Raw genomic sequence first — 49,249 nt, 5'->3', positions numbered from 1 at the left:
AGTTACGGCGGCCATAGCGGTAGGGAAACGCCCGGTCCCATTCCGAACCCGGAAGCTAAGCCTGCCAGCGCCGATGGTACTGCACTCGACAGGGTGTGGGAGAGTAGGACACCGCCGGAACATCCTTCACGAAAGGCCCTCGACACAGTCGGGGGCCTTTCGGCATTCCACAGGTGATTACCTTCCCTGCCGACTCGTGCTCAGCGCGGTCGTCAATTCAGTCGCCGCACTACGCGTCGCGTCAATGAAATCCGCACGTTCCGCTCGGGTGGTCGCGGAGCGCAACGGTCCCAGCTGTACTTCATAGGCCGCGGTGCCGCTGGCGTCGAAAACCGGCGCCGCGAGATAACTCAGCGGCAGTATCTCCTCCGAATCCAGCTCGGCCCGGGTGAAAGGTCGCGAGGTGAGCGCGGCCAGCTGGCGAAGTGCCCGAGTGCGCAAATGCGGTCGCAGCAGTTCGGATCCCACCGCGCCGAGCAGATCGGCGAGCAGATCGACCATCCCCGCGTCGTCGGCGCGCGGCCGGAAGACGGCCACCCCGCGGTCGCGGACCAGCGCGAGCAGCGCACCGGCCATCCGTTGATCCGCTTCGGTGGCAGTGCGCAGCCAGGTGTTCTGCTCACTCGCGGGCCGCCACGGCATCACGCTGGCCCCTGCCGGGAACTGGAGCGGAATGCGCTGTCCCACCGGTATTCCGGGAACGACGCGGTCCACGCCGTGCCGCACGTCGAGCACGGTGAGCCGGTCGGGTTCGATCCGGCTGAACGTGGCGCCGTACCCGGTCCGCGCGGCGAGACCGGCGAGGAGGTCGCCGACGCCGTGCGGGAGGGCGGCACCGTGCAGCCCGGCCAGTGCGGGCCCGATCCCGTAGCCGCGCGCCGGGTCGCGGGCCACCCAACCGGCCGCGTCCAGCTCGGCCAGGATCGCGGTCGCCGTCGCGCGGGCGATGCCGAGGCGCTCGGCGATGCCCGCGACGCTTATCGGCTCCCCGGAGGTGGCCAGTAGCGACACGATGTCGACGACGCGACGCGTCGGTGGCGAGGCGGATCGGTCCGGCATGACGGCAACCCCTTGTCCCGGCTCGGGCGAACGACTTACGATGACGAATATCTAAACACAGCATGTCGAATATTCGTCACCGGCGGTAGGGAGCGCGAATGATTCTGGATCGGTTCCGGATCGACGGTCAGGTGGCCGTAGTCACCGGTGCGGGCCGTGGGCTGGGTGCGGCGATCGCGGTCGCGTTCGCGGAGGCGGGCGCGGACGTGGTGATCGCCGCGCGGACCGAGAGCCAGCTCCACGAGGTGGCCGAGCGGGTCGCCGCCGCGGGGCGGCAGGCCCACGTGGTGCCCGCGGACCTGAGCGACATCGATGCGACGGCGGCCCTCGCCGCGTCGGCCGTCGAACGCTTCGGGCGGCTGGACATCGTGGTCAACAACGTGGGCGGCGCACTGCCGTGCCCGCTGCTGGACACGACGCCGGAGGCGCTGGCGCAGGCATTCGATTTCAATGTCGTCAATGCGCATGCTCTGGTCAGGGCCGCCGTGCCGCGCATCCTCGAAACCGCGGGGGGCGGTTCGATTCTCAATATCACCTCCACGATGGGGCGGCTGCCCGGGCGAGCGTTCGCGGCATACGGCACCGCGAAGGCCGCCCTCGCTCACTACACCAAGCTCGCCGCGCTCGACCTCAACCCTCGCATCCGGGTGAACGCGATCGCGCCCGGCTCCATCCTGACCTCCGCGTTGGAGATCGTGGCGAGCAACGACGCCATGCGTACCGAATTGGAGACCAAGACGCCGCTGCATCGCATCGGCGAACCCGAAGACATCGCCGCTGCCGCGCTCTACCTGGTGTCGCCCGCGGGGCAGTACCTCACGGGCAAGATCTTGGAGCCCGACGGCGGCTTGATCATCCCGAACCTCGACCTCCCGATCCCGGATCTGTGACATGACATATCGCGTAGTGCAATGGGGCACCGGCAATGTGGGCAAGCATGCCCTGGCCGGCGTGATCGCCCATCCCGAACTGGAATTGACCGGCGTGTGGGTATCCGGTCCCGCCAAGAGCGGCACGGACGCGGGCACGCTCGCGGGACTCGACCATCCGGTCGGCGTCACCGCGACGACCGACGCCGACGCGTTGCTCGCGTCGCGCCCCGACTGCGTCGTCTACTGCTCGATGACCGACAACCGGCTGTTGGAGGCCGTGCAGGATCTGCAACGCATCCTGGCCGCCGGAATCAACGTCGTCGCTTGCGCACCGGTGTTCTTCCAATATCCCTATGGTGTGCTGCCGGATGAACTGTTGAAGCCGGTGCAGGAGGCCGCCGCGCACGGTAAAGCGTCACTGTGGGTGAACGGAATCGACCCCGGTTTCGCCAACGACCTGCTCCCGCTCGCCCTCGCGGGGACTTGTCTGCGCGTCGACCAGGTGCGCTGCCTGGAGATCGTGGATTACGCCAGCTACGACAACCGGGCGGTGATGTTCGACATCATGGGTTTCGGCAAGCCCGTCGACGAGATCCCCATGCTGTTGCAGCCCGGCGTGCTGTCGCTCGCCTGGGGCGGCACGGTCCGGCAGCTCGCGGCCGGGATCGGAGTCACCCTCGACGCCGTCACGCAGTCCTACGAGCGTGTTCCGGCGCCGGAGTCGTTCGACATCGCCACCGGGCACATCGCCGAGGGGACCGCGGCGGCATTGCGTTTCGAAGTGCGGGGCATGGTCGGGGACGAACCGGTCACGGTGCTCGAGCACGTGACTCGGCTGCGTCCGGACCTGTGTCCGGACTGGCCGCAGCCGGCGCACCCGGAGGGCTCCTACCGGGTCGAGATCACGGGCGAGCCCGATTACGCGCTGGACCTGGTGACCTCGAGCCGCAACGGGGACCACAACTACGCGACCGTCCTGGCGACGGGCCTGCGCATCGTCAATGCTGTCCCCGCCGTGGTCGCCGCCCCCGCAGGCATCCTCACCGCACTCGATCTACCGCTGATCACGGCTCCCGCGCACCGCCCTGGTCGGTAATCGACAGCGCGGTTCACGGGGCGCGCGGAGATTCTTCGGCCCGACTCGATCACTGACCGATCGGGCGGGCCAGCGGCCCTTGCGATATTCGGGCGCGCAGCATGGATCGCACCCAATCCACGTTCTCGGCCGACCGATGGGTAGGCCCACGCGTATGGGCGGCGGATCACCCGGCCCGTAGGGCGGACAGGGCCCGTTCGACGTCGTCGGCGCTGTTGTAGAGGTGGAAGGCAAACCGCAGGCCGCCCCCACGCGCCGAGGCGATCACCTCCGCCTGCTCGAGCCGGGGCGCCAGTCCCCCCGCGCCCGGGACGGAGACGATCGGCGAGCGGGCTGCCACGGGCTCGTAGCCCAAATCACGCAGGCCGCTGCGGAAGGTATCGGCGAGTCCGAGATCGTGCGCGCCGATCTTGTCGACGGAGAGTTCCTCGATCAGCGACAGTCCGGCCAGCGCCGCCACGACACCGAGCCAATCGGGGGTGGTGTCGAACCGCCGTGCCGTCGCGGGCAGTGCGACCGGGCGGTAGAGCTCGGCCCAGCGGTCCGCGGCGGCGTACCAGCTGGAGCCGACCGGACGCAGCTGCGGGACGAGGTCGGGCGGGGTGGCGAGGAACGCGACGCTGCGCGCGCCGATCAGCCATTTGAAGCTGGCGCAGACCCAGTAATCCGCGTCGGCGAAGCGCAGTGGCAGCCAGCCCGCGGCCTGGGTGGCGTCCACGAGCAGACGCGCGCCGTTGGCTCGGGTAACCGCGCGCAGCTCGGCCAGATCGGTGACGCGGCCGTCCGCCGACTGGACCACGCTCACGGCCACCAGCGCGGTCTCCGGCCGCACCTGCGCGGCCAGTTCCGAAAGGGGGACGAAGCGCACGACGAGGTCGTCCCGGTACACGAAAGGCATGGAGACGGAAGAGAATTCGCCTTCCGGAAGCAGGACCTCCGCGCCGGACGGCAGTGCGGTGGCCACGGGGGCGATGAGGCCGGCGACACCACTGCCGAGCGCGATGTCGTCGGCGGTCGCGCCGTGCAGCAGCCGGGCGAATCCGGCCCGCAGGTCGGGCGCCAGTCGATCCACCTCGGAGGTCGGCGCACCGCGGCCGGACGCCCAGCTCGCGCTCGCGTCGCGCACCGCGGCCAGGGCGCGAGCGGAGGGCAGGCCGAAGGAAGCGGTGTTCAGATAGGTGGTCTCGGGAGCGTATTCGTCAGGCGCTAGGGAGGGCATGGTCGCAGCATCCGCCGCCGGGCGCCGGGTCGTCCAGCGCCACCTGGGCGATAGTGGACCGATTCATCGCCCAGGGCCGGTCACGTCTCCGGCGCCCACATATTCGACAGCAGCTGGAAGCTGGGCGTGTCCGTCAGCGACTGCATGGATTCGTAGATGCGGCGGTAGCTGGTGGAGGTGATGCGCCATTTGCCGTCGGCGTCGCGGCGGTAGGCGTCGGTGTAGTAACCGGCTCCCCGGATCAGCACCCCGTATTCGGTGGCGATCACGGTGTCCTCGAACGCCCAGGAACCGGTGGCCGTTTCGCCCTCGATGCCGATCTCGGGATGGTTGGCGATGTGCACCGAGACGACCGAGGGGCCGAGGTTCTCCCGCATGAACGCGGTGATGGCGTCGCGGCCGTCCAGATGCAGCGGCTCGCCCATGGCGTGGGTGCCGTAGCGTCCTTTCGCCGTCACGGCGAGGGTGTCGGCGAACTCGTCCCAGTCTTTGAGATCGAGGCTCCGGAAGTAGCGGTACTTCAGCTGGCGGACGGCTTCGATGGCGTCGAGATCCATCCGTCGAGCCTGTCACGCGCGGCTGCCTCGGACAAGAACGTGTTCTATTACAGGCCCGGGGTGTCGAACCGCCTCGACCGGGTAACCGGAGAACGGGCGCTTTCGTGCACCACGACAGCGTCCTGGGTACCGATCTCGTCACGACCAGGGGAACCTTGCGATGACCGACCGTCCTGCCATCCACGACCACAACCAGCAAACCCCCCTCGACCAGGAACTCGCCCTCAAAGCGGCGGCACAGCGCTTGGAGGACGAATTCGACGGCGTCGCCAGCGAGGCCGCGATCGAGGATCACCTGCACACGTCGTACGACCGTTTCGCCGACCACGCCACCGTGGTGAACTACTTGCCGCTGCTTGCCGAGCGGTACACCCGCGAGTGGCTGTTCACCCTCGCCGATTCCGCGTCCGGGTCCGCCTGACGGCCGGGCCGGGTTCGCCACCTGCGAATACAGTTACCGCCGACGCGTGGGCCGCACACCGTCCCCGCGCGTTCGGCGGTGGCGGCGTCGAAATGATCAATGAACTACCCCTGTACGCGTGGGAACCACCGCGGTACGCGGGGATTGCTTCTAAGCTCTACGCGAGCATGCGTGGAGGTTGGCAATGACGGTCGAGGTGACGACCGATCCCGAGTCCGGGGAGTGTTGGACCGGGGCGGCAGCACGGCCGGGTCAGCCGCCGGTGTCGATGATCGAGCGGATGACGCTGATCCTGGATGCCTTCGACGGCGTGACGCCGACGCTGACCCTCGTCGAACTCGCCGCGCGCACCGGGTTGCCGCGGTCCACCGTGCACCGCATCCTCGACCAGCTGATCCGGCTGCGCTGGCTCGCGCACGCTCCGGGCGGCTACCGGCTCGGTCTGCGCACGCTCGAGCTGGGCGGGCTCGCCGCCGAGCACAACGAGATCCGGGACGCGGTGAGCCCGCTGCTGCACGACCTGTGCCAGCAGATCGGCATGGTCGGTCACCTCGGCGTTCTGGACGGGCGCGACGTGCTGTACCTGGACAAGGTCGGTGGCCGGTGCGCGGCCACCGTGCCCACCCGGCTCGGCGGCCGGATGCCCGCCCACAGCACGGCACTGGGCAAGGCGCTGCTGGCCACGCTGGAACCGAGCGTCGTGGAGGCCTCCTTCCGGGATCGCCTGCCGCAGTTGACCCCGCGAACCCTCGCCGACCGCGCCGAGTTGCATCGCGAACTCGGTCGCATTCGCAACCGCCAGGGTGTCGCCGTGGACAACGAGGAGTCGATGACGGGCATCGCCTGTGTGGCCGTGCCGATCCGCGGTCGCGGCGCCGCGGTGGCCGCCGTGTCGCTGTCTAGCCGGATCGGAGCCGATCGAGCGGTGCCGGACACGGCGCGGCTGGCCCGCGCGCTGGCCGAGGTGGCGCAGGAGGCGGGCCGGAACCTCTTCCCTCGGCACGCGCGCAGGCATTGACGGCGCCGGTCGGGGCAGCGGTGGGCCACAGCCGCGCCGAATCATTTCCGATCGGCCGCTGCCCGCGCGGGGCGGATCCGCCGAAAGTAGCCGGATGCTTGCTGAATTGCGGTTTTTCACAGTGAAGAATTTTCGTTCGCGGTGCACCCGAGCCGCGGGGCTGCTTTCCTGGTCGAGTCAGGATGGACAGTCCGCGAGCAGGCGAGCCGGAGTCGGGGAAGCGATGCACCGGGTACCGATCCATGAGCGGCCATCTCGTTCCGAATGGCTGTGGTTCGCGGCGGGCGTGCTGGCCACCGTCGCGGTGGGCGTCTGGCTGGTGCGGCCGTCGGCGCCGACCTGCGGCGCAGCCGCCGCGCTGAACGAGGCGTCCTCGCCGTCGCGATACCCGGTGAGCGCCAGAACTTTCGCGCCGCTCGGGCCGGAAAGGTCCGCCGAGGCGCGCTATTACCGGTTCGGCAAGCAGGTGTCGTGTTCCTTCCGAGAGCTGCCGCCGGACGGCTACTATGCCGGGCTGTCCACCTCCGACTACGGTCGCGCCGACCTCTGCGGTGCGTATCTCGACATCCAGGGGCCGCGCGGGTCGGTCCGGGCGCTGGTGGTCGACCACTGCCCGGCATGCGCGGGGGAAGAATTGAATCTGAGCGCGGCCGCGTTCGAGCGGATCGCCGATCCGGACGACGGGGTGGCGCCGGTGCGCTACCGCTTGGTCCGCGACCCGCAGCCGGTGCAGGAGCTGACCTACGAGGTGAAGCCGGACTCCTCCACATCCTGGTTCGGCATCCTGTTCGACGGCACCGGAAATCCCTTGCTGGAGGCGGCTGTCCGCCCTGCGGCAGGCGGGCCGTGGCGACAGCTCACCCGGCGGGCCGACAACTACTGGACCGTTTCCGGCGCAGGGGCGGGACCATTCACGGCGCGCGTGACGGACGTCTTCGGCAACGAGGCCGAGATCACCGACGTCACGGTGCGGCCGGGGCGGTACGTGGCCGGTACCCGGCTCTATTCGGGCGCGCCCTCGTTCACGTCGTTGGCGCCGTCCCTGGCCACCTCGACGGAGCCGGACACGGCCGCGTCGAGGTGCAGGCCATAGCGCTCAGGCGAGTTTCGCGGCGAGCGCTCGCCCGGCAGCCCGGCCCGAGAAGATGCACCCGCCGAGGAAAGTGCCTTCCAGCGCGTTGTACCCGTGCACGCCACCGCCGCCGAATCCGGCCACCTCGCCCGCGGCGTACAGGCCGGGGAACGCGGTGCCGTCCGGCCGGATCACCTGGGAATCCAGGTCGGTCTGCAAACCGCCCAGGGTCTTGCGGGTGAGGATGTTCAACCGCACGGCGATCAGCGGACCGGCGGCCGGGTCGAGAATCCGGTGTGGTTTGGCGACCCGGCCCGCTTTGTCGCCGATGTACCGACGTGCGTTGTCGATCGCCATCAGCTGGCTGTCCTTGCTGTACTTGTTCCCCAGTTCCCGGTCCCTGGCGACGATCTGGCGTTCCAGGTCGTCGTAGTCGAGCTGGGGACCGCGCGCGATCTTGTTCATGCCCTCGACCAGTTCACGCAGCGTGTCCGCGACGACGAAGTCGACACCGTGCTGTTTGAACGCCTCGACCGGACCGGGCGCGCCCTTGGCGACCCGGCTCTTCAGGGTGAGCTTGAGATCCTTGCCGGTGATGTCCGGGTTCTGCTCGGAGCCCGACAGCGCGAACTCCTTCTCGATGATCGACTGGGTGAGCACGAACCAGGAGTAGTCGTAGCCGGTCTTCAGGATCGCCTTCATCGTCGTGTTGGTGTCGAATCCGGGAAAGCACGGCGCGGGCAGCCGTTTTCCGTTCGCGTCGAACCACAGCGAGGACGGACCGGGGATGATCCGGATGGCGTGGTCGGGCCAGATCGGATCCCAGTTGACGATGCCCTCGGTGTAGTGCCACATGCGGTCCCGGTTGACGATCGCGCCGCCCGCCGTCTCGGTGATGCCGAGCATCCGGCCGTCGACGTGCGCGGGCACGCCGGAGATCAGCGTCTTCGGGCACGGGCCGAGTCGTTCGGTGGGCCAGTTGCGCCGGATCATGTCGTGGTTGTGGCCGATCCCGCCGGACGCCACGATCACGGCCTTGGCGCGGAATTCGAACTCGCCGACGGCGGTACGGGAGGAGGCGCGGCCACGGTCGAGATCGGTGTCCTCGAGCACGGTGCCGCGCACGCCGACGACGGCGTCGTCCACCACGATCAATTCGTCCACTCTATGGCGGAAACCGAAACGAACCAGACCGCGCCGCTCGCCCTCGAGCACCGGCTCGGCGAAAACCCGGACCACTTCGGGGCCGGTGCCCCAGGTGAGGTGGAAACGCGGCACCGAATTGCCGTGCCCGTCGGCCCGGTCGCCGCCGCGTTCGGCCCACCCGACCAGCGGGGTCACGCGCAGGCCGAGCGCGCGCAGATAGTCCCGCTTCTCGGTGGCCGCGAAGCGCACGTACGCCTGCGCCCACTGCCTGGCCCACTTGTCCTCGTCGTCGCGGTCGAACCCGGCCGAGCCGAGCCAGTCCTGCAGGGCGAGATCGTAGGAGTCCTTGATGCCGAGGCGGCGCTGCTCCGGACTGTCGACGAAGAACAGCCCGCCCAGCGACCAAAACGCCTGACCGCCCAGGTTGTTGCGGTTCTCCTGGTCCAGCACGTGCACCGTGCGACCCGCCTTGACCAGCTCGTGCGTGGCGACCAGGCCGGCCAGCCCGGCGCCGATGACGAGGACGTCCGCCTCCGGCGAAACCTCGGGGCTGCTGTGGGACATGTTCATCCTTCGGTTGCGGTGCTGTAGGCCAGCACGACGTGGTGGAAGAGTTCGGTGCGCCGCTCGCGCACGGCGCGGCTGCCGGGCTCCATCAGGACCTGCACGCTGGTGCCGTCGTGCACGGCGATGAGCGCTTGGCCGAACGCCTCGGGGTCCGGCACGGTGCGGCCGCCGCGCGCGAGCGCGGCGACGATGGTGGGCATGAGCGCCGCCACGATGGCCTCCTCCCGGGCGGCCATCACCCGGCGCAGCGCGGGGGTGCGCAGGGCGTGCGCGGTGAATTCGGCGGTGATCCGGTACCAGCCCTCGTCGACCGGGACCGCGCGCTCCAGTCGCTCGACGGCCGTGCGCACGTCATCGGTCCCCTCGGCGGCGATGTCGTCGAGGATCGCGCTCGCCTGGATGAGCATCGCCGACGAGCGCTGCTCCCACATGGCGAGGAACAACTCGTCCAGCGAGCTGAAATTCGAGTAGAACGCCCCGCGGGTGAATCCGGCGCGTTCACACACCCGCTCCACGGTGGCCCGCCCGAAGCCCTCTTCGGCGAACGCCTCGTAGGCGGCCTTCAACAGCCGGTTCCTGGTCTCGGCGCGGCGGCGGGTGACCCGGGCGGGCGCGGCCTGCACGGCGTCGGACGTCATCGGGCACCTCCTCGCCTCGGTCTCGACCGATCATCGGATACACAAATGTACTGGATACAGAAACGTATCAGACGTTGTCGCCCACCGCGGCCGAATGCGCCGAGTAGCCTGAATCGGGCGCACTCGGCGCGGCCGGGCCGCCCCATCCGTGTCGTTTCGATCGGTGCGAGGTGATCCGGCGATGAGCGAGGCATTCGGCGGTACGACTTCGATGCGGTGCTGGCGGGTGCGCAGGCCGGGCCCGATCGAGGGCGGCCCGTTGCACGCGGAGCGCGCGCCGCTGCCGGAACCCGGTCCAGGGGACCTGATGGTGCGTGTCCTCGCCTGCGGCGTATGCCGGACCGACTTGCATGTCGCCGAGGGCGATCTTCCGGTACATCGCGCCGGAGTGGTGCCAGGGCACGAGGTGGTCGGCGAGGTCGTCGCGGTCGGGCAAGCGGTGCGGCGGGAGGGTTTCGCGGTCGGGGACAGGGTGGGCATCGCCTGGCTGCGCCACACGTGCGGGGAGTGCGAATTCTGCCTGCGCGGGGCGGAGAATCTCTGTCCGCGTTCGGCCTACACAGGCTGGGACGCCGACGGCGGGTACGCCGAATTCGCCTGCGTGCCGGCGGGATACGCGCTGCGCCTGCCCGCCGGTTACACCGATGCCGACACCGCTCCGCTGCTGTGCGCGGGCATCATCGGATACCGGGCGCTGCGGCGGGCCGACGTGCCGCCGGGCGGGCGGCTCGGCATCTACGGCTTCGGCGGCAGCGCCCACATCGCCGCTCAGGTAGCCGTCGCGCAGGGCGCGGAGGTCCATGTGATGACCCGCGATCCCGCCGCGCGGGAACTCGCGTCCGCGCTCGGGGCCGCGTCGGTGCGGGGCGCGGCGGATCCGCCTCCGGTGCCGCTGGATTCGGCGATCCTGTTCGCACCGGTCGGCGCACTGGTTCCGCCTGCCATGGCGGCGCTCGATCGGGGCGGGGTCCTCGCCGTCGCCGGCATCCATCTCAGCGATATTCCCGCGTTGAATTACCAGCGGCATCTTTTCCAGGAGAAGGAGATTCGCTCGGTGACCGCGAATACCCGGGCGGACGCGCGTGAATTCCTGGCTTTCGCGAGCGAACACCGGATACATCTGACCACGCACGGGTACTCCCTGGACATGGCCGATCGGGCGCTGGTCGATCTCGCGCACGGTCGATTCACCGGCGCAGCGGTTCTCGTACCGTAGGCGCCCGCAGAACACGATTCGGCGCTGACTCCGTATCGGTCGGATGGAGTTCCTTGACGGCCCCGGGAGCCGTTCTTACCTTCGCGGATATAGCCGAGTAATTGTCACTGACAAGTGTCGATCGGCTGTCTCACAACGGCGTGAGTAGGTGAGTACGATGGCCAACCGGAAGGTAATTCATTTCGAGAAGTGGCGTGTGGTAAGGGCGTTCGCCGTGCTACTGCTCGTCGCGGGATTCGGGGCGGCGACGGGATTGCAGGCATGGGCGACGTCCTGTGCGGCGGTCGATGTCGTCGTCGCGAGAGGCACCCACGAACCCGGGTATCTGGGCTCGGTGGTGGGCGACCCGCTCTATGACCAGTTGTGGCAAGCGCTTCCGATCGACGCGCAGGCGTACCGGGTGGACTACCCGGCCGACCTGCTCGATCCGGCCTCGATCAGCCGCGGCACCCAGGACATGACCGCCCATCTGATGTGGCAAGCGGCGCGGTGCCCGCACCAGCGGTTCATCCTGGTCGGCTTCTCCCAAGGGGCGGTCGTCACCCACGGAGTGCTCGGCACTGGCATCGCGACCGCGTTCGGCGGCATCCGCTCGCTGCCCGCGGACCTGGAATCCCGGGTGGCCGCGGTGCTGCTGTTCGGCGATCCGATCCGGTTGCTCGGCTGGAATGTGCCGGACCGCTTCGCCTGGCGGACCGGAAACTACTGCGCCAATGGTGATCCGGTGTGCGAGGGCGGCATCCGTCCCGCCGCACACACCGATTACCGGTGGGCCATGTGGCCGGCCGTCGAGTTCACGGTGTACCGGGTGTGACATCGCGGAACCAGGAATCCGCGCGGTGGGGCCGACCCGTGGTCGGCCCCACCGTTTCCGTTCCCTACCAGTGCAGGCCCGGAACGACGCGGGCGACGCGCGCCGCGGGGGCGGGCAACGCCATGAGCGGCATGACGACCGGGGCCAGCGCGGACAGCGCGCCGCGGCGGGGTGCCTGCTCATCGGCCGGACGGCGGTCCGAGTCACCGCGCGCGGCGCGAGATTCCCCGAACAGGCGGAAGCCCTGGTGCATGATCTGGCGCTTGACCGACGGCATCAGCAACTCGACCGCCTGGGCGAAGGTGCCGACCGGCGTGTCGATGCGATCGGGGCGGTCCTCCAGCGCGCGGACCACGATGGCGGCGGCCTGCTCCGGATCCGGTACGGGGAGGGCGCGGTACAGATCGGTCGGCGCGATCATCGGGGTCCGCACCAGCGGCATCCGCACCGAGGTGAAGGTGATTCCGGCGTCCCGGTTCTCCACCGCCGCGATCTCGCTGAAGTTGTCCAGTGCCGATTTGCTCGCCACATAGGCGGCGAACCGGGGCACCTTGGTCTGCACCGCGATCGAGGAGATGTTCACCACGTGCCCGAAGCGGCGCGCCCGCATCGACGGCAGCAGACCCAGGATGAGCCGGACCGCGCCGAAGTAGTTCACCGCCATGGTGCGCTCGAAATCGTGCATGCGATCGGTGGAGTTGAGCACGGAGCGGCGGATCGAGCGGCCCGCGTTGTTCACCAGGTAGTCGACGTGGCCGTGGTCGTCGAGGACGCACTGCACGAGCTTCTCGACGGCCTCGGAGTCGGTGATGTCGCACGGATAGGTATGCGCGACACCGCCTTCGGCGCGCACGGCTTCGGCCGCGGTCGCCAAGTCGTCGTGCCCGCGCGCGACCATCAGCACCGTGGCGCCGCGCCGGGCGACGGCGTGCGCGGTGGCCAGACCGATCCCGGAGGACGCGCCCGTGATCAGCACGACCCGGCCGGCCAGCGGGTCACCGGTGATGGTGACGCGTCCGCGCTGCGGGTCGAGGTGGTCGCGCCAGTACAGCCACAGCTTCTCGGCGTAGCTGTCGAACGACGGCACGGTCAGACCGCTGCTGCGCAGCTGGGCGCGAGTGGAGTCGCTGATGAACTCCGCGGAGAACGAGGTGTGCGGAGCGACTTCGGCCGGGATGCCGAGCTGTTCGAGCAGGAAATCGCGCACGGTGGCGACTCCGGGGATGAGTGCGAGGCCGCTGAGCGCCAGCCCGCTGCCCGGCAGCGTGCCCACGCCGGTCGGCGCACCGGCCGCGGCGGCGAGCGCGCCGTACACCTCGCCGAACGGCTGGGGCTCCGGGTTGACCAGGTGGAAGGTGCGTCCGTCCAGGCCGGGGCGGCGGATCAGTTCCGCCATGGCGGCCGAGACGTAGTCGACCGGAACGATATTCGTCGCGCCGAGATCGGGCAGCGGCAACGGCAGATCGGACGGCAGTGTGCCGAGCCTGGCGATCGCGCCGAAGAAGTAGTAGGGGCCGTCGATCTTGTCCATCTCGCCGGTGCGGGAATCGCCCACGATGATCGCGGGCCGATAGACCCGCCAGCGCACGCCGCGCGATTCGCGCACGAGCTTCTCGGCGGCGAACTTGGTGCGGTGATACGGCGAGGTCAGCTGCTGTCCGAGGTCGAAGTCCTCCTCGAAGAACTTGCCTTTGTGGTCACCGGCCACCGCCACCGAGGAGACGTGGTGCAGCACCGCGCCCAGTTCGCGGGCCAGGTCCAGCACCGAGCGCGTGCCGGTGACGTTCGCGGCGTGCGCGGTGTCCTCGTCGGCGGTCATGTCGTAGACGGCGCCTAGATGGACCACGTGGTCGGCCCGCGGAGCCTCGCAGGCCAGTCCGAGGCCCTCGGCGGTGAGATCGCCGATCAGCGCGAAGACCCGCTCGGCGCCGCGCCAGCCCGCCGCGATGTCGGTGAACTTCGCCAGTGACGTCTCACGCACCAGCACGTGGACGATCGCCTCGGCGTCGCGATCCAGGAGGTCCTGCACGACCCGCCTGCCCAAGAATCCGGTTCCACCGGTCACGATGTAAGTGGCCATCGCACTCTCCTGCTGTTCTCGAACCATGTTGTCGCACAAGTCATCCGGCATGCGGCAATGGATGCGGACAGCGTGATTCGGCCCCCAGCGACGTACGTCGGGCCGAAAGTAGGAACTCCTTCGTCCTGACTTATTACTGAAGAGTAATCGAGGGCGCGCGAGACCGGCAAGCGATCATGGCCCGTTCGTCCTGTGGGGCTGATCACCCATCCGTGCAGGTCAAACGGTATGTGTTACAAAGATTTCCAGTTACCCGCATTCTGGTCGAGTGTCCAGCAACTTGACAGCTTCCGCTACTTCTTCTCGATGCGGGCGGGCGGCGCCTGCAACGGGGGCTTGTCGCGCAGGAACGTCTCGAACGCGTCCAGATCGCTCGGACCCGCCGCGGTCTCGGTGCCCTCGGTGAAGACGGTGAAGCCGTCGCCCCCGGACGCGAGGAAGCTGTTGGTCGTGACGCGATAGGTCGCGACGGGATTGAGCGGTGCGCCTGCGACACGGACACTGTCCGCGATCACCTTCGCGCCGGGCGGGGCGGTCTCGGAGTACGCATAGGTGATGCCGGCCGGTGACAGGATCGTCGTTTTGCCGGGGGTGTTCCACTGCTGTTCCAGCAGATGCAGGATCTGGCTGCCGGTGAGCGTGAGCGTGACGACCTGGTTGCCGAACGGCTGGACGGTGAAGAGGTCGCCGTAGGTGATCGGCCCCTGCTTCAGGTCGGCGCGCACACCGCCGGGATTCATGAAGGCGGCCACGGCGGCGGACGGGCCGGCGGTGACCGAAAGCATGGAATCGGCGATCACGTCGCCCAGCGGCGAGGTGCCCGCCGGGCCCGGATCGTGCGGCAGGACGTCCGCTGTCGCGCCTACCACGCGGCCCGCGCGAGGCCGGGACTGCTCGGCGAAGAAATCGATCAGCGCGGTGGTCGGGGCATCGGGCGTCACCTCGCGGGTGACCACCCGGTTGACCGCGGAGGCTTGCACGCCGTCGCCGCCGAAACGCAGCGTGACGTCGGTGATGAGCCGTCCGTACGAGGCTGCCTGGGTGATCACTTTGCCGCCGATGGTGCAGACGTAGGGCTGGTGACTGTGGGCGGTGAACACCGCCCGGACGGCGGGGTCCACCCGCTCGGCAAGCCCGCTCACGTTCGGGGTGACGTTCGCGCATCCGTTGTAGTCCAGCGGTGCGTCCCGTTCGGGCCGCTGGCCGCCGCCGTCGTGCACCAGCGCCACGATCGCCTCGGCGCCCGCCGCCTTCATCTCCGGCACGTAGCGGTTGATCGCGGCGGCCTGGTCGCCGAAGTGATAACCCCGGATGCCCTCGGGCAGCACGATATTCGCTGTGTCCGGCGTGACCGTGCCGATCACGCCGATCCGGTGCCCGCCCACCTCCAGCAGGGTCCACGGGCGCAGCGCGGGCGGAAGGTTGCCCTGTGCGTCGGCGACGTTCGCCGCCAGGTACGGGAACTTCGCGCCGGTGAACGGGGCGCCGGGGGAACATCCGTCGTGCGCGCATCCGCCTTGCTGCAGGCGCGCCAATTCCCGTACGCCCTCGTCGAACTCGTGGTTGCCTGCCGCCGACGCGGCCACCGCGACGTTGTTCAGGAAGGTGATCGTCGGCTCGTCGTGGAACAGCCCGGAGACCAAGGGGCTGGCCCCGATGTTGTCGCCGGCGGCGAGCACGGCGCTGGCCGGATACGCGGCCTTCAGCCGTGCCAGATGGGTGGCGAGATACGCGGCGCCGCCCGCGTCGTGCCCGGCGATCTTCCCGTTGGACCCGCCGGGCGGCTGCAGGTGCCCGTGGAAGTCGTTGAAGCCGAACAGGTGCACCTCGTCGGGCTGGGCCGGACGGAGGTCGTTCGTGGAGATCAACGGGACGATCTGGGCCGCCGTGGACGAGCCGGGACCGGCGCCGGGGTCGGACGTGGTACCACAACCCCCCACCAGACCGGCAGCCAACAGACCGGCAAGAACAACGGCGATGCGACGGCGCGCTCTCATGTCATGACTGTCCCATGTCCCCTGCGATCGCGCACGACAGGCGAAATGCCACGCGCCGCAATCCGATGCGCCGCGCGTGACGCGGCTACTGAGCGGCCGGGAATTCCTCGGCGAGCTCCTCGAAAACCGCGGTGTTCATCGCGAACGCGCGCCGGCCCTCGTCGAGCACGCGGCGGCGTTCCAGATCGTCGAGCGGCAGGCGATCGAGCAGGCTGCGGTATTCGCGCTTGAACGCCGCGGGATTGCCGACGCCGTCGAAGACGTAGAAGCGGACGCCGTCGCCGCGGTGCGGCAAATTCCACAGCTTTTCGGCGGTGCCGCGGATGACCTGGCCGCCGGACAGGTCGCCGAGGTAGCGGGTGTAGTGGTGGGCGATGTACCCGGCGGGCCAGTCGCGCGCGCACTCATCGATGCGTTCGGCGTAGGCCGCGGTGGCGGGCAGCGGTTCCAGGCCGGAACGCCAGTCGGAACCGATGAGGTGCGCGAGGTCGCGTTCGAGCTCCGCGGTGCGGGCGAGCTCGGGGCGGATGAACGGCCCGGCGACCGGATCGTCGGCCAGTGCTCCCCAGCGCCGTTCGAGCGCGCGGTAGATGAACCAGAGCTGTCCGGTGTACCGGTGGTAGGAATCCACGCCGAGCGAGCCGCCGAGCATGTCGCTCATGAAGCGGGAGTTCTCCGCCTCCGCATGCTGGTGCGCGGTGGCGGTGCGGATCTGCGTCGAGAACGGTACTGCCTCCGACATGTCCGAACCACCTCACCTCAACCGGGGCCGCCGCCGAATCGGGCCGCCCTGACCAGTTCGATAAGAGGGTACCGGGCGGGCGATCGGCGCGCATGCACCTCGCGGCTCAGCGGACGGGCGCCGAGCGGCGGCGACGCCGCACGATCGGGCGGCGCAGCGAGCCGAACCGGCGCAGGATCCGCGGCCTGCGCACGGTGCGGTCACACCACTCGCCCAGGGTGACCCCGGCCGCCAGCGCGCAGCCGATGCCGACGGCCGACAGCAGCTGGTTGCCCCCGATCAGCAGTTCGTCGTTGAGCAGGGCGTAAAGACCCCGGTAGACCTTCAGACCGGGAAGCAGCGGGGTGATGCCAGCGACGGCGACGACCAGCGGGGGAGTCAGCGCGCGCCGGGCCATCAGGCCACCGGCCAGGCCGACCAGCGTCGCGGCGACGCCGGAGGAGATCACCGGACCGAAACCGGCCTGCTGGACGAGCAGGAAGCAGATGATGCCCGCGGCGCCGCTGCCTGCGGCCGCGGCCAGTGCCCGGCGTTCGGCGTAGCAGGCCAGCGCGAACGCCAGGGCGGCGACCGCGCCGGCGAGGATCTTCACCGGCAGGTCGGTGATGTCGCGAGCGGAGGTCAGATAGACCGGTGGCACGGTGGCGTCGAGGAGATCGGCGATGCGCAGGGTGAGCGCGATGCCCGCGATGATGCCGCCGGTCATCATCATCACCTCGAGCATGCGGGCCGTGGCGGTGATGGGCGCGCCGGTTATCGCGTCCTGTACCGAACCGACCAGCTGTAACCCACTGAGCAGCACGGTGATCCCGGCCGCGATGATCAGCGTCGGGTCGACATCGATCCGCAACTTGGCGGCCAGGCTCGCCAGCAGAACGGCCGGAATCGCCGCGATCGCCCCGCCCACCATGTGCTGGAAGAAGAACGGCAGCCCGTAGCGGTTGAGGACGCGATTGGTGCGGTCGATCGCCGCGGTGGTCGCGAAACTGACCGCGGCAACCACGGCGCCCGCGCCAAGCAGCGCGGCGATCGCCGCCGCCATCAGCGACCACGCGGCGGTGGCGGTCCACCGGTGGTACGGATGCGGCGCCGAGGTGATCGCGTCGAGCGCGGCGCGGGCCTGCTCCGGCGGGACCACTTCGTTGCGGATCCGGCGGGTCAGCCGGTCGACGGCGGCCAGCCGGGTGAAGTCGAGCGCGCGGTAGTGCACGATCCGCATGGTGCTGGCCGGTGGCAGCGCGGGCCCGCGGTCGGCCCAGATGCGAATGGCGTCGTAGGTGACATCGATGCTGCAGCGCGACAGTCCGTAGGTGGCGGCGATGAACCGCACCGTTGTCGTGGTGTCGACCACGCCGGTGCCGGAGGCCAGCACCACCTCGCCGACCCGGACCGCGAGATCGAGCACTTCGGCGACCCGGGCGTCGTCGGTGAGATCGATCGGCTGCAAGGGCGTGGGCGCGGCGACGATGGTGTCCGCGGTCGCCTGCCGGTCCGCGACCAGCAGGCCGACGGCATGGCTGACGACGGGGATCGGCCGGGCGCGCCGCAGGCGAAGCCCGCGACGCCAGCCGAGGTGATCCACCCGTGCGGTGGTGACATCGCCTACGGAAGATGCGTCAGGACCCATGGACGCGAACCTAGTCATCCGATGACCTCTCGGCATCCGTGCGGGTCGTCGCGGGCGTGCCGGTCCTGCTCCGCCCCCTTGGTCGGACCGGCGAATCGTGGTAGAACTTGTTCTAATTTCGGCGATGGGAGCGCGTACGGTGCGGTACGGAATCGTGTTGTTCACCAGCGATCGGGGCATCACCCCCGCTGATGCGGCGGTGGCCGCCGAACGTGCCGGTTTCGACACGTTCTACGTGCCCGAGCACACCCACATCCCGGTGGTCCGCGCGGCGGCGCATCCGCGCACCGGGGACGCCAGCCTGCCCGACGACCGCTACCTGCGAACCCTCGACCCGTGGGTCGCGCTCGCCACCGCGGCGTCCGTGACCGAGCGCATCGGGTTGTCCACCGCGGTGGCACTGCCCGCCGAACATCATCCGATCACGCTGGCCAAGACCATCGCCTCGCTGGACCACCTGTCCGGCGGCCGGGTCAGCCTCGGTGTCGGATTCGGCTGGAACACCGACGAATTGGCCCACCACGGGGTGCCCGCGGGCAAGCGCAGGACCGTGCTGCGCGAGCATCTGGAGGCGATGCGCGTGCTCTGGACCGAGGAGGAGGCAGGCTTCGACGGCGAGTTCGTCAGCTTCGGCCCCAGCTGGTCCTGGCCGAAGCCGGTGCGGAAACGCATTCCGGTCCTGCTCGGGGCGGCGGGCACCGAGAAGAACTTCACCTGGCTGGCCGAGCACGCCGACGGCTGGATCACCACGCCGACCGAGGACGGCCTGGACCAGAAGATCGACCTGCTGCGTCGGGTGTGGCGCGAGCACGAGCGCGCGGACACCCCCGAGGTGGTCGCGCTCGCCGGTCGCCACGACGCCGAACAGCTGGCCCGCTGGGCACAGGCCGGCGTCACCGAAGCGGTTTTCGGGTTGCCCGACCGCCCGGTGGAGGACGTGCGGGCCTACCTCACCCGATTGGCCGGGAAACTCGGGATCGAACACCACGGGTGACGCGCTGAACGATCCTGACCGTCCGCGCCGCACCCGCGCAGGTGAACAGGCCCGCGCGAGAGGATTTCGCGCGGGCCACCGAGGGCATTGTCAGCGCAGGTCGCGCCTGCGGAACGCGGTGATGCCCACACCGAGCAGCAGTGCCGCGCTCGCCAGCAGCCACAGCACCGGCCGCGCCTGGAACTCGGCGCCGGGCAGCTTCGGCGGATGGACGAACGGCGCCAGATCGACCATCCACTGCGGCAGGCCGTCCAGCGAACCGACGAAGAAGATCACCACCATGGCGCTGAGCACACCCCACGCGACCGGGGCGAACCGCGGTGCGACCCCGTACAGGGCCACCGCGATGCCGGTGACCACCCAGACCGCGGGGACCTGCACGGCGGCGGCGCCGATCGATTGCGTGAGCTTCGTACCGAGGTCACCGTCCGAGGCGCCGTAGACGATGCCGATCGCCGCACCGGAGACCAGCAGTGCCGCCGCGGGGCCGAACAGGGCGAAGCCGATGTGGCCGAGCGCGTAGCGGACGCGGCCGACGGCGCCGGAGAGCGTGGCCTCGACCCGCGCGCTGGACTCCTCGTCGTGCAGCCGCAGCGCGGCGGAGATCGAGTAGGCGGACGCGGCCGCGGCCAGCATCGTGATCGCGTAGGTGATGAAGGACTCTTGCAGCTGCTGGGAGCCGCCCATCCGGGTGACCACGTCCCGCACGGCCGTACTGCCGTCGAGCATGTCCCCGACGCTGCCGACCGCGCCGCCGATCAGCAGCCCGTACAGGGCGAAACCGACCGTCCAGGCCAGCAGGGTGCCGCGCTGCAACCGCCAGGCCAGGCCGAGCGGGCCGGACAAGCCCGGGGCCGCGGCGCGCGGTCCAGGACGCTCCGCGATCAGCCCCGAGCCGACGTCGCGGTTGCCGAGCAGGGCGTACGCGGCAGCGGTCCCCAGCACCGCGACGGCGCCGAGGGCGAGCAGCACCCACCAGCGCTCGTCGGCGTACGGGCGGATCTGCAAGGACCATCCGATCGGCGAGAACCAGGACAGCACGCCGTTTCCGGCGTCGCCCACGGCCCGCAGGGCGAAGGCCGCGCCCAGGGCGCTGAACGCGACGCCGCGCGCCACCCGCGCACCGGCGCTCACCTGGGCCGCGACCGCCGCGACGGCCGCCCAGACGATGCCGGAGGCCGCCAGGGCGGCGCCGAAGGCCACCGATCCCGCGCCGGGCAGGTCGACGGCGTAGAGCGACAGGGCGCACACGACCCCGGCGAGCAGCGCCCCCGAGTAGGTCATGATCAGGGTGGCGGTGAGGCCTGCGTAGCGTCCGATGCTGGTGGCGCCCACCAGTTCCGCGCGTCCGGTCTCCTCCTCGACCCTGGTGTGCCTGATCACCGTGAGCACCGTGGCGATGGCGATCATGGTGTACATCGCGCCGGCTTTCCAGGTGCCGATCGATCCCAGCGCGGAGCTGAATACCGGACCGTACATGGCGATCAGCGCGGGGCTGTCGGCCGTGGTACGCGCGAAGCTGTCCAGGGAGGCCGGATTGTCGTAGAGATCTTTCACGCTGACGACCTGGAACGCGGGCATCATGCCGATGAGCAGCGTCCACAGCGGCAGCACGATCCGGTCGCGCCGCAGATACAGCCGCAGCAGTCGCCCGGTGCCCGCGAAGTCGCCGGATACGCCGAATACCGGTGCCGCCGCCGCGCGGCCGGCGGTGGCGGTGGTCATGCTCGCACCTTCTCCCCGGTGGTCGCGGTGGACTCGGCATGGCCGTCGACGTGGTAATGCCGCAGGAACAGCTCCTCGAGCGTCGGCGGCGTGCTGGTCAGGCTGCGCACGCCGGCATCGCCGAGTACCCGGATCAGTTCACCCAGGTGCTCGTTGTCGACCTGGCAGCGCAGCGTGTGGTCGTCGAATTCGATGTCGTCCACGCCAGGGATGCGGCTCAGGTCGCCCGCGTCCCCGATCAGTTCGGCGGTGATCGAGGTCCGGGAAAGGTGACGCAGGTCCGCCAGCGAGCCGCTCTCCACCGTGCGTCCCGCTCGGATGATGGTCACCCGCTCACACAACACTTCGACCTCGGACAGGATGTGACTCGACAGCAGGACCGTGGCGCCGCGCTCCTGCGCCTCGTGCACGCATTCGCGGAACACCTGCTCCATCAGCGGATCCAACCCCGAGGTCGGCTCGTCGAGCAGCAGCAGTCGCGCATCCGAGGCGAGCGCGGCGACCAGCGCGACCTTCTGCCGGTTGCCCTTGGAATAGGTGCGCGCCTTCTTGCGCGGGTCCAGGTCGAAGCGCTCGATCAGCTCGTCACGTCGTCGCTCGTCGATGCCGCCGCGCATCCGGGCGAGCAGGTCGATGGTCTCGCCGCCGGACAGCGACGGCCAGAGCGTGACATCGCCGGGGACATAGGCCAAGTCGCGATGCAGGGCGACCGCGTCGGCCCACGGGTCGCGGCCGAACAGTCGCGCCTGCCCTCCCGTGGCGCGCAGGATGCCGAGCAGCACCCGGATGGTGGTGGACTTGCCCGCGCCGTTGGGGCCGAGGAAGCCGTGGATCTCGCCGTCGGCGACCGTGAGGTCGAGGCCGTCCAGCGCGGTGACGTGACCGAAAGTCTTGCGGAGGTCGCGGACTTCGATGATGTCGGACATCACTTCTCCTTGGTGAATGTGTCCAAGATCGTGGAATCGGTGAGCAGTCCCTGGGTGTAGAACTCCAGGGCCGGTGGGGTGAGTTCTTCGGTGAGTTCGCGGATCGCCTTGCGATAGTCGATCTTCTCGTCGCGGTGCTGGCGCATCTGCATGTACAGCATGGTGGCGCCGACGTTCAGCATCATCAGATATCGGGCGCGCGCCGCCGGGTCGCGACTCGGCTTGATCGTGCCCGCCTCGACCGCCTTCTCCAGATACCCCTCGGCATCGGCGGCCATGTGCTCGAACAGTGATTCCGCCATCGGGCCGCCCGCTTGCAGGCTGCGCACCATATAGGCGACCAGTGGCGCGTAGGACTCGATCTCGGCGAGGGCGTCGAGCATGCCCGCCTTGACCGACGACGCGGTGATCGCCTTGACCTTCTCGTCGCGGATCAGCTGGAGCACCCGGTCGTCGCAGGCGGCGCGCAGGCCGTCCTTGGAACCGAAGTGATGGTTGACCAACCCGGGGGAGACGCCGGCGGCTGCGGCGATCTTGCGGACCCCGACTTGGAATCCGTGCTCGCCGAACACCTCGATCGCGGTATCGCGAATGCGCGCCGCGGTGGTCAGATCCTCGGGGGATCCTTGCGGAACGGGCTGTTGGTTAAACACATGTTCAGTATATTAAACAGTCGTTCAACGGTCTAGCAAGACCCCGTCGCCGACTTGTCCTGCGTCACGGTTTGCCGCCGGTGTACCGGGCTATCGTCGAGACATGACTAGCGGCACGGCAACGACGGCGGACCACCTACGCGCGGCACTCGACGGACCCTGGGCGGCCGTCCGGCAGGAAGCCAGGACGCTGCTGGCAGGCGACGAGTTCACCGCCGATCCCCACCTGGACTACAAAGCGGCTCGGGCTCGGGTGCTCGAACAGATGAAGGCCATCGCCACCATGGGGTTCGCCGAGCGCGGCTTCCGCAGGGAGAACGGCGGCGCCAGCGAGCCAGGAGCCGCGGTGGTGAGCCTGGAGATGCTGGCGTACGCGGACCTGTCGCTGTGGGTGAAATCGGGCGTGCAGTGGGGACTGTTCGGCGGCGCGGTGGAGAATCTCGGCACCGAGCGGCACCGGGAGTACATCGAGCGGTTGATCTCCCTGGATCTGCTCGGCTGCTTCGCGATGACCGAGTCCGGCCACGGCAGCGACGTCGCGAACCTCGAGACCACGGCGACCTACGATCCGCGGACGCAGGAATTCGTCGTGCACTCGCCGACGCCGTCGGCGCGCAAGGACTACATCGGCGGCGCGGCCGAGCACGCGCGGATGGCCGCGGTTTTCGCCCAGCTGATCACCGGCGGCGAGAACCGGGGCGTGCACTGTCTGCTGGTGCCGATCCGCGACGAGAACGGCGCCGACCTGCCCGGCGTGACCACCTATGACGACGGTCTCAAAGGCGGCCTGCCCGGCGTGGACAACGGGCGCATCGTCTTCGACCACGTGCGCGTGCCCCGGGAGAACCTGCTCAACCGCTACGCCGACGTCGCCCCGGACGGTACCTACAGCTCCGAGATCGAGAATCCCAGCCGCCGGTTCTTCACCACGCTCGGCACCCTGGTGCGCGGCCGGGTCAGCGTCGGCGGCGCCGCGGCGGCCGGGGCGCGGGTGGCACTGAGCATCGCGGTTCGCTACGCGCTGAAGCGCCGTCAGTTCTCCGACCCGGACACCGGCGTGGAGACCGTCCTGCTGGACTACCGCAGCCATCAGCGCCGGTTGCTGCCGCTGGTCGCGAAGTCCTACGCGCTCGCCTTCGCGCAGAACGACCTGGTGCGCCGGATGCATCTGGTGCAGACCGGCCAGAACCTGGAGGCGGGCGCGCAGCGCGCGCTGGAGAAGCGGGCCGCTGGACTGAAGGTCGCGCAGACCGCGCACGCCACCCGCGCCATCCAGGAATGCCGCGAAGCCTGCGGCGGCGCGGGCTATCTCACCGAGAACCGGCTGGTCACGTTGAAGGCCGACACCGACGTGTTCACCACCTTCGAGGGCGACAACGTCGTGCTCACCCAGCTGGTGGCCAAGGAACTGCTCACCGCCTACGCCGACGAGGTGCGCGACCTGGACGCGCTGGGCTGGGTGCGCTTCGCCGCGACCATGGCCGGTGACGTGGTGCGCAAGCGGTCCGGCGTGCGTCAGCTGATCCAGAACCTGAAGGACCGCGGGGACGACCCCATCGAGGAGGGCGACCTCTCGCGCCGGGCGGTGCAGCTGCAGCTGTTCGCCGATCGGGAGGACTACCTGGTCCGCACCGCGGCGCACCGGCTGCGCGCCAGGGCCGAGGACACCGGGCCGTTCGAGGCGTTCAACAACGCCCAGGACCACATCCTGGCCGCGGGTTCGGCGCATATCGACCGCCTCGTGCTCGAGGCGTTCATCGAGGGCATCGCCGACATCGAGGATCCGGAGGCGCGGGAACTGGCCGACTGGATGTGCGACCTGTTCGTCTACACCACCATCGAGGAGAACCAGGCCTGGTACATCATGCACCGGTTCATGTCGGTGGAGCGGGCGAAGGCCATCCGGCGCGGCGTGAACGAGCTGGTCGACCGGTTGCGTCCGCACGCGCTGACCCTGGTCGAGGCTATGGGCGTGCCGGAGTCGATGCTGCGCGCGGCCATGCTCGACGACGCGAGCGTCTTCGACCGGGCCCAGCCGATCGCGGTGCCGTCCTAGCGCCGCAGCGCTGGTTCGCCGCCGATCAGCCCGGTCCGTACTCCGTGATCGCGGTGACCACGAACCACACAGCCCAGACGAAGGCGATGACCATCCCGATCGCCAGGACGGTGCGCATCACCGCGCGGCCGAAGTCGAGGTCGCCGCGCTCGCGCGGATACAGCTTCCACGGGCTGTACCAGGGCGCCCGGATGGCGAATGCGTTGGCCTGTGCGTCCCGTTCGGCCTGCGCGAGTTCCTCCGCGTAGGCCTCGGCCTGCGCCTGGTTCGGGCCGCCGTGCCACAGCGTGATGTCGATCGGGCCGAGGAAGCCCTCGTTGAGCAGGTCCTGCGGCGCGGGGAGATAGGGCAGGATGCCCAGGCCGCGGAACGCGACGGCGACGTCGTTGGCCGTCCAGAGGAACTTCTCCTGCTGGGCGAGCGCGTCGAAGTAGTGCTGGAGCCGGCCGGGTCCCTCGCCGATGATCACGTCGAAACTCGGATCGGCCCATCGCTGTTCGAGCTGGAGCTGCGCGCCCGGCAACGGGACGAGCAGTGCGACGCCGTGTACGACGCGCTGTCCGAGTCCACGAGCGGCCAGCCATTCCTGCAACGCGAAGGTGTGCTCGCGCGACTTATCCACCGGGGTGCGGCGGTCGCGGCTTTCGGTGGCGACCGGCTCGCCGTTGATCGTCCACTCGCCGTTGAGCGGGACCTCCAGCACACCGTCCTGACGGGCGACGAGCGCGTCGGCCTCGATCACCACGCAGCTGGTCGGCGTCCAGATCACGGCGTCGAACTGGTGCAGCCGGTCCTTGTGGAACAGGCTGCAGGTGATCGTCGCCACACCATGGGGACTGTCGGGGTCCTTCCAGGTACGCAGCCAATCGATCAGCGTGCGCTCGGCATTGGTGCCTGCGGCGTTCTGGACTCGCACGAGCATTGGCGACCACCCTTCACGTCGACACTCGACACGGGACAGGATACGAGGTGCCGCAACGGATTCGCCGCGCGCACGCCGAGCTGCGGCGTGTCGGTCCCACGGCGCCGCGGCCGCTCGCGCACCCGCTACTCCGGTTGCTCGGCGTCGATCCGGCCCGCCCGCACGGCCGCTGCCAGCTCGGCGTGGTCGGTCTCGGTGCGGTCGGCGTAACGCACCGCGAAAGCGGCCACCGCCTCCTCGAAGCGCTCGTCACCGTCCAGATATCCGGACAGCAGACGGGGATCGAGGGAGCGGGAATGGGCTCGGGCCAGCAACGCGCCCGCCAGCCGCCCGTAGTCGTCCAGATCGCTCGCGGGCAGCTCGGCGGGATCGATGCTGCCCTTCAGATTGCGGAATTGCCTGACGACGAACGGCAATTCGGCACCGTCGCCGACCGGGTCGAGGGAGGTCCAGCCGAGCAGGATGTCCGATTCGGACTGAACGAGCCTGGCGCCCTCCACGATTCGCTCACCCTCGTGCCGCACGGGGCGCGTCGGCAAGAACTGGGCCAGTGTCGCGGGCGGGGCTTGCTTCACTTGCAGGACCAGCGCCTCGCCGTCGTTGCCGTGCAGCAGTGCCAAGTAGCTGTGCAGGCCGACGCTCCCGGTCCCGACGATCCGGAATGCGACGTCGGACACCGCGAACCGGGCCAGCAGGTTGCACCGCGACGCGTGCAGGGTATCGCCGTAGCGCTCCAGCCCGCCGATCACCGCCGCCGCGACCCGCTCGTCCACGGCGGTGAGAATCGGGGGGTCGCTGACGAATCGGTGCCTGCGGATACCGGTCTGGTGGTCTTCGAGGTGCTCGGTCCACTTGGCCACCACCTTGGCGCTGGTGTTCTTGCGCGCCTTCTTGGCCGCTTTCTGGAAGTCGTCGAGCAGAGCGTCGGCCTTGGCCTGGGTGATCACCGACTCGTCCGGCAGCGCGCTCCAGGACGCCATGAACGGCATCGCGGCCAGCGCGTCGACGGCCGAGCGGTAGGAGCGGGCGGCGTCGCGCGCCGCGGTGCGGCACTCGTCCTCGGCGGCGCCCGCCTCGCGCCCCGCCAAGACGAGGCCGGCCGCCAGGCGCTCCAGATCCCACTCCCACGGGCCGGCCACGGTCTCGTCGAAATCGTTGATGTCCATGATGATCTCGCCGCGCGCGGTGCCGTAGAGGCCGAAGTTCGCCGGGTGCGCGTCACCGCACAGCTGGGCGGTGAGCCCACTGTCCGGGCCACCTGCCAGGTCGGCCGCCATCAAGCCCGCCGCGCCCCGGTAGAACGTGAACGGTGAGGCGATCATCCGGCCGATCCGCAGCGGTACCAGATGCGGCAGCCGTCCCGCGTTGCTCGCCGCGACGTAGTCGAGCACGCCCGGCCGCCGCACGCTGGTCGCTTCCCGGTCCCGCGCGATGACGGGAGTCCGCTGACGCAGCGCGCGGCCCGCTGCGAGGACCTGCTCGGCGGGCACGTAGGAACGCAGGTCGATACCACTGTCTGACACAACGGCTCACGCTAGCCGGTGCGGCGTCCGGCTCAGTCCACCGGGACGCGGGGCGGCGCGGGCTCGATCGGCAGCCGCAGCGCGCCGGGCGCCGCCGCGGGCACCACCGGGTGCGCCGGAGCCACCGCAGCGATGCGCCGGTAGGCCGAGCCCAGCTCCGGCCTGGTGTCGGGATCGTCGCGGTTGGGCCAGAACGCCATCGCGCGCTCGGCCTGCGCGGTGATCGTCAGCGACGGGTTCACGCCGAGGTTGGCGCTCACCGCCGAGCCGTCCGCCACGTGCAGGCCGGGATGCCCGTAGACCCGCTGGTAGGGGTCGACCACGCCGCTGTGCGGGCTGTCGCCGATCACGCATCCGCCGATGTAGTGGGCCGTGGCCGGAATGTCGAACACGTCCATGATCAGTCCGTGGGTATCGCCGTCGACCTTCGCGCCGAACCGCCGCCCGATCTCGTGCGCCAGCGGGATCCAGGTCGGGTTCGGCTCACCGGTGCCCTGCCGGGTGCGCAGGCGCCCGCGGCTGCGGAAGGAGGTCAGCGAGTTGTCCAGCGACTGCATGATCAGCAGGATCACCGACTTCTCCGACGCGTGCCGCGCGTTCAGGCTGCGCAGGAACACCAGCGGGTGCACCACCATGGCCAGCAGGAAGCGCAGGAAACGGAACGCGCCGCCGTCCACGATCGGCACCGACATCGGGAACAGCGCGTTCTGTCCCTTGCCGTAGTGACACACCTCGACGTGGGTGTCGGCCTCCGGATGGATCGAGGAGGTGATCGCGATGCCCTCGGCGAAATCGCGGCGCGCGCGGCTGACGACATTGAGGATGGCCTCGGAGTTGCTCCGGGTCAGTTCGCCCAGCCGGGGCGACAGGTGCGGCAGCACGCCCTCGTCGCGCATCTTGTGCAGGAGCTTCTGGGTGCCGAGCGCGGCGCCGGCGAACACCACCTGCTCGGCGGTGAAGATTCTGCGCTGCTTGCGGATCCAGCGGTCGGATCGCTGGGTGTCGACGGCGTACCCGCCGCCGGGCAGCGGCCGCACGGCGGTGGCCGTGGTGAGCGGGTGGACCTGCGCGCCCGCCTGCTCGGCCAGATAGAGATAGTTCGTGGTGGTGGTGTTCTTGGCGTTGTGCGGGCAGCCGGTGAAGCAGCGCGCGCAGTGCACGCAGCCGGTGCGGCGCGGGCCGACCCCGCCGAAGTACGGGTCGTCGACCTCGGTACCCGGGTCGTTCTCGTTGAAGAACACGCCGACGTCGGTGGGATGGTAGGTGTCGGCAACGCCGAGGTCCTCGGCGATCTCCCGGATCACCTCGTCGGCCGGTGTGGTGCGCGGGTTGGGCGCGACCCCGAGCATGCGCTTGGCCTGGTCGTAGTAGGGCGCCAGCTCCGCCCGCCAGTCGGTGATGTGCGCCCACTGGCGATCGGTGTAGAAGTTCGCCAGGGGTTCATAGAGCGTGTTCCCGTAGATGAGCGAGCCGCCGCCGACGCCCGCGCCGGAGAACACGGCGCACTTGCCGAGCAGGCTGATCCGCTGTGGTCCGGTCAGGCCCAGGCGAGGAGCCCAGATCGATTTGCGCACATTCCAATTCGTGCGCGGGATGTCCTCGGCGTTCCATCGGCGGCCTGCTTCGAGGACGCCGACCCGGTAGCCCTTCTCGGTGAGCCGCAGGGCGCTGACGCTGCCGCCGAAGCCGGAGCCGATCACCACCACGTCGTAGTCGAATGCGGACATGACTTCCTCTCGCTCACCGGCCATACGGTGAGAAATATTTTCAATCATTCTTTCACCGCTGCGTTGTGGCGGCCACCATCCTCGCACGGGCGTGCCGCGCCGATATCCGGAAAATCGGCGCTGCGGATGGCGAGGACCGGGGTCGGTGGGGTATGCACGGGTCGTGACAACCGAATCGGGCACAGCGCAACCCGAGGAACGCGCGACCGGCGGCGGAGTACGCGGCGTCTTCGCCGACCGCGTGCTGACCGTGCCGAACGTGCTGAGCGTGCTGCGCCTGCTCGGCGTCCCGCTCTTCTTGTGGTTGCTGCTGATCGAGCGGGCCGATGGCTGGGCGTTCGCGCTGCTGGTCGCCAGCGGCGTCACCGACTTCTTGGACGGCAAGCTCGCGCGGCTGCTCGATCAGTCCTCGCGGCTGGGGGCGCTGCTCGACCCGTTCGTCGACCGGCTCTATCTCGTCACGACGCTGGCGGCCTTCGTGATCCGCGGCCTGATCCCGTGGTGGGTGGCGGCGATCCTGGTCGGGCGCGACCTCGTGCTCACCGCGACCCTGTCGGTGTACAAACGCCGCGACCTGCCCCCGCCGGAGGTGATCTACCTGGGCAAGGCGGCCACCTTCGCGCTGATGTCCGCGCTGCCCTGGCTGCTGGCCGGGCAGATGGACTGGGCTGCCGCCGGTTTCGGGCGTGCCTTCGGCGGGGCTCTGCTGATCTGGGGCACGGTGGTCTACGTGTGGACCGGCGTGCTCTATACCGGCAAAGCCATCGCGGTAGCAAGAGCGATACCGGCTGTGGGGCACCGGACGGCGTAGCCGATAGAGTTTGCGTGCAACGTTCAAACGAAAGGACGGCCTGTGACCCAGACCCCCGAGGACCTGCGCTACACCGAGCAGCACGAGTGGGTACGCCGGATCGCCCCGACCCGGGTGCGGGTGGGCATCACCGATTACGCCCAGTCTCAACTCGGTGACGTTGTGTTCGTGCAGCTGCCCGAGACGGACGCGGACGTGGCCGCCGAGGAAAGCATCGCGGAGGTGGAGTCGACCAAGAGCGTGTCCGACATCTACGCGCCGCTGAGCGCGAAAATCGTTGCGGTGAACGACGTGCTGAACTCGGAGCCGGAGACGTTGAACACCGACCCCTACGGTGACGGGTGGCTGTTCGAGTTGGAGGTGAGCGACGCGGCGAGTCTGGACGTGACGCTCGGTGAACTGCTGGATGCCGCAGGTTATCAAGGAGTTATCGGGGGCTGAAGCAGCCTTCCCAGTTCTACCTGCACGGGTGCGGCCCGGCAGGGTACGGTCAATGCCAACAGATGCACCCGGCGGTTGTGCCGGGAATCTAGAGACTCGACGGCAGGTCGTGGTGCCAGAGGCATCACCTGCTTGCATGGATAATCAGGTTCGAGGAGGAGAGAAACGGTGAGCGAGAACAAAGACCCGGGTTACGGGGAGACCGCGGCCGAGACGACGTCGGTCTTCCGCGCGGATTTCCTGAACGAGGTCGACGCGTCGCGCTCCGGAGAGCCGACCGGCGAGCAGCCGGTCCAAGGGGTCGAGGGTCTGCCCGTTGGCGCGGCCCTCCTGGTGGTCAAGCGCGGCCCGAACGCGGGGTCGCGGTTCCTGCTGGATCAGCCGACGACGTCGGCGGGGCGGCACCCCGACAGTGACATCTTTCTCGACGACGTCACCGTCAGCCGTCGGCACGCCGAGTTCCGTCAGGACGACGACTCGTTCCAGGTCGTCGACGTGGGCAGCCTGAACGGTACGTACGTGAACCGGGAGCCGGTGGATTCCTCGGAACTGCAGAACGGCGACGAGGTGCAGATCGGCAAGTTCCGGCTGGTGTTCCTCACCGGACCGCGCGCCCAGGTGACCGACTCGTCGGCGGGCGCGGGGAGTCTATGACAGCGTCGGCGCTGGGTGTTACCCCTCATGAGAGGCTCTGAGTCATGAAGGACCTGGCGCTGTGACCGGTGCGGCGCAGTGGGCACGCGGAGGGATGTCGATCGGATCCGTGCTCGACCTGCTGCGCCCCGACTTTCCCGACGTCACCATCTCCAAGATCCGCTTCCTGGAAGCGGAGGGCCTGATCCGGCCGGAGCGGACCCCTTCGGGGTACCGCAGATTCTCCGTGGCGGATGTGGAGCGGCTCCGGTTCGTGCTGACCGCGCAACGCGACCAGTACCTGCCGCTGAAGGTGATCAAGGAACAGCTCGAGGCAATCGACAGCGGTGCGGCGACGCTCGGCGTGCGGGAAGCCCGCGCCCGAGCGCACTCCGCCCGGTCCGGGGCGCCGGAGCCCGGATCGGGCGCGCCGGACGCCGAGCGGGCCGCGCCGGTTTCCGAACGTGGCGCGCGCCCGGTGGCCGCGCCGCGCAGGCTCGGCGTCGTGCCGAGCGAGGTCTCGCCGGACGATCTGCGGTTCGACCACGAAATCCGGGTCACCCGGGCTGATCTGCTCGCTCAGGCGGGAATCGACGATCAGTTCCTCAACGACCTGATCAGGGCGAACCTGATCACGCCGGGTCCGGCGGGGTATTTCGACGCCGACGCGGTGACGCTGGCCAAGACCGCGCGGGCGATGGCCGAATTCGGTTTGGAGGCACGGCATTTGCGTGCGTTCAAGCTCGCCGCCGACCGGGAGGCCGCGCTCGTGGCGCAGATCGTCGCCCCGATCGCGAAGAGTCGCGACGCGGACGCGCGCGCCCGTGCGGAGGAGACGGTGCGCGAGCTGGCCGCGCTGTCGCTGACCCTGCACACCTGTCTGGTGAAGTCCTCGGTCCGGGGCTCGCTGGGAGGTTGACTCCCCGGCGGCCTCCGGTCCGGAGGTTCGCCGAGCCGACACCGTGATTTCGGCGGTGCAGACGGATCGCTGGACCGGTGCGGGTTCGCCTAGACTCGTGGTACGGCGAGCTCTGCGGCGGTCATGCCGGGCCGGCGGCGAGTATGGGAGGCAGTGCGATGAGCGAAATGCGCGTGATCGGCATCCGTGTCGAGCAGCCACAGAACCAGCCCGTGCTGTTGCTCCGCGAAGTGGCGGGTGACCGGTATCTGCCGATCTGGATCGGGCAGGCCGAGGCGACTGCGATCGTCCTCGAGCAGGAGGGGGTGACCCCCATCCGCCCGTTGACGCACGACCTCATCAAGATCTTGATCACCGAGCTGGGGCACACCCTCAAAGAGGTCAGGATCGTGGATCTGCAAGAGGGCACCTTCTACGCGGACCTGGTCTTCGAGAACGACTTGCGCATCTCCGCGCGGCCGTCGGATTCGGTTGCGATCGCCTTGCGGGTCGGTTGCCCGATCCATGCCGAGGAGTCCGTGCTGGAGGAAGCCGGGCTGGTGATGCCGGACGAGCGCGAGGACGAGGTGGAGAAGTTCAAGGAGTTCCTCGAGTCGGTTTCTCCGGACGACTTCAAGGCGACCGATAGCTGAAGTAGAGGTCGAGACTTTTACCGCGCGTCGCGTTTGGCTCGATGACGCCGCTCCCTGGACAATCGTGGGGAGTAATCTCGACAGTTGGGCCACGTCCGTTTCGGCCGAATCCGCACCGATTCGGTCGGTGACGGAGCCGGGTCATCGATGAGGGCTGGGAATGCGTCGGCGAAGCAAGGGAGTGGTCAGTGGCAGAGCAATCGCAGGATGTGGTACAGCCAGGCCTGTTCCCCGACGACTCGGTACCTGACGATCTGGTCGGCTATCGCGTTCCCAGTGCGTGCCAGGTGGCCGGAATCACCTACCGGCAGCTCGACTATTGGGCGCGCACCGGTCTGGTGGTGCCCTCCATCCGGAGCGCGGCGGGTTCGGGGAGTCAGCGGCTGTACTCGTTCAAGGACATCCTGGTCCTGAAGATCGTCAAGCGGCTGCTCGACGCGGGCATCTCGCTGCAGAACATCCGGATCGCCGTCGATCATCTGCGCAGCCGCGGCGTGCAGGACCTCGCGGGGATCACCCTCTTCTCCGACGGCACGTCGGTCTACGAGTGCACCTCGGCCGAGGAGGTCGTCGATTTACTGCAGGGCGGACAGGGCGTCTTCGGCATCGCCGTCAGCGGCGCGATGCGCGAACTGACCGGCGCCATCGCGAATTTCCCCGCCGAACGCGCGTCGGCGATCACCGAACGCCCGGAGGACGAGCTGTCGTTCCGTCGTAAGGCGCGGATGAACCGTAAGACGGGCTAGCAATCGCCCGCTCAGTGCGAACACAATGAACAAAATGCTTTCACGGCCGGGTAAGGCTTGCCGCCTCCCGGCCGTGGTGTGTGACAGCGCCGTCGGCGGTGGGTGAAGGGCCGGCGGTGGCGAGAGGGGGGCGGCGTGCAAACAGGCGACATCACGGGGCTGGTCGGGCCGATCGGCCGGATCGACGCGTTCCCGACGGTCGATGAACTGAACGCGTTCGCCGACGCGCTGGCCGAACGGTATCCGGATCGGGTCTCGATCACCGAACTCGGACGGTCGCGCGGTGGCGATCCGATTCGCGAGGTGACGGTCGGCTTCGGCGACCGTCACATCCTGGTGTTCGGCAATCCGCATCCGAACGAGCCCATCGGCATGGCCACGATCCGCCACCTGCTCTGCCGGATGGCCGCCGACGACGCCGCGACCGTGGGCGCCACCTGGCATTTCCTGCTCTGCGTCGACCCGGACGGCACCCGGTTGAACGAAGGGTGGTTCGCCGGTCCGCACACCAGGACGAGCGTCGCGCGCGGCTTCTACCGGCCGCCAGCCGCCGAGCAACCGGAGTGGTGCTTCCCGACCGTGTGGCGCGGCAGGACGGTCGGCGTCCCGCTCCCGGAGACGAAGGCGATGATGTCGCTGATCGACCGCACCCAGCCCGCGCTGATCGCCTCGCTGCACAACGCGGAATTCGGCGGCGGGTTCTTCTACACCTCCGGCGGCGACCCGCGGTACTGGTCGGCGCTGACCGCTCGCCTGTCCGCCGCCGGCGTGCCGATCTACCACGGCGAACCCGACACCCCCGGTGCCCGCGCGCTGGCGCCGGGTGTCTTCGAACTGCCGCTGTTCGAGGAGATGGCCGATCTGCTCGCGGCGCAAGGCCTCGATTCGGTCGCCGCGCTGGGCGGGGGCGGCTGCCGGGACTACGCGGCGCGCTACGGCACGGCGATCCTCGTCTGCGAACTGCCGCTCTGGGTCGACTCGCGCATCGGCGACGGCTCGGCGGGCGACCGTGTACTGGGCGACCTGCTCGACGCCACCGCCGCCGACTATCACGCCATGGCCGAGGTCGCCTCCGGGGTGCTCGCTCGCGTCGACGGCCGATTGAGCGGCCGCAGCCCGTTCGAGCGGTCGGTGCGCGCGCTGATCGCGGGGCTGCCCGGTCTCGCGGTGAGCAGGCAGGCTGTGCCGGAGCGACACCGGATCGCCACCCGGGGCGAGATCTTCGTCGAACAGTACGACTGGACCGCGATGCTGCGCCTGCGGCTGGGTGGGATGCTGCTGCGGTTGCTGGAGGACGAATACCGGCGCGGCGCCGGGCCGGTGCTGGCCGCCGAACGCGACCGTTTCGCCGCGGTCTTCGATCGGTGGTGCGTCGACGTGGAGCAGAACGCGCCGGGCGTCGCGGTGCCGCTGGCGCGACTGGTCGGCATCCAAGCGGAATCGATCATGCTCGCCGCGACGAGGTTGCGCGCCGGGCTGCCGGTCTGACGGTGATGTCCGCCCGGTCCCACAGTGACCAGAACGACAGGACTCATCCGGGGTCCGATGGCGCGCTCCGGCGCGGCGTCGGCATAAACTGACGGTGCGTCGCCGCCGTGCGGGAGAGTCTCGGTCTCGAAACGAGTCCGAGCGCCGAAGGAGCAGCACCTCCCCGTCAATCTCTCAGGCAACCAGGACCGTGCGGGCTTCGGCGCCTCTGGAAAGCGGTGGCTTCGGGCTGCCCGCCCATGGGGAAAGGGTCTCGGCCACCGGTCGCGGCACCCGAATCTCTCAGGCGCCACGACAGAGGGGGAGGGCCGGTACCCGTCGACCACGCGGTCGACCCCGCCCGACCTTGGGAGCTGTTGTGACTCGCTCATTCGCCGACCGCCATATCGGACCCGACCGGGAAGAGATCGCCCGGATCCTGGACGTCGTCGGCGTGCCGTCGCTGGACGAGCTGGCCAGGCGGGCGCTTCCCGAGAGCATCATCGACGGCGACGGTCTGGCCGGGCTGCCCGCGGCGGGCACCGAGCACGAGGTGCTCGCCGAACTGGCCGCGCTCGCGGCCTCCGACACCGTGGCCACCTCGATGATCGGCCTCGGCTACTACGACACGCTGACCCCGCCGGTGCTGGTGCGCAACCTGCTCGAGAACCCGGCCTGGTACACCGCCTACACGCCCTACCAGCCCGAGATCAGCCAGGGCAGGCTCGAGGCCCTGCTCAATTTCCAGACCATGGTGGCGGAACTGACCGGCATGGACGTCGCCAACGCGTCCATGCTGGACGAGGCCACCGCCGCCGCCGAGGCGATGACGCTGCTGCGGCGCGCGGGCAAGAGCGCGTCCGCCCGGCTGGTCATCGACAGCGACCTGTTCCCGCAGACCAAGACGGTGCTCCAAACCCGAGCCGAGCCGCTGGGCCTGGAGATCGTCGAAGCCGACCTGGCCACCGGCGACCTGCCCGACGGCGAGTTCTTCGGCGTGCTGGCGCAGACCCCGGGAGCTTCCGGCCGCGTCGTCGACCTGACCGAGACGATCGCCGCGGCCCACGAGCGGGGCGCATTGGTCGCGGTCGGCGCCGACTTGCTGGCGATGACGCTGATCACGCCGCCCGGGGAGCAGGGCGCCGACGTGTGCTTCGGCACCACCCAGCGCTTCGGCGTCCCGCTCGGATTCGGTGGCCCGCACGCCGGGTATCTCGCGGTGCGTCAGGCGCAGGCCCGCCAGCTGCCGGGCCGTTTGGTCGGGGTCTCGGTGGACGCGGACGGCGCGGTCGCCTACCGGCTCGCTTTGCAGACCCGTGAGCAGCACATCCGTCGCGAGAAGGCGACCTCGAACATCTGCACCGCGCAGGTGCTGCTGGCCGTCGTCGCCGCGATGTACGCCTCCTACCACGGCGCCGACGGGTTGCGGGCGATCGCCCGCCGGGTGCACGGGCACGCCGCGGCGATCGCTGCCGGGCTCGACGGCGCTGTCGTGCACGACAGCTTCTTCGACACGGTGCTCGCGCACGTGCCGGGCGGTGCGGAAGCCGTTGTGGCGAAAGCGAAGTCGCGCGGCATCAACCTACGGCTGGTGGACGCCGACCATGTCGGCATCGCGTGCGACGAGGCGACCACCGGCGCGCATGTCGCGGCCGTGCTCGAATCCTTCGGTACCGCCGTGTCGCCCGAGCCGGGGACGCGGGCGCCGGTCGCGGCGATCGAGAACCGCACCTCGCGGTTCCTGACCCACCCCGCGTTCACGAAGTACCACACCGAGACGGCGATGCTGCGGTATCTGCGCTCGCTGTCCGACAAGGACATCGCGCTGGACCGCAGCATGATCCCGCTCGGCTCGTGCACCATGAAGCTCAACGCCACCGCCGAGATGGAGGCCATCACCTGGCCCGGCTTCGCTCGCGTGCATCCCTACGCGCCGGTCGAGGACGCGCCCGGCCTGCTGAAGGTGATCGCGGACCTGGAACGCTGGCTGTCGGACATCACCGGCTACGACTCGGTGAGCCTGCAGCCGAACGCGGGCAGCCAGGGCGAGTACGCCGGGCTGCTGGCCATCCGCCGGTATCACCTCGACCGCGGTGACACCCATCGCGACACCTGCCTCATCCCCTCCAGCGCGCACGGCACCAACGCGGCCTCGGCCGCCATGGCCGGGTTGCGCGTGGAGGTGGTGAAGTGCCGCGCCAACGGCGACGTCGACCTGGACGACCTGCGCGCCAAGATCGCCGATCACGCCGATCGCCTGGCCTGCATCATGATCACCTATCCCTCCACGCACGGCGTCTACGAGCACGAGATCGCCGAGTTGTGCGCGCTGGTGCACGACGCGGGCGGTCAGGTCTACGTGGACGGGGCGAATCTGAACGCGCTGGTCGGCCTCGCCCGGCCGGGCCGGTTCGGCGGCGACGTGAGCCACTTGAACCTGCACAAGACCTTCTGCATCCCGCACGGCGGCGGCGGTCCCGGCGTCGGGCCGGTCGCGGTGCGCGCGCACCTGGCGCGGTACCTGCCGGGCGATCCGCTGGAAGCGGGGTCGCACGCGGTGTCGGCCGCGAAGTACGGTTCGGCGTCGATCCTGCCGATCACCTGGGCCTATATCCGGATGATGGGCGCCGACGGACTGCGCAGGGCCACGCTGTCGGCGATCGCTTCGGCGAACTACATCGCGCGGCGGCTGGACGAGTACTTCCCGGTGCTCTACACCGGCGAGCACGGCATGGTGGCCCACGAGTGCATCCTGGATCTGCGTGAGATCACCAAGCAGACCGGTGTCACCGTCGATGACGTGGCAAAGCGCTTGGCGGACTACGGGTTCCACGCGCCGACCATGAGCTTCCCGGTGGCGGGCACGTTGATGGTGGAGCCCACCGAGAGCGAAAACCTCGCCGAACTCGACGATTTCATCGAGGCCATGATCGCCATCCGCGCGGAGATCGACCAGGTCGCCGCGGGCGTGTGGCCGGCGACCGACAACCCGTTGCGCGGCGCACCGCACACCGCCGCATCGCTGGTGGGGGATTGGAACCACCCCTACACCCGGGAAGTCGCGGTCTATCCGCGTGGGCTCGGGCATGCCAGGGCGAAGGTGTGGCCGCCGGTGCGCCGGATCGACGGCGCTTACGGCGACCGGAACCTTGTTTGCGCTTGCCCTCCCTTGGAGGCGTACGCGGACTGACCCCGCTTGCCCGCCCCCGCGGCAACCTTCACATCAATGTTCGCCGGTCCGGCCGGTCGATCGCGTCGCGCATGGACTCCCGGTCCGCGCTTCTCGAAACCGGTGTGCACACCGGCGGCCGGGGTGCGGTCCGGAGCGACGGCCGAGTAGGTGACGTCGACGCGGCTGGCACGCCCCGGATCGGGCTCTGTCGCCGGTCGGGTCGTTCTTCGAGGAGGGCCTGAAGCGCCGCGCGGAAACTTCGGTCCGGCGGCCGAGCGCGGCTACGGCGTGGTGAGCGCCTTGACGACCGCGGAGCCGAAGCTGATGTCGTCGGAGGTGGTCAGGCGGGTGTAATTTCCGCCGGTCTGCTGGGCCAGCGCCTGGAGAGTCTGGGTGCCGCTGCCGCCGAGCACGATCACGTCGACGCGCACCGGGCGGGTGCGGTCGGTGGCCGCGGTGATGTCGGCGGCCAGCTGGGGTCCGGTGACCGTGGAATCGTCGTCGGGTCCGTCGGTGATCAGCAGGACCGAGTTGGTCCGACCCGGCGTGTATCCGGCGACCGCGCTCTTGTATGCCGCGATGAGGGACGGATATGCCTGGTCGGATCGGCTCTCACCCGGGCGAACCGAGTTCAGCGCCGTAGCGATCTTCGTACGCTGGTCGGTGGTGAGCGGGGCGGTCGCGGCCGCCACCCGGTACGGGGTGGTGCCGTCGAGGTTCTTGCCGAAGGTCCACACACCGAGGCCGAAATCGGGCGGCATGACCGTCATCGTGGAGTTCAGCGCGGCGAGGACGTTCGCCAGCCGCGTCGTCGCGCCCTCGGCCGTGCCCATCGAGGCCGACACGTCGACCAGGACTGTCGATCGCACGCCGAGAACGGGATTCGCCAGCGTGTCCCGGACTTTGTCGAGCGCGGCACGCGACGAGACGGCCGTCGGGGTCTGCGGCGCGCTGCCGAAGCCCGCCGCGGCGAAGACCTGCGCCTGCTCGGGCTTGCGCAGATAGTCGGTGAACCGCCCGGCGATGAGGTTCTGGGTCTTGTCCACCCAGGCGCCGGACATCAACGCGGCCGGGTAGTCGGCCACCGGCGCCGCCCCGGCGGGCCGGAATCCGACGACGCCGGGCAGCCCTGTGAGTTGCTGTTCGGTAGCGGCAATCGCGTGCATGGGCGCGTCCTTGGCCGTGATCTCCGACAGCGCCGTCGTCTCGCCGGACGGTTCCGGGGCATCGCTGGCGAGTCCGGAGATCGCCGCGACCACCTGGCCGGACTGCGCCGCCTGCTCGCTGAGCGGCTCGGTGCCCGAGACGGCGGATCCGACCGCCACGGCCGCGGCCAGCGTGGCGTCACCCGAGGGCAGGGCCATCCGCAGCCCGCCCCAGCCGCTGAGCCCGATCTCGTCGAGCGAACCCTGCTGCAGTCGCGGCAGATCCGCCCAGGAGACCTCCGCCTGCTCCAGCGCGCGGTGCAGTTCCTCCGGCACCGCGAGCACGATCGGGCTCGCGGCGATGGGCACCGGCGTGCCCTCGATCAGACCGGGCACCCGCATGGACTCGATCGAGCGGGTCGAATCGGCGATCCACAGCGCAGGCTGCCGGCCGAGCGCCTGGTCCCACGGCTCGCCGCTGGTGAACGCGGCCACGATCGCCGAGGAGGGTTGCGCGGTCACCGCGACCCGCGCGCAGTGGTCACGCACTTTGGGCTGGGTGGCGTTGTAGCTGTCCGCGGCGGTCCGCACCTGCGCGGCGATGCTCGGATCGGCGGTCACGTAGAGCGTCGCGGGCCCTTCCACGCATTCGGCCGCGGCCGCGCTGTCCTGATCGGCCGCCCGGTCGCGCAACTGGAACCAGCCGACGACGGCCGCGGCCAGTAACACAATGGCAACCACCGCGATAACCGGACCTTTGCTGACGCCCCGGGACCTGGTTCCGCTGCGATGAGTGCCCACGCGCCCCAGTGTATGGTCACCGGCTCCGGGCAGCCTCGGCGAGGTTCCTCCTGACCAGGGGAAGGGTGGCGCCGCCGCGCCCGAAGGCGCGACGGCGGACCTCAGTGGCGAATCACTCGTCCGCGGTCGAACTCGAGCCCGCCCCAGACGCCGGACTGTCCGGTGCGCGCGGCGAAGTCGCCGCACGCGTCACGAATCGGGCAGCCGCCGCAGACTTCTCGCGCGTAGCCGAAGTCCTGCGACGGGTACGGGAACCAGGCTTCGTGGTTCGGGTCACCGCGGCAGGCCGCCCGGTGCCACCCTCGGGAGTCCGAGAGTGGGAGCAGGTCGGCCAGGGTCAACTCCGCCACGGCGGTGGTCTCGGTCCGCGTCATCACGATCTTCTCCTTTCTCGGGTGGTGGTCAGGTCGCGGCCAGTTGCTTCCAGATCCGCCGCTGCTGCCTGACCTGATGGGTGGGGGCCTTCGGCTCCCAGAGCAGGCGCATGCCCGCCTCCTCCGGGGTGCGGTCCGCCTTGACCGAGTTGCACGGCGCGCAGCAGGCGACGAGATTGCTCCAGGTGTTCGGCCCGCCTCGCGACCGCGGCCGGATGTGGTCCACGGTGCGCGCCCACCCCGCGCAGTAGCCGCACCGGTTGCGGTCGCGTCGCAGCACACCCGCGAGCGTGGCCCTGCTCTCGTCGTCGACCAGCGCGGTGTGCTCCAGGTAGACGTAGCGCAGCAGCCGAATCGTCTGTGGCAGAGCCAGTTCCACGTGCCGCGACCGGATCGGGAAGTGCGGCTCGCGGTCGGCGACCGACTCGGCGGCTCCGGCGACCAGCAGTACCACGGCCCGGTCGGCCTTGATCTCGTCGAGCGCCTCGTAGGAGGCGTTCAGGACGAGCACACCGGTGTGTATCCAGTTGTCGGCAGTCAACGCCGCCTGATCGGCGGCACGGCGGAACGTCATGGGGATCACCACGTTTCGTGCGGAATCGAGCGAAGGAGGACAGGAGCGCGGCGATCAGCCGTTGGCCTGGAGGCGGCTGACGTCCGGTTCGCCGTACGATGCGCGCATCGGCCTGCCCGACACACAGCCCGCGACCGACGAACGTGCCGTCTCGGCCTGCGTTCGTTTCGTCGTCTCCGGAATCACTGCCGCCCCTCCTCTCCACTGCTCGGCGACCACCTCGAGGCGGTGGTCGTTGTCGAAACACATGGTGGCACAGCGCCCCCGCCGTTGTCGGGTCATTTTCCGGCGGTGCTCGGCAGGAGGCTCCCCGGGATCAGACCGGGCGCAGTTCGGCGGCGCCGAAGGAGACGTTGAACCGGTCGCACCAGATCGCGACGCTGGTCAGCTGGGCCAGGTCGGCGTCGGCGGGCACGGGGTAGTTCTGGTTGCCCTGGTTGCCCTTGAGCTTGCCCAGGTCGGTGTGCGCTCCGTCGTCGAAGACGAACCACCCGTCGCGGCCCTCGCGCACCGGCGCGTCGGTGAGCCAGACGTGCAGGTCGGGGCCGTCGGAGGTGTCGAGGTCCCGCAATCGCAGGACGGTGTTGCCGTCGGGCAGGCGCAGGAGCACGACGGTGCCGGTGGTGGCGTGCTCGTGGGAGACGAACGTGCCCTCGGCGATGGCGCGCGGCTGGGGTGCCGCATCGCCGGGGCCGGGCGCCGGGGCGGCCGAGGGCGCCGCCTCCTGCACGGTGGTGTCGGTGAACAGCCGCCAGGGCTGGAACACCGCCAGTCCGGCGCCGAGGGCCACCACCAGCAGCACCGCGACGGTCCAGGTGATCGGCGATCGGGCGATCCTGCGTGCGGACACCATGGCATCTCCTCGGAGCGTCGTCGGGTGACCGCTGCGAGGCCGGTCACCGCGCAGGGCTTTTCGCCCCCATCGAATTATGGGGGCGAGCGGCGGCGGCGTTAACGGAACGGGCGGTGTCAGTCGATCGGGGAGTGCCCGAGCTGCACACGACCGGTGAACTGGGTCTGCTTCGCCCGCGGCAACAGGTGGAAAAGACAGCCGTGCACGTCGCGGTAGCGCATCTCCAGTTCACCGGCGCGGGAGTAGCCGAGTCCGCCGACGGTTTCCACGACCAGACGCACGGTGTGCACGAGCGCGTCCGCCGCGGCGGTCTTGCGGCCGGCGCTTTGCGCGCGTGCACCCGGTAACCGCCCGCCACCGGTTCGGCGCGGCCGTTGGAGCCGACCCAGTCGGAGGCGCGCCACGCGACGACGAGCGCGACCCCGCACTGCTGGTGTGGTGGATGCACACCCGCGTGGACACCTCGTCGTTCCCGGGTCGGCGCCACGTACTGGTGGTGCGGTTCACCGACGACCTGCGCCGCTTCTGGATCGTGGTCGAGGCAGGCGTGCCCTCGGTGTGCGACTCCGATCCCGGGTATCCCGTGGACGTCGTGATCAGCTCCGACGTCGCCTCGCTGTATCAGGTGTGGCTGGGGCGGCTTCCGCTGGCGCACGCGCTGCGGACGGGCCGCGTGGGGTTCACCGGCCCACCCGCGCTCACCCGCCGGATGCCGTCGGTGCTGCGGCTCAGTCCCGTCGCCGGATATGCCGACACCTCACACATCGGGGACGCCGCCAAGCGCGCGTCCTGAACTCCGGCGACATCCCCGCGTGCGCTCCGCTCAGAGGTTTCCGACGACGTGCTCGAGGCGCCGGGCGACCAGTTCCCGCGCCTTCTCCCGGAGTGCGGGCCGGTATCCGCTCGGGTACACCGGGTCGGCGGGGGCGTAGTCCTTCAGCACCTCCTTGGCCAGGGTGATCTTGTGCACCTCGGTGGGTCCGTCGGCCAGGGCCATCACCTCGGCGTAGCTGAGCATGTCGACGAACGGCAGGTCCTGGCTGACGCCGATCGCGCCGTGCAGGTGCAGCGCGCGCTGGGCGACGTCGTGCATCACTTTGGGCATGGCGACCTTGATGGCGGCGATGTCCTTGCGCACCTTCTTGTAGTCCTGCTCCTTGTCGATGCGCCAGGCCGTGCGCAGCACCAGCAGCCGGAACTGCTCCATCTCGATCCAACTGTCGGCGATGCGTTCCTGGGTCATCTGCAGCCCGGCCAGCGTGCCGCCGCGCATCGGGCGCGACACCGCCCGCTCGGCCATCATGTCGAACGCTCTGCGGACCATGGCGACCGTGCGCATCGCGTGGTGCACGCGGCCCCCGCCCAACCGGGTCTGCGCGACCACGAAGCCCGAACCTTCGGCGCCGAGCAGATGGTCCGCGGGGACGCGGACGTCGGTGAACCGCAGATGGCCCTCGTGCTCGCTGAAGCCGGCGACGTGGAAGTTCTTCACGATCTCCAGGCCGGGAGCGTCGGCGGGCACGATGAACATCGACATGCCCTGATACGGACTCACCTCCGGGTCGGTCACCACCATGACGATGTGGAACGCGGCGAACTGCGCGTTCGAGTTGAACCACTTCTCGCCGTTGATCACCCAGTGGTCGCCGTCGCGCACCGCGCGGGTACGGAACAGCGTCGGGTCGGCGCCGCCGGTCGGCTCGGTCATGACGTAGCACGAGCCGATCTCCCCGGCCAGCAGCGGTTCGAGGTAGGTCTTCTTCTGCTCCGGCGTGCCGTAGTGGGCGAGGATCTCCGCGTTCCCGGAATCCGGCGCCTGGCAACCGAATACCGACGGCGCCCACACCGACGTGCCGAGCACCTCGTTGAGCAGTGCGAGCTTCATCTGACCGTAGCCGCGGCCGCCGAGTTCCGGCCCGAGGTGGCAGGCCCACAGGCCCTGCTCCTTGACCTGCTCCTGCAGCGGTCGCAGCAGCGCCATGGCCTCGCGGTCGGTGCGGTCGTACGGATTGGGGTAGAGCAGATCCAGCGGCTCCACCTCGGACCTGACGAACTCCGCCGCCCAGTCCAGCTTCCGCTGGTACTCCGGGTCGGTCTCGAAATCCCAAGCCATGGTCAGCCTTTCGTGTCCCGCGCGGTGTCGGTCACCACGCCGTCGAGCAAAGTGGTCGTGAGGATGTCGGCGATCTCGGCCGGCGAGCGGTCGCCGTGCGGGCGGTACCAGAACGACACCATGTTCAGCATGCCGAGCGCGCTGTTGGTGACCACGTGGTCGTCGGTGCGCAGCGCCCCCTCGGCGTGACCGGCGTCGATGACCCGCTGCCAGCAGTGCTGGACCCGGTCGCGCAGGTCCTGCAGTTGCGCGGCGCGCTCGCCGGTGAGCGCGCCGACATCGCGCAGCTGGATGGCCACCTCACGCTGGTGGCGGATGATCAGCCGCACGTGACTGTGGATCAGCCCGCGCAGCTTGGTGACCGGATCGCCGGGGCCGTCGGCGATCTGTTCGGCCTCGGCCAGCATCCGCTGGATGTAGTCGCGCAGGATCTGCCACAGCAGGTCCTCCTTGGAACCGATGTGGTAGTACAGCGCGCCGCGCTGCACGTCGGCGCGCTCGCCGATCTCGGCGACGCCGGTGCCGTGGAAACCCTTCTCCGCGAACAGGTCGATCGCCGCGCGCACGATCCGCTCCCTGGTGTCGCTCGCCGTGGATTCCGCGGCGGGGGGCCGCCCCCTGCGGCGGGAAGGGGCGGTCATCTCGACGGGTCCAAGACGACTTTGCCCACCCCGTCGGCCCGTTCGGCGAACATCCGGTAGGCGGCGGGCCCTTCGGACATCGGGAGGTGGTGCGTGACCACGGCCTCGGGCCGCAGTCTGCCGCCCGCGGTGAGCTTCAGCAGCGCGGGCAGTTCGTACTGGATCGCGCACAGCCCGATGTGGAATTCGAGGTCCTTCACCTGCGCCGCCATCAGATGGAACGGATAGGCGCGGTTGTGGCTCACCCCGATCACGCTGACCCGGCCGCCGTGGCCGACCGCGCTGATCGCCAGCTTGATGGTTTCGTCGGCTCCGACCGCTTCGATCGCGACATCCGCTCCGCCGCCCAGCGTTTCGCGAATCGCCTGCTTCGGGTCGCCGGACTCGACGGGCTCGGCGCCCAAGTCGGCGGCGCGCTCGCGGCGTTCGGCGAGCAGGTCGACGCCGAGCACCCGCGCCGCGCCCATCGCGAAGGCGGACTGCACCGCCATGAGCCCCACCGGGCCGAGGCCGATCACCACCACGGTGTCGCCCGGCGCGATCCGGGCGCGCCGCGCCCCGTACCACGCGGTGGGCGCGTTGTCGGTGAGCACGACGGCGGCGGTGTCGCTCACCTCGTCGGGCAGCTTCGCCAGGTTCCCCGCGGCGTGCGGTACGGCGAGCAGCTCGGCTTGACATCCCGCCAGCGAGCCGCCGAGCCCATAGCAGGCGTCGACCGGGAGCGGGTGGCGCGCGCAGGCGGTGACGATCCCGGCTCGGCACTGCGGGCAGCTGTCGCAGCCCGCCGACGCGGCGACCAGCACGCGGTCGCCGACCGCGAACCCGCGGGTGTGCGGTCCCAGTTCGACGATCTCGCCGACCGCCTCGTGCCCGACGCCGTAACCGGCGCCCGCCACGAATCCGTGTCCGGCGTAGATGTGCAGATCGCTGCCGCAGATGCCGGCCGCGGTGACCCGGACGATCGCGCCGTCGGGGCCGGGTAGCACCGGATCGGGCTGTTCGTTGTAGCAGATCTGCTGTGGGCCTTCGTAGGTCAGAGCCTTCATCGCCAGCCTCCGTCCACCGCGAGGGTGGCGCCGGTGCAGAACGCGGAGGCGTCGGTGGCGAAGAACAGCGCCGCCCCGACCACCTCGCCGGGCTCGCCGACGCGGCGCAACGCGTTGTGCTTGGTCAGTTCGGTGCGCAGCTCGTCGGGCCACGCCGTGGCGATGTCGGTCTCGAAGGGGCCGCACTGGATCGTGTTGACCCGCACGTTCGGCGCGAACGTCTGCGCCAGGCCGCCGGTGAGGGCGTTGAGCCCGGCCTTGGCCGCGGAATAGGGGACCGCGAACGGCTCCGGCCGTGCCGCCTCGATCGAGGAGATATTGATGATCGAGCCGCCGCCGTCGGCTGCCATGCGGCTGCCGATCAGGGCCGACAGCCGGAACGGGCCTTTCAGATTGACGCCGATGACCTTGTCGAACAGCGCCTCGGTGACCTGGTCCAGGCTCGGGTACAGCGGCGAGAGGCCCGCGTTGTTCACCAGCACGTCGACCCGGCCGAACGCGCCGTAGACGGTCTCCACCAGTGCGTCGCACTGCGACCAGTCGCTGACGTTGCAGGCCACCGGCAGCGCCCGGCGGCCGAACCGCCGCGTCACCTCCTCGGCGAGCGCGGCGCACCCCTCCAGCTTGCGGCTGGCGATCACCACGTCCGCCCCCGCTTCGGCGAACGCGAGCACCATCTGTTTGCCCAGACCGCGACTGCCTCCGGTGACGACGGCGACCTTGTCGGTGAGTGACACCTGAACTCCTGCGTGGATCGAGAAATGTTCCGATCAGTACATTAAATCGGCCGCGGGTTACGATCAAGGGGCTGTCCGGCCGACCGCCGACGGCTCTACGACCCGCCGGGTGAAGACCCGCTCAGATCGGCGTGGCGGACAGATTCGGGCACAGGGCCGCACGACCCGGCGCGCGGTGGCACCACTACCCGCGGGTAACATGGCCTTGTTTTCCCACCCGGTTTCGCGGAAGTGAGGCAGTAGATGACAGAGCGGATTCAGGTCGGCGGGCTCCAGGTGGCACGCGTTCTCCACGAGTTCGTCGAGAACGAGGCGCTCCCCGGGACCGGCGTGGATTCCGCCGCGTTCTGGGCCGGGGCCGAGCAGGTCGTCAACGACCTCGCCCCACGCAATCGCGCCCTGCTGGCCGAACGCGACGAGATCCAGGGCAAGGTCGACGCCTGGCACGCCGAGCACCCCGGCGCGAAGTACGACAAGGCCGCCTACAAGAACTTCCTGACCGAGATCGGCTACCTGCGCCCCGAGCCCGCCGATTTCCGGATCACCACCCAGAACGTGGACGACGAGATCGCCGTCACCGCGGGCCCGCAGCTCGTGGTGCCGGTGATGAACGCCCGCTTCGCCATCAACGCCGCCAACGCGCGCTGGGGCTCGCTGTACGACGCGCTCTACGGCACCGACGCCATCCCCGAGGCGGGCGGCGCGGAGAAGGGCACCGGCTACAACAAGGTGCGCGGCGACAAGGTCATCGAGTGGGCGCGCAACTTCCTCGACGACTCGGTCACCCTGATCACCGGTTCGCACATCGGCTCGACGTCCTACAAGATCGTCGACGGCGAACTGGAGGTCGGCCTCGAGGACGGCACCAGCATCGGCCTGGCCGACGCCTCGCAACTGGTGGGCTACCTCGGCGACCCGGAGTCGCCGAGTTCGGTGCTGCTGAAGCACAACGGCCTGCACATCGAGATCCAGATCGACCCGCAGTCCCCGATCGGCAGCACCGACACCGCGGGTGTCAAGGACGTGGTGCTGGAGTCCGCGGTCACCACGATCATGGACTTCGAGGACTCGGTCGCCGCGGTCGACGCCGAGGACAAGGTGCTGTGCTACCACAACTGGCTCGGCCTGATGAAGGGTGACCTCGCCGAGAAGGTCAGCAAGGGCGAGAAGACCTTCACCCGCACCATGAACCCCGACCGCGTGTACACCGCGCTGGACGGCGGCGAACTGGTGCTGCACGGCCGTTCGCTGTTGTTCGTGCGCAACGTCGGTCACCTGATGACCTCCGACGCGATCCTCGACGCCGAGGGCAACGAGGTGCCCGAGGGCATCATGGACGGGCTGATCACCTCGCTGATCGCCAAGCACAGCCTGGCCGACGACGCGAAGCTGAAGAACAGCCGCACCGGCTCGGTCTACATCGTGAAGCCGAAGATGCACGGCCCCGACGAGGTCGCGTTCACCAACGAGCTGTTCGGCCGGATCGAGGACGTGCTCGGCCTGGAGCGCAACACGCTCAAGGTCGGCATCATGGACGAGGAGCGCCGGACCACGGTGAACCTGAAGGCCTGCATCCAGGCCGCCGCCGAGCGGGTGGTGTTCATCAACACCGGCTTCCTGGACCGCACCGGTGACGAGATCCACACCTCCATGGAGGCCGGGCCGATGGTCCGCAAGGCCGACATGAAGTCCCAGCAGTGGATCCTGTCCTACGAGGACTGGAACGTCGACACCGGTCTGGCGGCCGGCCTGCCCGGCAAGGCGCAGATCGGCAAGGGCATGTGGGCCATGCCGGACCTGATGGCCGACATGCTCACCCAGAAGGTCGGTCACCCGCGCGCGGGCGCCAACACCGCGTGGGTGCCCTCGCCGACCGCCGCCACCCTGCACGCGACGCACTACCACCTGGTCGACGTGTTCAAGCGGCAGCAGGAGATCGCCAAGGGCGGCCGCCGCGCCACCGTCGACGAGATTCTCGAGATCCCGCTTGCGGCCGAGCCGAACTGGACCGACGAGGAGAAGCGCCAGGAACTGGACAACAACTCCCAGTCCATCCTCGGCTACGTGGTGCGCTGGATCGACCAGGGCGTCGGCTGCTCCAAGGTGCCCGACATCAAGGACGTCGCGCTCATGGAAGACCGCGCGACCCTGCGCATCTCCAGCCAGCTGATGGCCAACTGGCTGCGCCACGGCGTCGTCACCGCCGACGAGGTGGTGGCGAGCCTGGAGCGGATGGCTCCGGTCGTGGACCGCCAGAACGCCGGTGACCCCAACTATCGGCCGATGGCTCCGGACTTCGCGGGCAGCATCGCCTTCCAGGCGGCCAAGGAGCTGATCCTGGAGGGCACCAAGCAGCCCAACGGCTACACCGAGCCCATCCTGCACCGCCGTCGCCGTGAGGCGAAGGCGCTGGCCTGCGTCTAGTCCGCGCGCTTCGCGAATCCCCCGGCTCGTCGGCCGGGGGATTCGCGCTTTCACGGGAGCGGGTGTTTCGATTCCCGTTTGTCGGTCCGTTACCCTGGGGGCCGCACGAGATCGTTCGATTTGTGAGGAAGATTCATGGGAAGCGTTGTGCTCGACATCGTGGCATTGCTCGCCAATCGCGCGGCGATGTTCTGGAATTGGATGGCCACCGGATCGGCGGGCTTCCCGCCGCTGTGAGCGTGCGGTACGCGATCTGCTTCGAGCGGTAGGGAATCCCCTGGTCAGGTGTCCTGGCCGGGGGATTTTCCGGTTCCGGCCGGAATCGGAAAGCGTTCCGTGTCGTTTGTTTTCACACTGGTGGGCTCGGCTGTTCACCGAGCACAAGTGATCCTCGGATCACCGGAATTCGATGCGCGGTGTCGTGCTCGACCACAACCGCGAGCATGCGGCTTTCGGAATTGACTCCGCGCCGCTTCGCGAGTTTTTCGGCTGTCTCGCGGTGGGCTGCCGGATCGTCGTGATCCGCACCGAGCGCGGCGATCCCGCGCGCGAAGCGCCGTCCCCTCGTATCTTGATCATGTGAACTCCGCAGGGCCCGTGCGCACACGGTCGCGTATTCCTCGTTGGTTCGTGCTGTGGATGGGGCTCCTGACCGCCCTGGTCACGCTCTGCTGCGCGGCGCTGTTCTGGCAACTCGCCGCGGAGGGCACGTTTCCGACCCTCGTCGTGCTGTGGGCGGTCCTCGGTGTGCTCGGTGTGCTCGCCGTCCTGTTCGGGTTGCTCGGCCTGCTGCGCTACCGGGCACTGTTCCACAGCCTCGCCTCGCCCGTGTTGATCGGCGTCCTGGTGGCATTGACGCTCTACGACGTCCCGGAGGACACCGGCTGGCGGCTCTCCCGCGGGATCCTCGAGGACCAAGCCGCCGACTGCGCCCACTCCGGCCACCGCACCCGCCTGGGCGTCTACACCATCACCTTCATCACGCCCCGTGACGGCGGCTGCCTGTTCTACACCCAGCGGGGCGACTCGAATACCGAAGGCTTCGCCTTCTTC

45 protein-coding genes, 1 rRNA gene and 1 riboswitch are annotated in these 49,249 nt (G+C 69.5%); of the genes, 22 read left to right on the top strand and 24 right to left on the bottom strand.

From position 1 onward, the window contains the following. Positions 1–3 precede the first annotated feature (3 nt). Positions 4–120 (top strand): 5S ribosomal RNA (gene rrf / locus HOV91_RS23785). A gap of 57 nt (positions 121–177) precedes the next feature. Here rrf and HOV91_RS23780 read toward each other — a convergent pair. Further along, positions 178–1,059, bottom strand: a complete 882-nt coding sequence (locus HOV91_RS23780; RefSeq protein WP_174187613.1) for a helix-turn-helix domain-containing protein — start codon at positions 1,057–1,059, stop codon at positions 178–180. 98 nt (positions 1,060–1,157) lie between these two features. Between HOV91_RS23780 and HOV91_RS23775 the strand changes: the two genes are divergently transcribed. Beyond that, on the top strand, positions 1,158–1,949 hold the full coding sequence (locus HOV91_RS23775; RefSeq protein ID WP_174187612.1) for an SDR family oxidoreductase: 792 nt from the start codon (positions 1,158–1,160) through the stop codon (positions 1,947–1,949). 1 nt (position 1,950) lies between these two features. Beyond that, positions 1,951–3,027, top strand: coding sequence for an NAD(P)H-dependent amine dehydrogenase family protein (locus HOV91_RS23770; RefSeq protein WP_174187611.1), 1,077 nt, complete (start codon positions 1,951–1,953; stop codon positions 3,025–3,027). A gap of 166 nt (positions 3,028–3,193) precedes the next feature. Here HOV91_RS23770 and HOV91_RS23765 read toward each other — a convergent pair whose 3' ends face one another. Together HOV91_RS23765 and HOV91_RS23760 are read right to left on the bottom strand one after the other, a co-directional pair. After that, a complete protein-coding gene (locus tag HOV91_RS23765) occupies positions 3,194–4,246 on the bottom strand; it encodes an aminotransferase class V-fold PLP-dependent enzyme (protein WP_174187610.1) in 1,053 nt (350 codons plus the stop codon). 80 nt (positions 4,247–4,326) lie between these two features. Further along, positions 4,327–4,803: a nuclear transport factor 2 family protein gene (locus tag HOV91_RS23760; RefSeq protein ID WP_174187609.1), complete on the bottom strand. Its 477-nt coding sequence runs from the start codon at positions 4,801–4,803 to the stop codon at positions 4,327–4,329. 160 nt (positions 4,804–4,963) lie between these two features. Between HOV91_RS23760 and HOV91_RS23755 the strand changes: the two genes are divergently transcribed. The 3 genes from HOV91_RS23755 to HOV91_RS23745 all read left to right on the top strand — a co-directional run bounded on the left by HOV91_RS23755 (position 4,964) and on the right by HOV91_RS23745 (position 7,335). Next, positions 4,964–5,224 carry a three-helix bundle dimerization domain-containing protein gene (locus HOV91_RS23755; RefSeq protein ID WP_174187608.1) on the top strand — a complete coding sequence of 87 codons (261 nt, stop codon included), beginning with the start codon at positions 4,964–4,966 and terminating at the stop codon, positions 5,222–5,224. A gap of 184 nt (positions 5,225–5,408) precedes the next feature. After that, positions 5,409–6,242, top strand: a complete 834-nt coding sequence (locus HOV91_RS23750) for an IclR family transcriptional regulator (protein WP_174187607.1) — start codon at positions 5,409–5,411, stop codon at positions 6,240–6,242. A gap of 223 nt (positions 6,243–6,465) precedes the next feature. Continuing rightward, entirely contained in the window at positions 6,466–7,335 is an 870-nt protein-coding gene (locus HOV91_RS23745) for an expansin EXLX1 family cellulose-binding protein (protein WP_174187606.1), read from the top strand. A 3-nt stretch (positions 7,336–7,338) separates the two neighbouring features. Here the strand turns inward: HOV91_RS23745 and HOV91_RS23740 are convergent, their stop codons facing one another. Next, on the bottom strand, positions 7,339–9,030 hold the full coding sequence (locus HOV91_RS23740) for an FAD-binding dehydrogenase (RefSeq protein ID WP_174187605.1): 1,692 nt from the start codon (positions 9,028–9,030) through the stop codon (positions 7,339–7,341). Then, a complete protein-coding gene (locus HOV91_RS23735) occupies positions 9,027–9,665 on the bottom strand; it encodes a TetR/AcrR family transcriptional regulator (protein ID WP_174187604.1) in 639 nt (212 codons plus the stop codon). Before HOV91_RS23735 ends, HOV91_RS23740 begins: the two co-directional genes overlap by 4 nt. A gap of 211 nt (positions 9,666–9,876) precedes the next feature. Between HOV91_RS23735 and HOV91_RS23730 the strand changes: the two genes are divergently transcribed. Next, complete coding sequence (locus tag HOV91_RS23730; RefSeq protein ID WP_174187616.1) at positions 9,877–10,881, top strand: zinc-binding alcohol dehydrogenase family protein; 1,005 nt, start codon at positions 9,877–9,879, stop codon at positions 10,879–10,881. Positions 10,882–11,038: 157 nt separating this feature from the next. Then, a complete protein-coding gene (locus HOV91_RS23725; protein ID WP_174187603.1) occupies positions 11,039–11,695 on the top strand; it encodes a cutinase family protein in 657 nt (218 codons plus the stop codon). 64 nt (positions 11,696–11,759) lie between these two features. On the opposite strand, the gene HOV91_RS23720 is transcribed toward HOV91_RS23725, so the two are convergent. From HOV91_RS23720 to HOV91_RS23705, 4 genes are all read right to left on the bottom strand, one after another. Continuing rightward, positions 11,760–13,775, bottom strand: a complete 2,016-nt coding sequence (locus HOV91_RS23720; RefSeq protein WP_174187602.1) for an SDR family oxidoreductase — start codon at positions 13,773–13,775, stop codon at positions 11,760–11,762. Between the two features lie 293 nt (positions 13,776–14,068). Further along, positions 14,069–15,772: a bifunctional metallophosphatase/5'-nucleotidase gene (locus HOV91_RS23715; protein WP_174187601.1), complete on the bottom strand. Its 1,704-nt coding sequence runs from the start codon at positions 15,770–15,772 to the stop codon at positions 14,069–14,071. Positions 15,773–15,857: 85 nt separating this feature from the next. Next, positions 15,858–16,514: a biliverdin-producing heme oxygenase gene (locus HOV91_RS23710; RefSeq protein ID WP_174187600.1), complete on the bottom strand. Its 657-nt coding sequence runs from the start codon at positions 16,512–16,514 to the stop codon at positions 15,858–15,860. A gap of 106 nt (positions 16,515–16,620) precedes the next feature. Further along, positions 16,621–18,045, bottom strand: a complete 1,425-nt coding sequence (locus HOV91_RS23705) for a threonine/serine exporter family protein (RefSeq protein ID WP_438822686.1) — start codon at positions 18,043–18,045, stop codon at positions 16,621–16,623. Between the two features lie 235 nt (positions 18,046–18,280). Between HOV91_RS23705 and HOV91_RS23700 the strand changes: the two genes are divergently transcribed. Continuing rightward, complete coding sequence (locus HOV91_RS23700; RefSeq protein WP_174187615.1) at positions 18,281–19,135, top strand: LLM class F420-dependent oxidoreductase; 855 nt, start codon at positions 18,281–18,283, stop codon at positions 19,133–19,135. Positions 19,136–19,225: 90 nt separating this feature from the next. On the opposite strand, the gene HOV91_RS23695 is transcribed toward HOV91_RS23700, so the two are convergent. From HOV91_RS23695 to HOV91_RS23685, 3 genes are read right to left on the bottom strand one after another with little or no spacing between them, the layout of a single operon-like run. After that, a complete protein-coding gene (locus HOV91_RS23695; RefSeq protein WP_174187598.1) occupies positions 19,226–20,860 on the bottom strand; it encodes an ABC transporter permease in 1,635 nt (544 codons plus the stop codon). Next, positions 20,857–21,786 (bottom strand): ABC transporter ATP-binding protein, encoded by a 930-nt coding sequence (locus HOV91_RS23690; RefSeq protein ID WP_174187597.1) that lies wholly within the window; start codon positions 21,784–21,786, stop codon positions 20,857–20,859. The genes HOV91_RS23695 and HOV91_RS23690 overlap by 4 nt, the downstream gene beginning before the upstream one ends. Beyond that, a complete protein-coding gene (locus HOV91_RS23685) occupies positions 21,786–22,439 on the bottom strand; it encodes a TetR/AcrR family transcriptional regulator (protein ID WP_174187596.1) in 654 nt (217 codons plus the stop codon). The genes HOV91_RS23690 and HOV91_RS23685 overlap by 1 nt, the downstream gene beginning before the upstream one ends. Positions 22,440–22,542: 103 nt before the next feature. Between HOV91_RS23685 and HOV91_RS23680 the strand changes: the two genes are divergently transcribed. Beyond that, on the top strand, positions 22,543–24,495 hold the full coding sequence (locus tag HOV91_RS23680) for an acyl-CoA dehydrogenase family protein (protein ID WP_174187595.1): 1,953 nt from the start codon (positions 22,543–22,545) through the stop codon (positions 24,493–24,495). 25 nt (positions 24,496–24,520) lie between these two features. Here HOV91_RS23680 and HOV91_RS23675 read toward each other — a convergent pair whose 3' ends face one another. The 3 genes from HOV91_RS23675 to HOV91_RS23665 all read right to left on the bottom strand — a co-directional run bounded on the left by HOV91_RS23675 (position 24,521) and on the right by HOV91_RS23665 (position 28,667). Then, positions 24,521–25,417, bottom strand: coding sequence for a nuclease-related domain-containing protein (locus tag HOV91_RS23675; protein ID WP_174187594.1), 897 nt, complete (start codon positions 25,415–25,417; stop codon positions 24,521–24,523). 125 nt (positions 25,418–25,542) lie between these two features. Continuing rightward, the gene (locus HOV91_RS23670; protein WP_174187593.1) at positions 25,543–26,940 is read right to left on the bottom strand and encodes a DUF2252 domain-containing protein; all 1,398 of its coding nucleotides are present in this window, start codon (positions 26,938–26,940) and stop codon (positions 25,543–25,545) included. 32 nt (positions 26,941–26,972) lie between these two features. Beyond that, positions 26,973–28,667, bottom strand: coding sequence for a GMC oxidoreductase (locus tag HOV91_RS23665; RefSeq protein WP_174187592.1), 1,695 nt, complete (start codon positions 28,665–28,667; stop codon positions 26,973–26,975). Positions 28,668–28,830: 163 nt separating this feature from the next. Here HOV91_RS23665 and HOV91_RS23660 point away from each other — a divergent pair, with 163 nt between their 5' ends. The 8 genes from HOV91_RS23660 (at position 28,831) to gcvP (ending at position 37,506) form a co-directional block, all read left to right on the top strand. Beyond that, a complete protein-coding gene (locus HOV91_RS23660) occupies positions 28,831–29,478 on the top strand; it encodes a CDP-alcohol phosphatidyltransferase family protein (protein WP_174187591.1) in 648 nt (215 codons plus the stop codon). A gap of 42 nt (positions 29,479–29,520) precedes the next feature. Further along, positions 29,521–29,919 (top strand): glycine cleavage system protein GcvH, encoded by a 399-nt coding sequence (gene gcvH, locus HOV91_RS23655; RefSeq protein ID WP_174187590.1) that lies wholly within the window; start codon positions 29,521–29,523, stop codon positions 29,917–29,919. 168 nt (positions 29,920–30,087) lie between these two features. Further along, on the top strand, positions 30,088–30,573 hold the full coding sequence (gene odhI, locus HOV91_RS23650; protein WP_043690204.1) for an oxoglutarate dehydrogenase inhibitor Odhl: 486 nt from the start codon (positions 30,088–30,090) through the stop codon (positions 30,571–30,573). 94 nt (positions 30,574–30,667) lie between these two features. Then, positions 30,668–31,471 carry a transcriptional regulator FtsR gene (gene ftsR / locus HOV91_RS23645; protein ID WP_174187589.1) on the top strand — a complete coding sequence of 268 codons (804 nt, stop codon included), beginning with the start codon at positions 30,668–30,670 and terminating at the stop codon, positions 31,469–31,471. Positions 31,472–31,629: 158 nt separating this feature from the next. Continuing rightward, on the top strand, positions 31,630–32,103 hold the full coding sequence (locus HOV91_RS23640) for a bifunctional nuclease family protein (protein WP_040866482.1): 474 nt from the start codon (positions 31,630–31,632) through the stop codon (positions 32,101–32,103). A 188-nt stretch (positions 32,104–32,291) separates the two neighbouring features. Beyond that, positions 32,292–32,849 carry a MerR family transcriptional regulator gene (locus HOV91_RS23635; RefSeq protein ID WP_039797830.1) on the top strand — a complete coding sequence of 186 codons (558 nt, stop codon included), beginning with the start codon at positions 32,292–32,294 and terminating at the stop codon, positions 32,847–32,849. A 135-nt stretch (positions 32,850–32,984) separates the two neighbouring features. Continuing rightward, on the top strand, positions 32,985–34,337 hold the full coding sequence (locus tag HOV91_RS23630; protein ID WP_174187588.1) for a M14 family zinc carboxypeptidase: 1,353 nt from the start codon (positions 32,985–32,987) through the stop codon (positions 34,335–34,337). Between the two features lie 100 nt (positions 34,338–34,437). After that, a riboswitch (glycine riboswitch) is annotated at positions 34,438–34,538 on the top strand. A gap of 157 nt (positions 34,539–34,695) precedes the next feature. Next, the gene (gene gcvP / locus HOV91_RS23625; protein WP_174187587.1) at positions 34,696–37,506 is read left to right on the top strand and encodes an aminomethyl-transferring glycine dehydrogenase; all 2,811 of its coding nucleotides are present in this window, start codon (positions 34,696–34,698) and stop codon (positions 37,504–37,506) included. 263 nt (positions 37,507–37,769) lie between these two features. On the opposite strand, the gene HOV91_RS23620 is transcribed toward gcvP, so the two are convergent. From HOV91_RS23620 to HOV91_RS23600, 5 genes are all read right to left on the bottom strand, one after another. Beyond that, the gene (locus tag HOV91_RS23620; protein WP_174187586.1) at positions 37,770–39,374 is read right to left on the bottom strand and encodes a VWA domain-containing protein; all 1,605 of its coding nucleotides are present in this window, start codon (positions 39,372–39,374) and stop codon (positions 37,770–37,772) included. Between the two features lie 161 nt (positions 39,375–39,535). Further along, the gene (locus HOV91_RS23615) at positions 39,536–39,808 is read right to left on the bottom strand and encodes a WhiB family transcriptional regulator (RefSeq protein WP_174187614.1); all 273 of its coding nucleotides are present in this window, start codon (positions 39,806–39,808) and stop codon (positions 39,536–39,538) included. Positions 39,809–39,836: 28 nt separating this feature from the next. After that, positions 39,837–40,382 carry an HNH endonuclease gene (locus HOV91_RS23610; protein WP_174187585.1) on the bottom strand — a complete coding sequence of 182 codons (546 nt, stop codon included), beginning with the start codon at positions 40,380–40,382 and terminating at the stop codon, positions 39,837–39,839. A gap of 316 nt (positions 40,383–40,698) precedes the next feature. Continuing rightward, entirely contained in the window at positions 40,699–41,235 is a 537-nt protein-coding gene (locus HOV91_RS23605) for a DM13 domain-containing protein (protein WP_174187584.1), read from the bottom strand. A gap of 116 nt (positions 41,236–41,351) precedes the next feature. Then, positions 41,352–41,525 (bottom strand): hypothetical protein, encoded by a 174-nt coding sequence (locus tag HOV91_RS23600; RefSeq protein WP_246350631.1) that lies wholly within the window; start codon positions 41,523–41,525, stop codon positions 41,352–41,354. Positions 41,526–41,569: 44 nt separating this feature from the next. On the opposite strand from HOV91_RS23600, the gene HOV91_RS23595 reads away from it, so the two are divergent. Beyond that, a complete protein-coding gene (locus tag HOV91_RS23595; RefSeq protein ID WP_217441064.1) occupies positions 41,570–42,028 on the top strand; it encodes a hypothetical protein in 459 nt (152 codons plus the stop codon). A 30-nt stretch (positions 42,029–42,058) separates the two neighbouring features. On the opposite strand, the gene HOV91_RS23590 is transcribed toward HOV91_RS23595, so the two are convergent. Genes HOV91_RS23590 through HOV91_RS23575 form a run of 4 tightly spaced genes read right to left on the bottom strand, consistent with a single transcriptional unit; the run spans position 42,059 to position 45,772 of the window. After that, entirely contained in the window at positions 42,059–43,348 is a 1,290-nt protein-coding gene (locus HOV91_RS23590) for an acyl-CoA dehydrogenase family protein (protein ID WP_174187583.1), read from the bottom strand. 2 nt (positions 43,349–43,350) lie between these two features. After that, the gene (locus tag HOV91_RS23585; RefSeq protein WP_174187582.1) at positions 43,351–43,989 is read right to left on the bottom strand and encodes a TetR/AcrR family transcriptional regulator; all 639 of its coding nucleotides are present in this window, start codon (positions 43,987–43,989) and stop codon (positions 43,351–43,353) included. After that, a complete protein-coding gene (locus HOV91_RS23580; RefSeq protein ID WP_174187581.1) occupies positions 43,986–45,035 on the bottom strand; it encodes a zinc-binding dehydrogenase in 1,050 nt (349 codons plus the stop codon). Before HOV91_RS23580 ends, HOV91_RS23585 begins: the two co-directional genes overlap by 4 nt. Beyond that, a complete protein-coding gene (locus tag HOV91_RS23575) occupies positions 45,032–45,772 on the bottom strand; it encodes an SDR family NAD(P)-dependent oxidoreductase (RefSeq protein ID WP_174187580.1) in 741 nt (246 codons plus the stop codon). The genes HOV91_RS23580 and HOV91_RS23575 overlap by 4 nt, the downstream gene beginning before the upstream one ends. A 243-nt stretch (positions 45,773–46,015) precedes the next feature. Between HOV91_RS23575 and HOV91_RS23570 the strand changes: the two genes are divergently transcribed. The 3 genes from HOV91_RS23570 to HOV91_RS23560 form a co-directional block, all read left to right on the top strand. Continuing rightward, positions 46,016–48,196: a malate synthase G gene (locus tag HOV91_RS23570; RefSeq protein ID WP_174187579.1), complete on the top strand. Its 2,181-nt coding sequence runs from the start codon at positions 46,016–46,018 to the stop codon at positions 48,194–48,196. A 409-nt stretch (positions 48,197–48,605) separates the two neighbouring features. Beyond that, the gene (locus tag HOV91_RS23565) at positions 48,606–48,779 is read left to right on the top strand and encodes a hypothetical protein (protein WP_174187578.1); all 174 of its coding nucleotides are present in this window, start codon (positions 48,606–48,608) and stop codon (positions 48,777–48,779) included. Positions 48,780–48,835: 56 nt separating this feature from the next. Further along, on the top strand, positions 48,836–49,249 hold a 414-nt coding region (locus tag HOV91_RS23560), incomplete at its 3' end, for a hypothetical protein (protein WP_174187577.1).

It is taken from the genome of Nocardia barduliensis, from assembly GCF_013315795.1.
Classification (GTDB): Bacteria; Actinomycetota; Actinomycetes; order Mycobacteriales; family Mycobacteriaceae; genus Nocardia; species Nocardia barduliensis.
This window is presented reverse-complemented; position numbering and strand designations above follow the sequence as displayed.

Excerpts from the sequence above, each read along its gene's own strand:
- HOV91_RS23780 (WP_174187613.1), bottom strand. The coding sequence starts at position 1,059 with ATGCCGGACCGATCCGCCTCGCCACCGACGCGTCGCGTCGTCGACATC.
- HOV91_RS23775 (WP_174187612.1), top strand. The coding sequence starts at position 1,158 with ATGATTCTGGATCGGTTCCGGATCGACGGTCAGGTGGCCGTAGTCACC.
- HOV91_RS23770 (WP_174187611.1), top strand. The coding sequence starts at position 1,951 with ATGACATATCGCGTAGTGCAATGGGGCACCGGCAATGTGGGCAAGCAT.
- HOV91_RS23765 (WP_174187610.1), bottom strand. The coding sequence starts at position 4,246 with ATGCCCTCCCTAGCGCCTGACGAATACGCTCCCGAGACCACCTATCTG.
- HOV91_RS23760 (WP_174187609.1), bottom strand. The coding sequence starts at position 4,803 with ATGGATCTCGACGCCATCGAAGCCGTCCGCCAGCTGAAGTACCGCTAC.
- HOV91_RS23755 (WP_174187608.1), top strand. The coding sequence starts at position 4,964 with ATGACCGACCGTCCTGCCATCCACGACCACAACCAGCAAACCCCCCTC.
- HOV91_RS23750 (WP_174187607.1), top strand. The coding sequence starts at position 5,409 with ATGACGGTCGAGGTGACGACCGATCCCGAGTCCGGGGAGTGTTGGACC.
- HOV91_RS23745 (WP_174187606.1), top strand. The coding sequence starts at position 6,466 with ATGCACCGGGTACCGATCCATGAGCGGCCATCTCGTTCCGAATGGCTG.
- HOV91_RS23740 (WP_174187605.1), bottom strand. The coding sequence starts at position 9,030 with ATGAACATGTCCCACAGCAGCCCCGAGGTTTCGCCGGAGGCGGACGTC.
- HOV91_RS23735 (WP_174187604.1), bottom strand. The coding sequence starts at position 9,665 with ATGACGTCCGACGCCGTGCAGGCCGCGCCCGCCCGGGTCACCCGCCGC.
- HOV91_RS23730 (WP_174187616.1), top strand. The coding sequence starts at position 9,877 with ATGCGGTGCTGGCGGGTGCGCAGGCCGGGCCCGATCGAGGGCGGCCCG.
- HOV91_RS23725 (WP_174187603.1), top strand. The coding sequence starts at position 11,039 with ATGGCCAACCGGAAGGTAATTCATTTCGAGAAGTGGCGTGTGGTAAGG.
- HOV91_RS23720 (WP_174187602.1), bottom strand. The coding sequence starts at position 13,775 with ATGGCCACTTACATCGTGACCGGTGGAACCGGATTCTTGGGCAGGCGG.
- HOV91_RS23715 (WP_174187601.1), bottom strand. The coding sequence starts at position 15,772 with ATGAGAGCGCGCCGTCGCATCGCCGTTGTTCTTGCCGGTCTGTTGGCT.
- HOV91_RS23710 (WP_174187600.1), bottom strand. The coding sequence starts at position 16,514 with ATGTCGGAGGCAGTACCGTTCTCGACGCAGATCCGCACCGCCACCGCG.
- HOV91_RS23695 (WP_174187598.1), bottom strand. The coding sequence starts at position 20,860 with ATGACCACCGCCACCGCCGGCCGCGCGGCGGCGGCACCGGTATTCGGC.
- HOV91_RS23690 (WP_174187597.1), bottom strand. The coding sequence starts at position 21,786 with ATGTCCGACATCATCGAAGTCCGCGACCTCCGCAAGACTTTCGGTCAC.
- HOV91_RS23680 (WP_174187595.1), top strand. The coding sequence starts at position 22,543 with ATGACTAGCGGCACGGCAACGACGGCGGACCACCTACGCGCGGCACTC.
- HOV91_RS23675 (WP_174187594.1), bottom strand. The coding sequence starts at position 25,417 with ATGCTCGTGCGAGTCCAGAACGCCGCAGGCACCAATGCCGAGCGCACG.
- HOV91_RS23665 (WP_174187592.1), bottom strand. The coding sequence starts at position 28,667 with ATGTCCGCATTCGACTACGACGTGGTGGTGATCGGCTCCGGCTTCGGC.
- ftsR (WP_174187589.1), top strand. The coding sequence starts at position 30,668 with ATGTCGATCGGATCCGTGCTCGACCTGCTGCGCCCCGACTTTCCCGAC.
- HOV91_RS23640 (WP_040866482.1), top strand. The coding sequence starts at position 31,630 with ATGAGCGAAATGCGCGTGATCGGCATCCGTGTCGAGCAGCCACAGAAC.
- HOV91_RS23615 (WP_174187614.1), bottom strand. The coding sequence starts at position 39,808 with ATGACGCGGACCGAGACCACCGCCGTGGCGGAGTTGACCCTGGCCGAC.
- HOV91_RS23610 (WP_174187585.1), bottom strand. The coding sequence starts at position 40,382 with ATGACGTTCCGCCGTGCCGCCGATCAGGCGGCGTTGACTGCCGACAAC.
- HOV91_RS23605 (WP_174187584.1), bottom strand. The coding sequence starts at position 41,235 with ATGGTGTCCGCACGCAGGATCGCCCGATCGCCGATCACCTGGACCGTC.
- HOV91_RS23590 (WP_174187583.1), bottom strand. The coding sequence starts at position 43,348 with ATGGCTTGGGATTTCGAGACCGACCCGGAGTACCAGCGGAAGCTGGAC.
- HOV91_RS23585 (WP_174187582.1), bottom strand. The coding sequence starts at position 43,989 with ATGACCGCCCCTTCCCGCCGCAGGGGGCGGCCCCCCGCCGCGGAATCC.
- HOV91_RS23580 (WP_174187581.1), bottom strand. The coding sequence starts at position 45,035 with ATGAAGGCTCTGACCTACGAAGGCCCACAGCAGATCTGCTACAACGAA.
- HOV91_RS23570 (WP_174187579.1), top strand. The coding sequence starts at position 46,016 with ATGACAGAGCGGATTCAGGTCGGCGGGCTCCAGGTGGCACGCGTTCTC.
- HOV91_RS23565 (WP_174187578.1), top strand. The coding sequence starts at position 48,606 with ATGCGCGGTGTCGTGCTCGACCACAACCGCGAGCATGCGGCTTTCGGA.